Raw genomic sequence first — 48,697 nt, 5'->3', positions numbered from 1 at the left:
ACAGACTACGGAAAGGCCGCCCATTGGGCGGCCTTTTTGCTTCACGAGAGCGGGGGAGTTACGCGCCCGTCTGCACCCAGGCCACGGCTTTATCAAAATCATCCGCGCCAAAATGCTCTGCGTTCACGCCAAAGGCGTGTTTGCCCATTTTGGACGCCATGTTTTGCCAGCCGGCATCACCCACGATGGCTGCTCGGGTTAATTGCTTCACATGCGCACTCGCAAGGGCAAAGTGATCCCGCAACGCCCCCAATCCTTGCCAGCCGTCAAACTCCCGTAGGTCGATCACCAGACCAAATTGGTTTTTACCAGCCAATAGATTGTCGAGGTCTTCGGACTTGCCTTGGTAGATCTCACTGTCGAGTTTGCCCATCAGGCGTACACAAACGGTGCTGTCATCCACCGCGTCGATCTGGATAGATCCCAAGCTTTCGCGCAGCCAACGGCGGGCATCCTCGGCTTCAGACAGGCCAAACAGCGCCACAGGGCAGGGCATCAACACGCCAAACACCGAAATCAGACGTTTCATGGTAGCGTCGTCCGTGGCAATGGCACAGCGGTCAAAACCACGCCAATGCTTGAATCCCATACGGCTGTCTTGCCACATGGCGCCGGCGGTAAAATCCCCCGGTCCACCATCTAGGATCACCAGTAGGCGAATGTTCTCCGCCCGCTCGATGGCCCGGTCAATCGCCGGGGTCAGAACGTCAGTATAGTCGCTTTCGGTAATGGGCGCGGTCATGCGGACTTCGAGATACTCCGGTCCGCCTGCTTCAGTCACTTCAATCATGTCGTCACCTTAATAAACAAACTGCACCGCCATGGTGGCACAGCCACCAAGGCCTGCTCAACAAAAGTTCGAGTATTTTGCTCGGATTGCGTGCAAGTGGAAAAAACTTAAGCCTGAAAATGGCTTAACTTGTTCACAAAAATGTGTGTCGACCTTGCTTTTGCAATCCGCTTGGGGTGACACTGTTCCCATGCACCCGCGCGCGACGTCGCGGATTGAAGAACAGGGGAATGTCATGAGACATATGTTAAGCGCGGCCGCTCTGGCCGCTGTTTGTGCTGCACCTGTTGCAGCCGAAGAGTTTAAGTGGGCGGGCACCACCGATCCGCAAACCATGGATCCGCACGCAGTGAACTCTGCACCGGTTCTGGGTTTTCTCAACAACGTATATGAAGGCCTTGTGCGTCGCGGTAAAGACATGTCGATCGCGCCGGCGTTGGCGACAAGCTGGGAGCCGATTGGAGAGGGCGAAGGTTGGCGTTTCCACCTGCGCGAAGGCGTGACCTTCCATGATGGCAGCACATTTGACGCCGAAGACGTGCTGTTCTCCTATGAGCGCGCGTCCAACGAAGTGTCTGACACCCGCAGCTGGTTTGCTCCGGTGTCCGAGGTCAAAATGGTCGACAGCAAGACCATCGACATCCTGACCAAAGCCCCAAACCCAATTTTCCCGGACAGCATCGCCAACTGGATGATTGTGGACAAGGGCTGGGCCGAGGCCAACAACGCCGCGTTGCCTGACAAGGAAAACGGCAACTACGCCACGCTCAACGCCAACGGTACGGGCGCGTTTATGGTCACGGAACGTGAGCCAGGCTTGCGCACACAGCTGAAGCCATTTGACGGCTGGTGGGACGAAGCCACTCACAACATTACTGTGGCGGAATTCACCCCAATTCAGAACCCGGCCACCGCTGTGGCGGCGCTGCTGTCTGGTGAAGTTGACATGATCAACCCGGTGCCGATCCAGGATGCTGCGCGTCTGCAAGGTCAGGACGGGGTACAGGTCATTCAGGGCATTGAGGCCCGCGTGATCATGCTTGGTTTTGCCCAAGAATCTGACGTGCTGAAATACGGCGCGGATGCCGGCAAACCAAACCCGTTCAAGGATGCCCGCGTACGTGAAGCTGTGTCCAAAGCGGTGAATGTGGACGCGATCCTGAAAACCATCATGCGTGGCAATGCCGAACCAGCGAGCCAGTTGGTCAGCCCAGCCATGCGTGGCTACTCCGCTGCCAATATGGACCGCCCGGCTTATGATGTGGATGGTGCCAAGGCCCTGCTTGCCGAAGCGGGCTATGCTGACGGTTTCTCCTTTGGCCTGAAGTGCCCAAACAACCGCTACCTGAATGACGAGGCCGTCTGTCAGGCTGTGACCGCGATGCTTGCAAAAGTGGGGATTGATGCCCAGCTGGACGCAATGCCGGTGTCGAACTACTGGCCAGAGTTGCGTGCGGATAACTTTGACATGTATCTGCTGGGTTGGTCCCCAGGCACGTTTGATGCGGAACACCCAATCCGCTTCCTGGCACACACACCAAACTCCGAGAAGAAACTCGGCAGCTGGAACTTTGGCGGGTACTCCAACGCCAAGATCGATGAGATGCTGCCGATGATCCAATCGGAAATTGATGACGGCAAGCGCCAGATGATGCTCGACGAATCCGCAGCGATTCTGCAGGCGGAAACAGCCTATGTGCCGATGTACGTACAACCTCTGGTTTGGGGCACACGGGACAATGTCTCTTTGACCCAACGCCCGGATAATTTCTTTATCCTGCGGTGGGTGAACGTGCAATAATACTGCCTAAAAATGAGGCAGCGGGCAATCATCGCTGCCTCGTGCGCTGCACTTGACCTGCGCCCTTTGAAAGCGCAAGGCTCGCGCCAATAAAAAATAAAGGGACGCAGTGATGCTGACGTATGTCTTAAAAAGAGTACTACAGTCCGCATTGGTTCTTCTGGTCGTAGGCCTTGTGGCCTTCAGCATGTTTCGATTTGTCGGGGATCCAATCGACAACATGCTTGGTCAGGAACGCACCGATGCTGACATCGCCCGCCTTCGGGCGGACCTTGGGCTGGATCAGCCCTTTCCCGTGCAATACTACAAGTTTCTTGAAAACGCCGTGCAAGGTGATTTTGGCGTAAGCTTCCGCCAAGGCCGCCCGGTGGCGGAAATCCTTGTGGAACGCGCACCGGCAACGCTGGAACTGGCCGCGGTCAGTGGTTTCTTGGCGATCAGTATTGGCATCGGGCTTGGGGTATTCACCGCCATACGCAAAGATGGCTTCCTGGCCAATATGATCATGTCAGTCTCCCTTATAGGGGTGTCCCTGCCCACCTTCCTCATAGGTATCTTGTTGATCTACCTTTTCTCTGTGGAGTTGGGATGGCTCCCCTCCTTTGGGCGCGGGGAGGTCACCCATATTGGGTGGTGGAGCACGGGCTTGTTGACCTCGTCGGGGCTTAAAGCCTTGATCCTGCCGTCGATCACATTGGGGCTTTATCAAATGACCCTGATCATGCGGCTTGTCCGCTCTGAGATGCTTGAAGTGCTGCGTCAGGACTATGTCCGCTTTGCCCGCGCTCGGGGCCTGAAAGAGCGCACCGTGAACTTCCGCCACGCTTTGAAAAACACGCTGGTGCCGGTGATCACCGTGACCGGTTTGCAGCTTGGCTCGATCATCGCCTTTGCGATCATCACTGAGACCGTGTTCCAGTGGCCCGGTGTTGGCCTGCTGTTCATCAACGCCATTCAGTTTGTCGACATCCCTGTGATGGCCGCCTACCTGATGCTGATTTCGGTGATGTTTGTTGGCATCAACCTGATTGTTGACCTGCTGTATTTCGCAATTGATCCGCGCCTGCGCACGGATGGGAAGGGGGCACACTGATGTCTGACCAAACTTCAACCGCGCCACAGTCCCGCCTTGCGAAGGCTTTGGACAGCGATTTTATCTACAACTTCCGCCGGTCACCGGTGGCGATTGCGTCGTTCCTTGTGGTGATGCTCTTGGTGCTGAGCTCCGTCTTTGCGCCGCTGATCGCGCCTCATAACCCATTTGACCCAAGTTCTTTGGACTTGATGAATGGCTTTACTGCGCCGATGGCGCCCAATGACTTCACCGGAGATGTCTTCTGGCTTGGTACAGATGACCAAGGTCGGGATGTGTTCTCCACCATTCTCTACGGCATGCGTGTGTCACTGTTTGTCGGTTTTGCCGCTGTGAGCTTTGCCATGGTACTCGGCATCACATTGGGCCTCGTGGCCGGATACGTTGGTGGCTGGGTGGAAACCATCATCATGCGGGCGGCGGATGTGCAGCTGACCTTCCCGGCCATTCTGGTGGCGATGTTGATCTTCGGGATTGCCAAAGGCGTCATCCCAATTCAGCATCACGATCAGATGGCCATTTGGGTGCTGATCGTGGCGATCGGCCTGTCTGACTGGGTGCAATTTGCCCGCGTGGTACGTGGCGCAACTCTGGTGGAGAAAGACAAAGAGTATGTGCAGGCCGCGCGAATGATTGGCCGTGGCCGTGGCATCATCATGCTGCGTCACATTCTGCCAAACGTGCTCTCGCCGGTGCTGGTCATCGCGACCATCTCTTTGGCGCTGGCGATCATCGCGGAGGCAACACTGTCGTTCCTCGGTGTGGGCGCTCCACCCACGCAACCCTCACTGGGCACCTTGATCCGTATTGGTCAAGGCTACCTGTTCTCTGGCGAATGGTGGATCATCCTGTTCCCTTCCGTCACGCTTTTGGCGCTTGCGCTGTCTGTGAACCTGTTAGGTGACTGGCTGCGTGATGCATTGAACCCGAGGTTGCAGTGATGAGCGATACAGTCCTAGATATCGAGGGTCTCTCGGTCCATTTCCCAACCCGCCGCAAACTGTTTGTGGCGGTGAACAAAGCCAATCTTGCGGTTGAGCCCGGTGAAATCCACGGTCTTGTGGGGGAATCCGGTGCGGGCAAGTCCACCATCGGCGCCGCCGTGATGGGCTTGCTGGAACGTCCCGGCCACATTGCCGAAGGCACCGTGAGCTTTAAAGGTGAGCACATCAACGGGCGCGATGCGGATGGCATGCGGGCGCTGCGGGGCGCGAAGATCTCGATGATCTTCCAAGACCCACTGACCTCGCTCAATCCGCTTTTGACCGTTGGCCAGCAGCTGGTGGAAACCATCCAATTCCACCTGAAGCTGTCTGACGCGGACAGCAAAAAGCGCGCGATCGAGCTTTTGGATCGGGTGGGCATTCCCAACCCCTCTGAGCGGATCGATCAATACCCACACCAGTTCTCTGGCGGCATGCGCCAGCGGGTGGTGATTGCGCTTGCGTTGTGTTCCGAACCAGATGTGATCATTGCAGATGAGCCAACCACGGCGCTTGACGTGTCTATTCAGGCGCAGATCCTTGAGCTGATCAAAGAGTTGGCGCGGGAGCGTCAGACCGGCGTGATCCTGATCACCCATGACATGGGTGTGATCGCGGACACCACCGACAAAGTGACCGTGATGTATCAGGGGCAGGTTGTGGAAAGTGGCACCACCGAACAAGTGCTTGGCGCGCCAGCGCATGAGTACACCAAATCGCTCATTGCCGCTGTGCCACGTCCAACGCTGAAGGTGCACCGCTTCCCGCAGCTGTCTTACGGCGGCCGTCAAATTGCGTTCCACATCGATGATCTGGCCCGCAATTGGGAGCGTCCGGAGCCCACCAAGTCTGGCACGTTGCTGAGGGTTGAAGGGTTGACCAAAACCTTCTTGGCCCGCAATGCAATCATCCCGTCACGCCGCAAATATTTTACCGCAGCGGACAAGGTTAGCTTTGACATCCGCGAAGGCGAAGTCTTTGGCATCGTTGGGGAAAGTGGCTCCGGTAAGTCGACGGTCGCCCGTATGATTGCGACGCTGTACCAGACCAACGGCGGTAAGATATTCTTCGATGACGAAGAGATCACGCAGCTCAAAACTGCTAAAGATTTGGAAAGCTACCGCCGTCAGATCCAGATGATCTTCCAAGACCCGTTCTCCAGCCTCAACCCGCGCATGCGCGTGGATGAGATCATCGCGGAGCCGGTGAGGCACCACAATCTGCTGGAAGGGGACGCCATTCAACACCGTGTGGATGAACTTCTGGAACGTGTGGGGCTGGGATCTGATGCGGGGCGCAAGTACCCGCATGAGTTCTCCGGCGGCCAGCGTCAGCGGATCTCGATTGCACGCGCTTTGGCAACACAGCCACGCTTCTTGATCTGTGACGAGCCAACCTCGGCGCTCGACGTGTCCATCCAGGCGCAAATTCTGAACATCCTCAAGGATCTTCAGGAACACCTTGGTCTGACCATGCTCTTCATCAGCCACGACCTGCCGGTGGTGCGTCAGATGTGTGACCGTGTTGGCGTGATGCGTCAGGGACAGATGGTGGAGGTGGCCGACACCGAAACGCTGTTCGCCGCACCCAAAGAGGCCTACACGCGGGAGCTTTTGAGCTTGATGCCCAAGCTCGAAGGGCTCTCCACTGAAGGTCTCGAAGACGAGATTGTATAATCGGAAAACGCCGCTCTCAGGAGCGGCGTTTTTCATTTGAGGGTGCGACCAAGCAGATGCTGGTATCGCTTTGGGTCTGCTGGCAGAGTGCTTACGACATCCAAGGAACCCCGCCATGACAGAGCCCTCAACACGCGCTTTCCCAGACCAACGCGAGGGCGAAGACCGCCTGTCTTTTGATCCTATGGAGCGCGTGGATGCGCAGCTGCGCTTCATTGGCCGGATCGAAACCCCGTGGCGGCGTGGTGATTGCCCCAAAAACGTGACCCGCGCGCGGGAAGCTGGCCAAGGCGCTCGCGTCATCTTGGAATCGGGCTTTGCGCAGGGTCTGACCGGTTTGGAGGTGGGGCAGGGGATTTTGCTGTTTTACTGGATGCATCAGGCGCGGCGCGATCTGATCACCCAGCGGCCCCGTCATCGTGACACGGCAAGTGGCACGTTTGCGCTGCGGTCCCCAAACCGCGTGAACCCTATTTCATTGGCGGCGGTGCGCATCACGTCGCTTGATTTGGAAGCGGGGGTTATTGGCATTGACGCCATAGATTGTTTCGACGGCACACCGTTGCTGGACATCAAGCCCAGTGCACCGGCAGTGGATGTCCCACCGGAGCTGTGATTGGCGGATGTTAGCGTGCCAGAACACGGGGACGGGTTGGCGCAGTGTGTGGCCAAATCCGGCGGTTTTTGTTGCCCGAAGCTTTTGGCACCACGGCAAAATCCTCATCGCCGCAGGCGGCAACAATAAACGCACCCGTTCGATTTGCCCGACGCGCTGGAGGACGCACGTCTTGCGATGGACTGCGTGGTAGTACCCAGACTGACAAATGTGTTTTTGTCATAGATCCCATTCCCTTACGAACCGCGCCATGAAGAGAGAATCGGTATTGGCAGGCGCGGTGATAACGACACAGGAAAACCGTAGTTTGAATTGGTTAACGAAGAGTCAGTGGTTAAGAGAAGGTTTGTGATAGTCAGATTATTGGGGTTTTTGCGCACAGAACATGATTGGACTTGCCGATGGCAAATGGCTCCTGATAACGCTGTCTGGCTATGACTTTGACCTCGCGACCATATGACTTGGGCCAGCGCCCGGATGTGTTCTCCGCCTTGTATGAGGCGTGGGCGCTGCCATGAAACTGGACGAGCGCGACATTCAAATCCTGTGCGTGCTGACGCGTGAAGGCCGCATCACCAAAGCGGCCTTGGCAGACAAAATTGGTCTTTCGCCAACCCCCTGCTGGGACCGGTTGAAAAAGCTGGAAAAGGCCGGGCTGATCGAAGGCTACGGTGCGCGTATCAATCTCAAGAAGCTTGCCCCCAGCGTCACCGTGTTTGTCTCCGCTGAAATTGCCGATCACACGGCGGCCAGCTTCCGGGCTTTTGAGGCCGCGATGCAGCGCTATGACGAGGTTGTCGCCTGTTGGGCGCTTGGTGGCGGGTTCGACTATTTGCTGCAAATTGTGACCAGCGATATCGACGCCTATCAGCGTCTGATTGACGAAATGCTGGACGCCCGCATCGGCCTGTCGCGCTATTTTACCTACATCGTGACCAAGCCGGTGAAAGAGCACGGCGCGCCGCCGTTTGATATTCTTCTGGGGGGCTCAGAACGCAGCTAAACCCTCTGCGATCTGCGCAAACTTCGGACAAATCTTCTGTTGGTGTGCGGCATTTTCTCCTCATTTAGAGGAGACACCCATATGACGCAAACCGCGCTCTCTGCCCGCGCAGACATCACCGACAAGGCCCTTGTGCGGTCCTTTTCCTACATCAACGGCAAATGGCTGGCGGCCAAGGACGGCGACAGCTTTGCTGTGACCAATCCTGCGGATGGCACCCATCTGGGCGGCGTGGCTGCGATGTCTGCTGAGGAATCCTCGGCGGCGGTGGACGCGGCGCAGGCCGCTTTTCCGGCCTGGGCGGCACTGTTGCCACAGGAACGCGCGGCCATCCTGCGCCGCTGGTTTGAACTTCAGCTGGAGCATAAAGAAGATCTGGCACGGATCATGGTGCTGGAACAGGGCAAGCCTATGTCCGAGGCGCGCGGCGAGATCGACTACGGTGCGGCGTTTGTGGAGTTCTACGCTGAAGAATCCAAACGCCCCAACATCGAAGGCGTCACCAGCCACCTGCCGGATGCCGAGGTCGAGCTGTGGCGCGAACCGGTGGGCGTGGCTGCGCTGATCACCCCGTGGAACTTCCCCTCCGCGATGTTGACCCGCAAAGCCGCCGCCGCGCTGGCCGCTGGCTGCACCGTGGTGGCACATCCGTCTGGCGAAACGCCTTATAGCGCCTTGGCGCTGGCGGAACTGGCGGAACGGGCCGGAATTCCGGCAGGGGTGTTCAACGTGGTCACCGGCATTGCCCCCACCGTGGTCGAGCCCTGGACCCGCGACACCCGCGTGCGCGCGCTGTCCTTCACCGGCTCCACCGAGGTAGGCAAGCTGCTCTATCGCCAGTCCGCCAGCACGGTAAAGCGGTTGGTCATGGAGCTGGGCGGCCACGCGCCGGTGATTGTCTTCAAAGGCGTGGATCTGGACGTGGCGGTTGAAGAAACCATCAAAGCCAAATTTGCCACCTCGGGTCAGGACTGCCTGGGCGCGAACCGCATTTTTGTGGAGCGCGATATCTACGACGCCTTTTGCGCCAAATTTGTCGCCGCCACCCAGGCGTTGAGCGTTGGCGTGGGGATGGATGATCCAGATCTTGGCCCGCTGATGAACGAAAAAGCGGTGCAAAAGCAGGAAGAGCACGTGGCCGATGCGTTGGCCAAAGGTGCCAAGCTGGCCTGTGGCGGCAAGCGTCATGCGTTGGGCACGCTGTTCTTTGAACCCACGGTGTTGACCGACGTGCCGGCAGAGGCGCTGATTATGTCGGAAGAAACCTTTGGCCCCGTGGCCCCGATCACTCCGTTTGATAGCGAAGAGGAGGTTGTCGCCCGTGCCAATGAGACGGAATATGGTTTGGTGGCCTATGTGCACAGCCAGGACCCGCGTCGCATTTACCGTCTGAGCCGCGCATTGCAGTACGGGATGGTGGCGGTGAACCGCACCAAGGTGACCGGGGCTCCGATCCCCTTTGGTGGCACCAAGCAATCCGGTCTGGGGCGTGAGGGCGCGCGCATGGGCATGGAAGAATATACAGAGATCAAATACGTCTGCCGCGACTGGGGCTGATGCCCTCAGGTTTGAGGTTCCGGCGCGCGCATCCCTTTGGATGCGCGCGCTTTTTTCAACGGATGTGTGAAAGTGTGCCAAACGTCACAGCACAGGCGCGCTGTTGGGAAATTCAATCTGGATGGTGGTAAAAAAAAGTGGCATCCCGTAGGGGAATCGAACCCCTCTTTCCAGGTTGAAAACCTGGCGTCCTAACCGATAGACGAACGGGACGCTCTTTTGGGCGCGTCAGAGGTCAAAAACCCCTTACCCCACTTCTGGCATCCCGTAGGGGAATCGAACCCCTCTTTCCAGGTTGAAAACCTGGCGTCCTAACCGATAGACGAACGGGACGCGCTGAAGCGTGAGGCGTATCTAGTGAAACCACGGGGTGGGTGCAAGTGGAAATTTGCGCGACTTCCGGAAAATTTTTGGGACGGGGGCGGGGGCGTTGCCCCCATCGCAGCGGGGCTGCGATTCCCCCAGGATATTTAGGGTCAAATGAAGTTCGGCTCAGGCCCGCGCGGCGTCTTCAAGCCGCAGTTGTACCGATTGGCGACCGCCCCACGTGTTGATTTCCAACCGCCCAGCCAGGTGGAAACGCGCGCCGCCGTGCGATTCGAGTGCGGGGCCAAGCGGCGCGTCGTAAGCGCCAAACGCAATGGCATCAATACGCGCGCCAAAACCATCGCCAAAGGTCAGTTTCAGGTGGCTGTCGCCCACACGTTTGGTGAATCGGATCTCCACATCCGGGAAGGCAAAACGTGGTGCCGCCGCGCCCGCACCGAAGGGCCCGGCCTTGTCGATGTCGTTGATCAAATCAACCGTGGCCCCGGTGGGCATCAGCAGGCTGTCGAGTTTTAGGTCTGCGGGGCCGGCGTCACCTGCGCCCTGTTTGGCCAGCAGTTCAGACAGGCGTTCCATGGCCGGCTCCAGCTGATCCTCTGCCACGCTGAGGCCGGCAGCCATCTTGTGCCCGCCACCTTTGATCAACAAGCCTTCGGCCGCGAGTTTTTGGATGCTTGCGCCAAGATCAACCCCGGAAATAGAGCGGCCAGAGCCTTTGCCTTCGCCATCCTCAAGGCCAATCACCACGGCCGGTCGGTTGGTGGCCTCTTTCAGGCGGGAGGCGACAATGCCGACAACGCCGGGGTGCCAGCCGTCGCCCGCCGCCCAAACCAGCGGTGCGTCTAAGCCACGCTCTTCGGCTTGCGCCATGGCAGCCGCGCGCACCGAGGCCTCAATATCGCGGCGTTCGGTGTTCAATTCGTCCAGCCGTGCCGCCATGGCCTGAGCTTCTTGCGGGTTGTCGGTCGACAGAAGGCGCGCGCCCAGATCGGCTTGTCCAATGCGTCCACCAGCGTTGACCCGGGGTCCCAGAAGGAAACCAAGGTGATAGCTGTTCGGGGCAGAATCCATGCGGCTCACATCAGACAGCGCGACCACGCCAGGGCGTTCCCGCCGCGCCATAACTTTCAACCCTTGCCGCACTAAAGCGCGGTTTACGCCAATCAGCGGCGCCACATCGGCCACAGTACCAAGCGCAACCAGATCCAGCATGGACATCAGGTCTGGACCACGGGTGCCGTCCGCCTCGCGCATCTGCCGGTTGGCTTCGACCAGCATTAGAAACACCACAGAGGCTGCACAGAGATGTGCCAGATCGCCACTTTCATCCTGCCGGTTGGGGTTCACCACCGCGACACAGTCCGGCAAAGTTTCCCCGCCCAGGTGGTGGTCGAGCACCACCACATCCGCGCCTTTGGCCGCCGCAATAGGCCCGTGGCTTAATGTGCCGCAGTCAACACAAATGATCAGATCGTGCCCCTTGGCCAACTCTGCCATTGCAGTCTCGTTGGGGCCGTAGCCTTCGTCAATTCGGTCCGGCACGTAGAGCGTGGCCTGCAAGTTCATCTGGCGCAGCCAGGTGATCAACAAAGCAGCGGAGGTGCCACCATCGACGTCATAATCGGCAAAGACCGCAATACGTTCGCGTGCCTTGACGGCTTGGAGGAACCGGCCTGCGGCGGTCTCCATATCTTTGATGCTGCGAGGGTCTGGCAGAAGATCCACCAGCTTGGGCTCCATAAAGCTGTCGGCTTCGCCAGCGGTTACGCCACGCCGTGCCAGCACCGCACAGAGGGCTGGGGGCAGGGCGGTGTCTTGGGCCAATTGTTCGGCGGCCCGTGTGGTTTCCACATCCGGCCCCACCCAGCGCCGTCCGGTCAAGCTTTCGGAAACACCAAGGAAATCAGTCATGTCAGGGCCTTCGTCTTATGAAAAGGCCCGCCAAAAGGCGGGCCATCAGGGCACGTGGCCCAAATCAAACAAGAATGTCTGCGGGGATCAAGAGGTTTGATCCACTGGTGCACGGTAGGTCATGCGGCGCACAGAGCCAGACTTGGAGCGCATCAAAAGCGTCTCGGTTTCGATCCAGCCGGGGGTACGCTTGATGGCCGGCAGAAGCGAGCCGCCGGTCACGCCGGTAGCGGCAAAAATCACGTCCTGCGTCACCATCTCATCCCGTGAATAGATGCGGTCGAGATCAGTGATGCCGGTTTTGGCCGCGCGCGCACGTTCATCATCGTTGCGGAACACCAGACGGCCCCACATTTGACCGCCCATGCATTTCAGAGCTGCGGCTGCCAGAACACCCTCAGGGGCGCCGCCACGGCCCATATACATGTCGATGCCGGTTTCTTCGGCTTCAGCACAGTGCATCACACCAGCAACGTCACCATCGGTGATCAGGCGGATCGAAGCGCCGGTGGCGCGCACTTCGGCAATCATCTCTTCGTGGCGCGGGCGCTCAAGGATACACAAGGTGATGTCGGAGGTGTCACAGCCTTTGGCTTTGGCCAATGCTTCCACACGCTCCTTTGGGCTCATCTCCAGAGATACCACGTTTTCCGGGTAGCCTGGACCGATGGCCAGCTTGTCCATGTAAGTGTCTGGCGCGTGCAGCATGGAACCGCGTGGGCCCATGGCAATCACGGTCAGTGCGTTTGGCATGTCTTTGGCGGTCAGTGTGGTGCCTTCCAATGGGTCCAGTGCAATGTCCACGCCTGGGCCGTTGCCGTTGCCAACTTCCTCACCAATGTAGAGCATAGGAGCTTCGTCGCGTTCGCCTTCCCCAATGACCACCACGCCTGCGATGTCCAAAAGGTTGAGCTGTTCCCGCATCGCGTTTACGGCGGCTTGGTCAGCGGCCTTTTCGTCCCCGTTGCCAATCAAGGCAGCGGACGCAATGGCAGCCTGTTCCGCAACGCGGGCGAGGCCAAGGGACAACATGCGATCGTGAAATTCCGGCTTCAGCGACATGAAATAAATCCTTTTGAACACGTTTAAGTCCGCAATAGCGCAGGCCTACCCCCGGCGCAACCTGAGCCCGCCAGGGATAGGTCTCAAAACGCAGATCAGACAAAAATGGTCACATCATCCATGACAAATTGGTCGCCGGACAGCGGGATTGGCAGCGGCGTGCCGCCACTGGTGGTGAAGACCACACGATCCACGGCGTCAAAAATGGCGTCGTTAAACTCCAACAATGTTGGCCCAGTGGTTGGGAGAGTGAAAGTCTCAAACCCAAGGCTGGTGAAGACTTCGATGTTTTCAAATATGCCTGGGCTGGTCTCGGTGAGCTGGAAGGATTGATCAAATGCTTCCACGGTCAACTGCATGCCTTCGTTGAAAGCCGAGGTGACTTGCGCGCTTTCAAAATCAAAAGTGTCGACAAAGTCGCCCTCTAAGGTGACACCGGAACCGCCGGCCACCACCATGGTGCCGCTGGTCGCGCCATTGGCGACACCTGTATCCAGTTGACCGCCCCCGCGATCTGGGCTGAGCTGTCCAAACAAGGTTGAGTCAAAGGTGGCCCAGCCTGAGGACCATTGCACTCCACCAGCTGAACCTTCAAACGAGTTCGCGTGTAGCTGTCCTTCAAAATCCAGCGTTGAAGAGGCTGGTGGCTCACCGCCCCCGCCACCACCGCCGTCCCCAACGTCCGGGTTCGCGTCATCTGCGCCATTGATGGTGACAGATATCGTGGTGGTGGCGCGCGCGCCGCTTGGGTCGATGACCGCCACGGCGAAGCTGTCCGTGCGGATATCTCCGGTGTTGAGTGCCTGGACCAGTTCGCTGTCGTTGTTGAGCGCGTAGCTCCACGTGCCATTTGGGTTGACCGTCAAGGTGCCAAATCCACTGGTGTCGCTGCCCAGCACAACGAAGCTCAGTGTGTCATTGGTGTCGATGTCGGTGACGTCAATGCGTCCGCGTGCAAAGAGACCACCGTCTTCGGTCACCTCGGGTACATCATATAATGTGCCGTTGATCACTGGTGCATCGTTGCTGCCGTTCACATCAATCGAGATGGTTTCCGTGTCAAAACCGCCGTTGCCGTCACTGACCTGAATATCAAAGGTTTCCACCACGGTTTGCCCAGCAGCTAAGGCCTGCACCGCCGCTGACGAGTTGTTGAGCACATAGTTCCAGCTGCCGGTGTTGGGATCCAGTGCAAGCGTGCCGTAGAGGCCTGTGGCGCTGCCGATCACGCTGTAACTGTGGGTGTCGTTTTTGTCCGTATCCGTGACCTGCACGGCACCGGAGGCCGTTTGCACCGCACCGTCTTCGGTGACGGTGTCATTGTCATAGGTGATCGCGCTGACCACCGGCGCATCGTTGCTGCCGTAGATTGTCACCGAGACATTGACCGTGTCGGTGCCGCCATTGCCATCAGAGACCTGTACCGCAATGGTGTCCACCACGCTTTCGCCAACGCCCAATTCCTGCACCGCGACGGAGGCATTGTCCAACGCGTAGGTCCAGGCGCCGGTATCGGGATGAATGGCAAAAGTGCCATAGGTGCCGGCTCCACCCGAGAAGGTCAGCAGGTCGTTCACGTCGGGATCCACCGCGGAGACCACTCCATTGGCCGCAAGCACGCTGTCTTCAAGCAGGTCGCCAACCTCATTGGTCACGCCGGTGATGTTTGGCGCATCGTTCACCCCGGTCACTGTGACATCCAGCGTGTGGGTGGTGAGGTTGCCCTGACCGTCATCAATCACAATGGTGATGGTTGCCGTTTCATAGTCACCGACGGAAAGATAATTGAAGGCTGTGATCGGATCAAAACTGTAGCTGAAGCTGGCCCCAACCCCCATGCCCTGCGCCAAGGCGCTGCTGCCAATCAGGCTTAGGCTCCCTTGGGAGGTTGATATGCTCGCCACGGTGACCGTACCGCCATCAAAATCATAGGCATCAAAAGAAATCACCACCGGTGTGTCTTCGTCCGTGGTGGCGTCCTCGCCCAGTACCAACGCCGCATTGGCGCCGCGAATGTTGAAGGTGTAGTCGTCAAACTGCAAAAGCTCGACGCCGCGCAGAGTATCAATGGCGGTGTTGCCATCGGAGTGGTCGATGTCCTTGACGTAGAACTTGCGGAACCATCCCTGTTCCCAGCTGTAGCCAAACACAGAGCCTTCATAGACGGCGGTGTCGCGGCCACGGCCCCCAAAAATCTGGTCATAGCCTTCCCCGCCGGACATGGTGTCATTGCCCCGACCGCCGAAGAGACGGTCGTTGCCACGCCCGCCGGAAATGTCGTCATGGCCCCAGCCACCAAACAACAGATCGCTGCGGTTGCCGCCAATCATCGTGTCATTGCCGCCGCGGCCAAAAATTTTGCCAGACACATTGCTGCCTTCCAGAGACAGCACATCCCCATTGCGCGTGCCAATCACGATAGGTTTTAGGAACCAATCGAGCCATGAGTTAAACCTAGGCATGGTGTTCTCCCCCAAATGAAATGTCTTAGACAAAAAGGTCTGACAGTCGCAAAGCGACGCGACTGGGATGTAAAATTCGCCGTGGCAGATCACATTCAGGAAAAACAGCGCCACAAAACCGCAGCACAGCAAGAATCGTCAACCCACCACCACTCGCAAGAGTGTATCGTGGATTGGCAATTATTCAAAATTTACTATATTTGAGCGCTTTGTGCTCAGGTGCGGCTCACACCGCTTCGATGCGCAACGCCACCGGATCTGCCGCCATCACACCGGTGTCCCGCATCGCCACCACCGCAGCGTCAAGATCGGCACGCTGGGTTTTATGGGTCACGATCAACACAGGCGCATGGGCATCGTCATGGCGGGTCTGGCGCATGCGGTCGATGCTAATGCCGTTGTCCCCCAACGCAGTGGCGATCTTGGCCATGGCACCCGGGCGATCTTCCAATGCCAGGCGCAGGTAGTAAGGCGCAGGAGAATTGGACTGTGCCGATTTGGCTGTGGTTAACATCTCTGCCGGAACCCCAAAGGTCGACAGGCGGAAACCACGCGCGATGTCACAAACGTCACCCATGACGGCACTGGCGGTTGGGCCCTCACCGGCACCGGGGCCGCGCAGCACAACCTGCTCCACCGCGTCGCCCTCGATTACCACCATATTGGTGCCGCCCTGAAGCTGACCCAATGGGCTGTCAGCCGGTACCAAACAAGGCGACATGCGCTGCTCCAGTCCGCGACCGGTCATCTGGGTCACGCCCAGCAGCTTGATCTTGAAGCCCAGCTCAGCCGCTTGGTTGATGTCTTCTATGGAGATGCGCTGAATGCCTTCCAGCTCCACACCGTCGAAATCCACCTTGGTGCCAAAGGCGATGGAGGACAGCAGGGACAGCTTGTGACCGGCATCAATGCCACCTACGTCGAGGTTCGGATCGGCTTCGAGATAGCCCAGCGCATCGGCTTCGGCAAAAACCTCATCATAAGGCAAGCCCGCGTCCTGCATCCGGGTCAGGATGTAGTTGCAGGTGCCGTTCATCACGCCCATCACGCGGGTGATGTCATTGCCCGCCAGACCTTCGGTCAGCGCTTTGATCACCGGAATACCACCGGCCACAGCCGCTTCAAACCGGATCACTGCGCCTTTGCCTTCGGCGGTTTCTGCCAAAGCCTGACCGTGGTGCGCCAGCAGCGCCTTGTTGGCGGTGACAACGTCTTTGCCCAGCGCCAGCGCCGCCTCGATGGCGTCTTTGGCAGGGCCGTCTTCGCCACCCATCAGTTCCACAAACACGTCCACATCGTCGCGTTTTGCCAGCGCCACCGGATCGTCTTCCCAGGCATAGCCCGCCAGCGACACGCCGCGATCCTTGTCTTTAGAACGGGCACTTACGGCGGTGATCTCAATCGGACGACCGGTGCGCGCCGCCAAAACGTTGGCTTTCTGACGGATGATTTTCACGACGCCCACGCCCACGGTGCCCAAACCGGCAATCCCAAGACGAAGCGGAGTAGGCTGGGAAGTGGTCATGATGGGCTACCTCTATGCAGGAGAGTTGTATATGTCGCTTTGCCGTTTAGCCGCTCTTGACGTGCTGTGCAACGCGCGGTGTGTGGCGTGAGGGCTAAAGATTGTTGGCGCGGTTTTTGAGACGCGCCCCGCGGGCGTCCAGCTCAGCCTCGCTGTTTTCCGTCAAGCGGCCTTTTGGCGCTTTGGGCAGCGCATATTGCGGTAGGATGTCGGGGTAGGGCGCCGCTTCCAGCGCCGGATCGCTGGTGGCGGCCATGTCGGGCATCTCGCCGCAGGCCTTCAGTATGGAGAGCGGCAGTACAACAAAAACAAAGGCGCGCGCAGGCTGCATGGCGGGGTCCGTACTTGGGTCTCCGCTTTATGACCTATGGCCGTGGCGACACACAAGTCATGATGAAGATAACAGAAGGCTGTAGAGCCGCTTTTAAACGAACGCGTGTTCAGATAATTACGTTCCATGGCACGCACACAAGGCTCTCATTCCGGCATCACCGGCCCGCGCGTCCGCGATGCGGCGCTCAAACTCTTTGCCCAACACGGCTACGCCGCTGTCTCCATGCGGCAGATTGCGCGGGAGGTTGGGGTGCAAGCCGGAGCGCTTTATAATTACACGCCGGACAAGCAGAGCCTGCTGTTTGATCTGATGCAGACCCATATGACCGAGCTTTTGGCCGCACGGGAAGAATTGCCAGACGGAGCCACACCGACTGAGGCGCTGGAAAACTTCACCCGCCTGCACCTGCGGTTCCACTCTGAACGGCCTGATGAGGTCTTCATCGCCTATATGGAACTGCGCAACCTGACGCCGGAAAACTTCGCCAAAATCGAAGAACTGCGCCGCGCTTATGAGGACGGGTTGGAAGCCATTCTGCGCGCGGGCATCGACAGCGGCGACTTCGAAGTCAGCGATCCCAAGATTGCCACCATGGCGGTGATTGCCATGTTGACCGGGGTGAACACCTGGTTCCGCGAAGGTGGGCGTCTGTCACTGGAAGAGGTGGAGCAAATTTACTGGGACATGGTGCGCAAGGCGGTGGGTGTTTAGAGCGGCGCCTTGGCATGATTCCGCGCGGTGCCGCGCCACAAACGTCCCGCCACCAAAAGCCGCAGCCCGCATGGCACGGCAACAAAGAACAGAAGCAGGACGCCCATTGTCTCCGGCGCACTGCCTGCGTCTCGGTCAAACCCGACCCAGCCCAACACCGGAAACGCCACCCCCATCGGTGCGACAAAGGCCATTTTTGAGGCCACATTCTTGAGCGCCAGATAACTTGCTGCCTGTGAGTGCCCCTGACGCTGTTCTTCTGCCGCCACAATGTCAGCGAGCAAAGAGGTTGGCATTACGCCGTCACAGGTCATGCAGGCGCCAAGTCCAAAGCACAGCGCCAAGATCAAGCCAGTGTCGCCGGCCCCAACCAGATAGGTTGTCATGAGAATGGGGCAACACAGAGCGATAGCGGTGATCCAGCTGCGCCGTTTGCCAATCTTCTTAGCCAGGATCACCCACACCGGCCCAAACAAAGATGTCGCCAGCAGCAACGCCAGAAACATGGGCCAACCAACTCCGGCTTTTGCACCACATGGGGGGCAAACAGGACAAACAATCCAACCGTCATGGCATTGGTCGCCTGCACCGCAAAAAACGCCGCCACCAATGCGCGAAAGTGCCGGTTTTTCATGCAGATCTGCCAAGCTGACAACAGGGTTGGACGCTTTTCTGGCGGGGCGCGGTTTGGGCGTGGGGTCATGCGCAGAAACAGGATAAAAGAAAGCGGCATCAGCGTCACAAAAATCACCGCCGTCGCCTGCAGAGACGTTCCCATTGCACTGGCAACCACAGCAGAGGTCAAAGAGGCCAGCACCGCGCCCATTATCTGAAAGATCCCTTTGGCTCCGGCAATGACTGAGCGCTCATGCGGGTCCGGGGATATCTCCAAGCCGATGTTGGAATAGGGCACATCAAAAAAGGTGAGAAACAGCAAATATCCGGAGGCCACGCCGAACAAATAGACCGCGCCAATCCCTTCCGGTGGGACCAGCAAAAACCACACACATAACAACAGCCCCAGAAACCCAACAAACATCCACGGCAGTCTCGGCCCCCAGCGGCCTTGGGTGCGGTCGCTCTATGCGCCGACAATTGGGGCTGTGATGATGTCAAAGGCCTGGCCAAACATGAACACAGCACCCACCGTTACCAGCCCCCCCAGATCAACGGCGAAGAAGGTTGGCACAAAACTCACCACGGCGAAGTTGATCATGGCCAAAGGCGCGGTCAGCAGGCTGAAGCACAACAGCTGCCAGCCGGTCATTACCTTGGGTGACGTCTCCAGGACCTTTGCCTCCGCAGTTTCCGCCATCATCCCTAATTGTAATACTTGAATTGATTGGTTTGGGATGAAACTTTGGCGCTTGTGCGGATTGGCGGCCAGAACTTTGTTCCAGCCGCCAGCGTGTTTAATGTGCCGGTTTGATAAACGTGCCGTTGCGCAGCTCGGCAAAGGCCTGTTGCAGCTCTTGCTGCGTGTTCATCACGATCGGCCCGTGCCAGGCCACCGGCTCCTGAATCGGCTGGCCTGAGATCAGCAAGAAGCGCACGCCTTCTTCCCCGGCTTGCACCGTGACTTCATCGCCATTGCCAAAGCGAATGAGCGTGCGGTCCCCGCTCATGTCGCGGATGTTCAGCTCTTCGCCTGCCACCTCTTTCTCAAGCAGGATACCGGTCGGCTGGCTGGCATCGGCAAAGGCCGCGTCACCCTCAAACACATAGGCAAATGCCCGTCGCCGCGTGTCGATGGGGAAGGTCTTTTTCACCCCCGCCGGCACGGTCACATCCAAAAACATCGGATCCGCGGATATGCCATCCACTGGGCCGGTCTTGCCCCAGAAACTGCCGATGACAATCCGCACCTTGGTGCCGTCATCATCAATGATCTCGGGGATTTCTTTGCCTTCCACATCCTGATAGCGCGGATCGGTCATTTTTAGATCCCGCGGCAGGTTGGCCCAAAGCTGAAACCCGTGGTTCGCCCCATTGGCATCCGCCGTGGGCATCTCCTGATGCAAAATTCCGCGCCCGGCGGTCATCCATTGCACGTCACCGGATTTCAGATTGCCGGTGTTGCCAAGGCTGTCCTGATGCTCCACCGCGCCGTCAATCACATAGGTGATGGTTTCGATCCCACGGTGGGGGTGCCACGGGAACCCTTTCTCATATTGCGCCGGATCATCATTGCGAAAATGATCCATCATCAAAAACGGGTCGAGCTCCGTGGGATCCTGAAACCCAAACACGCGGTTGATGTGCACGCCGGCGCCTTCCATTGCGGGAACGGCTTTGCGGGTTTCCAAAACAGGTCTGATAGACATGACATGTCTCCTTTCATCGCTCAAAATAGGCGCTCAGGGCCGTCGGAAAAACTGGCGGCACCGCAGCTTAATTGTGCAAAGGTGCACATAAGCTTGGCTGCCATAGCCTAGGGTGCAGATGCTTGCGACGCCACGACACTTTTAACGCAGGCTTTTGAAATCTCGAAACTTGCGCGTAACGTACTGAGGCGAACAGACACTCATTGGCAGGGGAGGGCCATATGCAAGGGTCCATGATGATGCGTCCGCTGAAGATTGCGGACATACTAAGCTACGCGGCAGAAATCCACTCAGGGGGGGAGGTGGTGTCGGTCCGCACCGAAGGCGACATTCACCGCCAAACTTATGCCCAAACCGCCAAACGGGTGGCGCAGTTGGCGCATGGCCTCACTGCGCAGGGGCTGAAACTGGGCGATCGTGTCGCGACGCTGGCGTGGAACGGCTATCGCCACCTCGAGCTTTACTATGCCATCTCCGGGGCAGGCGGTGTGTGCCACACCATCAACCCACGCTTGTCGGCTGAGCAGATGACCTATATCGTCAACCACGCCAACGACACGATGCTCTTTGTGGACCTGACATTTGTGCCGATTGTCGACGCGCTGCGTGGGCAATGGCCCGAAGGCCTGAAAGTTGTCGTGATGACTGACCGCGCGCATATGCCTGACGGTGACTATCTCTGTTACGAAGAGCTGCTTGAGGGGCAACCGGAGCACTTTGACTGGCCCGACTTGCCCGAGGAAACGGCTGCGGGCCTGTGCTATACCTCCGGTACCACCGGCAATCCCAAAGGCACGCTTTACACCCACCGCTCCACCGTGCTGCACGCGATGATGGTGGGCCTCTCTCTGCCCGCCGCGTTGCAGCCAGGTAAGCGTATTCTGCCAGTTGTTCCGCTTTTCCACGTCAACGCCTGGGGTCTGCCTTACGCGGCACCGCTCACCGGCGCATCCCTGATCTTCCCCGGCGGGGCTTTAGATGGCGCGAGCCTGTTCAAGCTGATGGACGACGAAAAAGTCTATTCCGCCTGGGGTGTACCGACGGTCTGGCTCGGCCTGCAGGGCGAGATTGCCAATCAAGGCCGTATGCCCGAAGGCCTCGGTGATATGGTCGTCGGTGGATCCGCGGCCCCCGCCTCGATGATCCAATACTTTGAGGAAGGCGGCGTCAACGTCTGCCACGCCTGGGGCATGACCGAAATGTCGCCCATCGGCACCCAAGGCAATCTGCCGGATCATCTCGACGGTAAGCCCATGGCCGAGCGTATTGCGATCAAATCCAAACAAGGCCGCCGGGTCTTTGGGGTTGATCTGAAAATCGTGGATGAGGACGGCAACCGTCTACCACACGACGGCCAGGCCGCTGGCGAGCTCTATGTGCGTGGCAACGCGATCACCTCTGGCTATTTCGAAAACGAAGAGGCCAATGCCGCCGCCTTTGATGCCGAAGGCTGGTTTGGCACCGGCGACGTTGCCACCATCGACGCCAATGGCTTCCTCACCATCACCGACCGGGCCAAAGACCTGATCAAGTCCGGCGGTGAATGGATCTCGTCACTTGATTTGGAAAACACCGTTATGGCGCATCCCAAAGTGGCCAACTGCGCGGTGATCGCCGTGGCGCACCCCAAATGGGACGAACGCCCGCTGCTGGTGGTGGTGCCATCGCCTGAAGGCAAACCAGAGGCCAGCGCGTTGATGGAGCTGCTGCTGGAGCACTTCGCCAAGTGGCAGCTGCCGGACGACGTGGTCTTTGTCGACGAACTGCCGCTCACCGCCACCGGCAAAGTCTCCAAACTCACCCTGCGCAAACAGTTTGCAGACCACAAACTGCCCGATATGGCCTAAGCCTTGCGCAGCGAGACCTTAAACATCGCCGGCCATGACTTTCATGTTGTTGTGGCCGGCGATCCCTCCAAGCCCGCGATCCTGATGCTGCACGGCTTCCCGGAATACTCCGGTGCCTTTGCCGAGCTCATCGCGCAGCTGGAAAATGAGTACTTCTGCATCGCCCCGGATCAGCGCGGTTATGGTCAAAGCTGGCGCCCTGCCGAGGTCGATCACTACGCTGCGTCCAAGCTGGTTGGCGATGCGCTTGCCGTGCTCGAACACTACAGTCCCGACGTCCCCGTCGCGGCTGTCCTCGGTCATGACTGGGGCGCGGCCGTGGCCTACGGCTTGGCCTTCCGCCATCCCGACCGCCTGCAAAAGCTGATCATCGCAAACGGCGTGCATCCCATCCCCTTTCAACGTGCGCTGGCCGCAGGGGGCGCACAATCGGAAGCCAGCCAATACATCAACTGGCTGCGCGCAGACGGGTCTGAGGACAAACTCGCCGCCAACAACCATGCGCGCATGATGGGTATCTTCTCCAAACATATGGACATGTCCTGGATGACACCGGAGAGGCTTGCCGCCTACCAAGCTGCCTGGGGCGGTGCAGAACAAATCCGCGGCATGGTCAATTGGTACCGCGCGTCTTTCCTCAAGGTGGCCGCCCCCGGCGTGCCTTTACAAGAGGCCAACCTGCCCAACCTGCCGCCCCACCTTTTGCATGTTTCGATGCCTCACCTCCTGCTCTGGGGCGAGGACGACACGGCGCTGCTGCCGGAGTGTTACGCGGGGCTCGAAGACCATTGCGTCGACCTCGCAATCCAAACCATCCCGAAGGCCGACCATTGGCTCCTGCATCAAAAGCCCGCCGAGATCGCCCAACACATCCGCATATTTCTCACCCGCTAAGCCCCTTGACAGTCCCTAAATATCCCCGCCGGAGGCATTCAACCTCAGCGTGTCGGAACGATCATCCACCAAGGCTCCCCCCAAAGTGACGTCATGTTACTTTGCCAACCTCTTGCTTGAGCGCCCCGCACGCGGCCTTATCCTGACACCAACAACAGGAGTTTCTCATGTCTGGTGACAGCCACCTTCCAAAGGCTTTGCAAGGTCTGCGCATCCCCGCAGTTGCCTCGCCTTTGTTTATCATTTCCGTTCCCGCGCTGGTTATTGCCCAGTGTAAGGCAGGCATCATAGGCAGTTTCCCCGCGCTCAACGCCCGCGAAGGCGAGGGCGAACACCCACTTCTGGACACCTGGCTCACGCAGATCCGTGAAGAGCTGGACCGTCACAATCAGGAAAACCCGGATCGACCGGCCGCACCCTTCGCCGTGAACCAGATCGTGCACCGCTCCAACACACGGCTGCAGCGCGATATCGAGTTGTGTCACAAACACAAGGTCCCGATCTGGATCACATCTCTTGGCGCGCGGGTTGAGGTCAATGACGCGGCCCATGATTGTGGCGGCATTGCCCTGCATGACATCATCAACAACAAGTTTGCCAAGAAGGCGATTGAGAAAGGCGCAGACGGTCTCATCGCTGTGGCCGCTGGCGCAGGGGGGCACGCTGGCCCACAAAGCCCACTCGCGTTGATCAGCGAAATCCGCGAGTGGTTTGACGGGCCTTTGCTATTGTCTGGTTCCATTGGCACCGGCGCGTCGCTCTTGGCGGCACAAGCCATGGGGGCGGACCTCGGCTACATCGGCTCGCCTTTTATCGCCACAGAAGAAGCCAACGCCCAACAAGGCTACAAAGACATGATTGTCGACAGCGGCGCCGAAGACATCGTCTATTCGTCCTTGTTTACCGGCGTATCCGGCAACTACCTCAAAGGCTCCGTGACCAATGCGGGCATGGACCCGGACAACTTGCCGGACGGTGACGTGAAAACCATGGACTTCGGCGGCGATCGCGAAAAGCCCAAAGCCTGGAAAACCATCTGGGGCTCCGGCCAGGGCATTGGCGCGGTGAAAGAAGTCACCAAAACTGCAGACCTCGTCGACCGCCTTGAGCGCGAATACGTCGCCGCTTGGGAGCGCCTGCAGGCCCGCATGTCATGAGCCAAATGTTCCACCTCATCCGTCACGCGCAAGCCAGCTTTGGTTCGGCCGACTATGACAACCTGTCAGACCTCGGCCACCGCCAGTCCGCTGCGCTCGGCGCAGCGCTCAAGCGCCAAGGTGTCACACCGGATGTGGTGTTCATTGGTGCGCAAAAACGCCATCGTCAGACCTGGGAGGGCATCGAAAGTGCCTTGCAAACTGGGTTGACGCCAATTGTGGTGCCGGGGTGGAACGAATTTGACTTTGGCGGGCTGCTCGAAGCCCGCTACGCCAGCCGTAATGACAAACCGGCAGGTCTGCATGATGACCGCAAAACCCATTTCCGCATCCTGCGCGATACGGTGATCGAATGGCAGCGTGGGGAGATCGACAACCCACCGGAAAGCTTTGCCGCCTTCACAGACCGCGTCCGTGAAGCGCGCGCCATAGTGGCCGCTTCCGGCGCAAAAACGCCCCTCGCGGTCAGCTCCGGCGGCGCCATCGGGCGCACCATCGCCGACGTGCTCGACGCGCCCGCCGAACAGATGATCCTGTTGCAGTTGCAGGTCAAAAACTGCGCCGTGGCTCGAATGGTCATGGCCAAGGGCCACACCTGGCTCAACGGATTCAACGAAACTCCGCATATTGACGGCAGCAACCAAGACGAGATGCTGACCTACAGCTAAAGTGGATCTTGGGGAGGAGACACAGATGGACGCAACCACCTTGGACACCGCCGCCGTTGCGCGCTGGCTCACTGACAATCTCGACGGTTTTGAAGGCCCCATCACGGCAACCAAGTTTGACGTCGGCCAGTCCAATCCCACTTTCAGGCTTGATAGCCCTTCCGGCCAATTTGTTCTGCGCCGCAAACCGCCCGGCGTGCTCTTGAAATCCGCGCATGCCGTGGACCGTGAGTTCCGCGTGCAAAAAGCGCTTACCGACACCGACGTTCCCGTTGCCCAAATGCATCTGTTGTGTGAGGACGATGCCGTCATCGGCTCTGCCTTCTACGTCATGGACTTTGTCGAAGGGCGCAACTTCGACGACCCACGATTGCCAGAGCTCACCAACGACCAACGCGGCCAAATAATCGACGAAATGGGCCGTGTCGTCGCCGCCATCCATTCTGTGGACATCAATGCCGTTGGCCTGTCGGACTACGGCCCCAAAGGCAACTACTTTGAGCGCCAAGTCGACCGCTGGACCAAGCAATACCGTGCCAGCGAAACAGAGGTGATCCCGCAGATGGATCAGCTGATCGACTGGCTCGCCGCCAACATTCCGGCGGATGACGGCAAACGCACCTTGGTGCATGGCGATTACCGGATCGACAACATGCTCTTTGCCAAAGACCGTCCCGAAGTGGTTGCCGTGCTAGATTGGGAACTGTCCACCATCGGCCATCCCTATGCCGATCTGGCGGCGGTGATCATGCAATGGCAAATGCCGCCCGGCAACGAGGGCAGGGGACTTGCTGGTGTCGACCGCGCCGCGCTGGGCCTGCCGACCGACGAAGACTTCATCGCCGCTTATTGCAAACGCATGGGGTTGCCGGGTATCGAGAAATTTGGCTTTTATCTGGCGTTCTGTTTCTTCCGCATGGGCGCCATCATCCAAGGCGTGAAAAAACGCGCGCTGGACGGCAATGCATCTGATCCGGAACGGGCCGCCAAGCTGGGCAGTTTTGTGCCGATGTTTGCCATGGCCGGTCTGGAGGCGTCAAAGCGTGGATAAGATGTTTCAAGACATGGTGGTCATGATCACCGGCGCGGCCAGTGGGTTTGGCGCGCTTGCCGCCGAGAAGTTCGCTGAACAGGGCGCCAAACTCGGGCTGTCAGACGTAAACGCAGCCCAACTTGCCACCGTCGCGGACGGATTGCGCGCCAAAGGCGTGGAAGTTGTTGCCGACGTGGTCGATGTCTCTGACGAATCCCAAGTCTCGGGCCATGTCACCAACATCGCGGAGGCCTTCGGCGCGCTAGACATTGGCATCAATAATGCCGGCATTGGTCACGACGTGCGGCCGCTGCAATTCCTCACCACTGAGGACTTCGATCTGATGATGAACGTGAACGCCAAAGGCGTTTTCCTCTGCATGAAGTATCAGATCCCGCTCATGCAAAAGGCAGGCGTAGGCGCGATCCTCAATGTAGCCTCCGCCGCTGGGCTGGTTGGGTCCGGCCATCTGTCGCTTTATTCGGCAGCCAAACACGCTGTTGTGGGCCTGACCAAAGCCGCCGCGGACGAAAACGCGGCGCGCGGCATCCGGGTGAACGCGATTTGTCCTTCGTTTTCGGCCACCCCCATGGTGGACGAGATGGCGGATCAGGTTGGCCAACGCGCCGGCCTGTCCCGCGATGATGCCATGACACACATTGCCAGCCGCGTGCCCATGCGTCGGGTGTCCAAACCCGAAGAGGTGGTGCAGGCGATGTTGTGGATCAATGCGCCAGAGAATAGCTTTATGACTGGACAGGCGATTGCAATCGATGGCGGTTTAACCGCGGTGTGATTGCCACAACATAGGGCGAAGCCTGCCTGGGCTGGCGCGGCCCGGCGATGCTGGGCGAAACAGATTTAGATGGACCAACTCATGACCCACGCCCCTCTCGACCCCGCTTTGGACGAAGCCCCTTACGAGCTGCAAAAGCACCTCGGGTTTGAGCTCACCCATTGGGACACAGATTACGCCCGCCTCGCGCTTCCGATTGCGCCACACCTAATGAACCGCGCAGGCATTCCACACGGCGGCATCTACGCCACGCTTCTGGACACGGTCATGGGCTTTGCTGGCTGCTACACCGGTACGCCGGAACACAAAAGGCTGGCGCTCACGCTCTCGCTGACCACCAACTTTCTGTCGCGGCCCAAAGGCCAAGGTCTGATCGCCGAAGGCTGGCGCACCGGTGGTGGCGCCAAAACCTTCTTTGCCGAAGGCACCATCACAGACGAAACCGGTGAGGTCATCGCCCGCGGCTCAGGCGCCTTCAAGTACCGCGCAACAACGCTTTAGCTTGCTAGAGCCTCTTGTGCGTCTAGGTCCCAGCTGCGGGCAAGTTCGGCCACCGACGCTAGGATGTAGTTGACGGTCTCATCGGTCATCAAAACGCTGAGGTTCAACCGCACAAAGCCGGGCTTGGCTTTCCCTGGGCCCTGCAGGATGTCATTGCGAATGGCCGAAGACTGATGATCGCCAATCTTCAGAAGCTCATGGACATAAGGTCCCGCGCAGGAACAGCCGCCGCGCGCCTGAATGCCATACTGCTCTGACAACGCCCGTGTAAAATCGTTGTGGTCAATGCGCTCGCCATAGGCATTGAGCGGCACAAACGACAAGATCGGCAGGCGGTCCTCACGCTCCGGTGCCAGAATTTTCAGGCGTGGCTCCGTGCCCCAAGCCGCAAACGCCCGCGCGGTCAGCACCGCGTTGCGGGCTGTCATCGCCTTCTGACCAATCACTTCTTTCACCTTCAGCGCCAGAGCCACGCGAATGTCACCCACCACATTTGGCGTGCCACCTTCTTCACGTTGTTCAAGTTTGGCGACATAGTCATGCTGATGCGCGTTCACAAAGGCCACAGTGCCGCCACCTGGGCGATAAGGCACATGCGCACAGGCCAGTTCTCGGCGCATCAGCAAAACACCGCTCGCGCCAGGACCGCCAATGCACTTGTGCGGTGAAAACACCAAGGCGTCGATCTCAACATCTTCAGCCGGTGTCATCTGCATTGGCAAGTAAGGCCCGCCCCCGGCGTAGTCCCACACCATGATCCCCCCATGGTGTTTGACCAGCCGGGTCAGCGACGCCACATCCGTGCACACCCCTGTTACATTGGCCGCAGCGCTGAGCGCCACGATCACACGGCCTGTGGCCCCCCGCTCCGTGAGCAGCTGGGTCAGAATTTTACGGTCCGGTCCAGGCAGATCGCCCTCCGGCACTTCGATCACATCCGCACCGCTTTCACGCCACGGCAGCAGGTTGGAATGGTGCTCATAAGGCCCAACCAAAACGGTATCGCCCGCGCCGACGCCCATCAGGTGCATCAGCTGGTTCAAGCCGGTTGTGGCGCCAGAGCCGGAGAAAATCACCGCATGTTCCTCAGCCCGCGCGCCGCAATGCTCCCGCACAACTTCACGGGCACCTTCGCGCAGCGCCCCCATGCGCGCGCCACAGAAAGACGCGTCGGTGTGGGTGTTGGCATAAAACGGCAGCACTTCTTCCATCACGAAGGTTTCCACCTGTCGCAGCGCCCGCCCCGAGGCCACATAATCCGCATAGACCAGCTTCTTTGGGCCGGTTGGCGTGTCAATAAGTGCCTCACCACCAATCAATCCGGTCCGCAAAAACTCCTGCGGGTCTTTTGCGGTTTTCAGTGTGTCTGCAAATGTCTCAAAGGGGTCGGTTAGGTGGGTCATGGTATCCTCTTGCTCGCGTTAAGTAGAAAATATCCGTCCCCTGGTGGAAAAGATCCCCCTTTTTCATCGCTATATGGTCAAAATTGTGGTCAAATGATCTACATGAGTAAGGAAATTGACCAAATTGATCGTCGTATCCTCGACGTATTGCAACGGGATGCCTCTCTCTCTCAAAGAGAAGTGGCCGATCGCGTGGGCCTGTCGCAAAATGCTCTGTGGCGGCGTCTTAAGCGGTTGGAGGAAGAGGGCGTGTTGCTCGGCTCCCGCATGCGGATTGATCCAACAGCGTTGGGGTTGGATCTCACCGTTTTTGTCATGGTGCGCACCCGCAATCACTCGATGGAATGGGCGGAGGGGTTTAAGGCGCATGTTGCCCGTATTCCCCAAGTGGCGGAGATGCACCGCATCGGCGGGGACTGGGATTACATGCTGAAAATCATCACGTCGGGCATGTCGGGGTATGATGCTGTCTACCGCCGATTGACCACCGGCTATGAAATGGACACGGTCACCGGCTTGTTTTCAATGGAGACCATGCTTGATGACCGGCCGGTCGACGTTTTTGGTTAAGCAAGCCTAAAGGCGTCACAAAAGTTTCACCGCCGCAGGGCAGGTATGCACCATGTTTTGCTTGCGATTCACATATCATATCGATAATTCATGAATTATGGATATGATGTCAGCCCTCACAGCCTTTTCGGCCCTTTCCCAGCAAACCCGTTTGGAAGCCTTCCGTCTTCTGGTGACGGCCGGTGACACCGGCATGAGCGCCGGAGATATCGCCGAGGCCTTGGACGTGCGCCAAAACACACTGTCGGCCAATCTCTCGGTTCTGTTGCAGGCCGGTCTTGTACGCAATCAGCGTGAAGGTCGCGTTATCCGCTACTTTGCCGACACGGACGGTATGCGCGGCATGTTGGGGTTCCTACTGGAAGACTGCTGCGGCGGGCGGCCAGAACTGTGTCAGCCTTTGATCGAAGACCTCACCTGCGGTGAAGGAAAATGCGCATGAGTGACCATACCGCTGATATCGACGCAGGCCTCGGCACCTTTGAACGGCTGCTGTCCCTTTGGGTGGCATTGGCCATTGCCGCCGGTCTGGTAGTGGGCAGCCTGTTCCCAAGCCTTTTTGGTTGGCTCGCGCGTTTGGAAATCGCTTCGGTAAACCTTCCGGTCGCTGTGCTGATCTGGGCCATGGTCTATCCGATGATGATAGGCATAGACTTTGGTGCGCTGACTGACGTGGGGCGCAAACCCAAAGGGCTGGTGATCACTGTTGTGGTCAATTGGCTGATCAAACCCTTCACCATGGCGGCGCTGGGCGTTCTGTTCTTTGAACACATCTTTGCGCCATGGATCGATCCGCAGACCGCAAGTGAGTACCTCGCCGGGGTCATCCTGCTGGGGGCCGCGCCCTGTACTGCCATGGTGTTTGTTTGGTCCAATCTGGTGCGTGGTGACGCCAACTACACGTTGGTGCAGGTCAGCGTGAATGATGTGATCATGGTCTTTGCCTTTGCCCCGATTGTCGCCTTCTTGCTGGGGGTAACCAACATCACCGTGCCGTGGAACACGTTGCTGCTGTCAGTGGTGCTTTACATCCTGTTGCCGTTGGTCGCTGGTGTCTTCACCCGTAAGCGCCTGATGGGGCAGGGTGGCGAAATTGCCGTCGATGCCTTCCGCGACAAGCTACGCCCAACCTCGATTGGCGGGTTGCTCCTGACGGTGGTGCTTCTTTTTGGGTTTCAAGCACAGGTGATCCTCAGTCAGCCGCTTAACATCCTGCTGATCGCGATCCCTTTGCTGATCCAAACCTACGGCATCTTCTTCATCGCTTACGGAGCCGCGCGGCTTTGGAAAGTGCCGTTTAAAGTGGCCGCCCCCTGCGCCTTGATTGGCACCTCCAATTTCTTCGAGCTGGCGGTGGCGGTTGCCATCTCGCTCTTCGGCCTCGGCTCTGGAGCCGCTTTGGCCACAGTCGTTGGCGTGCTGGTCGAAGTGCCCGTCATGCTGTCTCTTGTCGCTTTCGCCAATCGCACCCGCGGTTGGTTTCCGAAAACTCTTTAACTCTGGTTCGGGCCTAAGACGCGGTCCACTCACACAGGAACAAATCTAATGACCAAAATTGCAATCAATGGACTTGGTCGCATGGGCAAGCTGGTGATCCGCAGCTTCTTTGACCTTGGTCTGGACGCTGACATTGTCCTGCTCAACGACCCGGTCGGCGATGCCGAACTGCACGCCCATCTGCTGGAGTTTGACACCGTGCATGGCCGCTGGCGTGCAGATTTTGCCTTTGATGAGGACAGTATCACCATCGACGGCCACAAGATGCGCAAGTCTGCCGCATGGAAAATTGAGGACCTGCCGCTTGAGGAACTTGGCGTTGATTTGGTGGTCGACTGTTCCGGCGTCTTCAAAACCAATGAGAAGCTGCAACCTTATTTTGACGCAGGCGTCAAAAAGGTGGTGGTCTCTGCCCCGGTCAAAGAAGACGACGTCGCCAATATTGTCTTTGGCGTGAATGACGGCTCCTACGACGCCAAGGTGCACAAGGTCATCACGGCGGCCTCTTGCACCACCAATTGCATTGCTCCCGTGGTCAAGGTGATCCGCGACAAGCTGGGCATTGAACAGGCCAGCTTTACCACCATCCATGATGTGACCAACACGCAGGTGATTGTAGACAAGGCTCACAAAGACCCGCGCCGTGCACGTTCCGCGCTCAACAGTCTGATCCCGACCACCACCGGCTCCGCCAAAGCGATCATCCAGATCTTCCCCGATATGGCTGGCAAAATTGACGGCCACGCCGTGCGCGTTCCGCTGCTCAATGCCTCACTCACAGACATGGTGTTTGACGTCAGCCGCGACACCACCGCGGAAGAGGTCAACGGCTTCTTTGCCGAAGCGGCCACCGGCGATCTGGAAGGTATCCTTGGCTACGAAACCCGCCCACTGGTCAGCTGTGATTTCACCAATGACGATCGCTCCACCATTGTCGACGCGCTTTCCACCCGTGTGGTGAATGGCAAACACGTGAAAATCTACGCGTGGTATGACAACGAATGGGGCTATGCTTTCCGTCTCGCAGACGTGACCCGCATGGTTTTAGCAAGCCTCTAACCCTTTGGCTCGTGCCGCAGGCACGGGCCGCGCCCCGCTGCCCGATAGGGGCTTGCAAAGCAAGCTCCCGAAAGGGACCTCCCCCACGGGAGGGCGCTTCGCTTCCTCCCGAGGTCGGACGCGCCCCTGAGTGATCTTGATGACCCACGCCCAAACAAAGAAACCAGACGGCCTCGCAGCCTACATCACCGTCACCGCCGCCTATTGGGCTTTCATGCTCACTGACGGCGCGCTGCGTATGTTGGTGCTCTTGCACTTCAACGGATTGGGCTTCTCCCCGATCCAGCTGGCCTACCTCTTCCTGCTCTACGAAGTTATGGGCATCGTGACCAACCTCTCGGCGGGCTGGATCGCCGCGCGTTTCGGTCTGACTTCCACTCTCTACGCCGGGCTCACCATCCAAATCCTCGCGCTGATCGCGCTGGCGCAACTCGACCCGGCTTGGGGCGTGACTGCTTCGGTGGTCTTTGTGATGTGCGTGCAAGGCGCGTCTGGCGTGGCCAAAGACCTTTCCAAGATGTCGTCCAAATCCGCCGTGAAACTGCTGGCGCCGAAAGAGGGCGGCGGGCTCTTCCGCTGGGTGGCCCTTCTGACCGGCTCCAAAAATGCCGTCAAAGGCTGCGGCTTCTTCTTGGGCGCAGCGCTGCTGGCCATCTGGGGCTTTCAAGCCTCCGTCTGGGGCATGGCGATCATCCTCGCGGTGATCCTTGCTGGTGTGGTCATCTTCATGCCGTCCGGCCTGCCGCAAGGCTCCAAAAAGGCCAAGTTCTCTCAGGTCTTCTCTAAAGACAAAAACGTCAACCGCCTGAGCCTTGCCCGCATGTTCCTCTTCGGCGCACGCGATGTTTGGTTTGTGGTTGGCATTCCGGTCTATTTCAACGCCGTCCTGTCAGACGGCACCGCTGAAGGCCGCCGCGAAGCGTTTTTTATCATCGGCATCTTCATGGCGGTCTGGATCATCCTTTACGGCGCTGTGCAAGGCAACGCCCCGCGCATCCTCAAAGCCGCCGTCTCCACAAAAGATGAGGTGGTGCAGAAAGCCATCAATTGGGTTGGCTACTTAACCCTGGTCCCGCTGGCCCTCACCGCCGCTGTGTTGCTGCTCGACACCTCCGACACGCTCACCGCCATCCTGATCTTGGGTTTGCTCATCTTCGGCTTTGTCTTCGCCGTAAACTCCGCCGTGCACAGCTACCTGATCCTCGCTTTCACCTCTGATGAGCGCGTGACCATGGATGTGGGGTTTTACTACATGTCCAACGCCGCAGGCCGCCTCTTGGGCACGTTGCTCTCCGGCGTCAGCTTTCAGATCGGCGGGTTGTGGCTCTGTCTGTTCACCGCTGCTGTGATGTCTGCGTTGAGCTTGCTGGCCGCGAGGCGGTTGCGGCACGCGTGACCCGTTTTTAAACTGGTTCAGCCTCCGGATGCAGCGTGTCGTTCAACCATTGCAACTCATCGGGCAACACCAGCCGATTGACAGTCACCGAAGGCGCTTTTTGCAAGTTGCGCGCCGCAGCCCGCGCGGCCTCAAGCCCCGCTTTGTCGCCAACCTTCTCGCAGGTCAAGGCCTTGAGCAGTTGCAGCCCGCGATCCATTGGGCTCAAATCCGAGGCCTCAAGTGCGGCCACATGTGCCGCTTCAGCCTCGCCAGCCCCCAACAAAATCCGCGCGTTGAAACACAGCCGGTTCACCCGGAACGGATCACCGCTGCCCATTTCCTCATAAGCAGTCAGTGCCTCGAGGGCCCCATCATAGTCGCCTTCCAAAAATGCCTTTTGCGCAATCAAATCCACAATGCCAATGAAGTTTGGATTGATCTCGCGCGAGCGGGCGATATCGGACGCAGCCCCGGCCAAATCACGTTTCACCTTAAGGCGATAGGCCCCACGCGCCCAGAACACAAAGTCGCTGGTGGAGCACTCCGCCACCGCCACATCCAGATCCCGGCCGAGCTGATCCAGCACTTCAGGTGTTTCATTGGTGAACATCACGCCACCAAGGTTCAAACGGCTTTGTGCCCGCATTGCCAGCGACATGCCGTCCCCAGGGCTGAGCAAGACCGCGCGGTCCAAAGCGGCAAGGCCCACTTCCCAGTCCGCGATGGTTTGCTTAAAGAAATGCGAGGCCGCCCGGGCGCGCAACTCAGACACGCTCAGTTGGTTGAGGCTCAGATGAGCCAGGCGGTCGCCATCGCGTTGGATGGTCTGCAGGCGCACATCGCCTTCAAGTCGGGGCATGATGTCATCGACAAAGGCAAACGGGTCAGTTGGGTCACCCTCATAGGTGCCGGTCCACAGGGTCTGCATCTCTTCGCGCAAAATCAGGCTCATGGTAAAGCGCGCGCGCGTCCCAGAAACCCGCAGCCGCCCGCGGATCAGGTAATCCGGCGGGGTGGTTTCCAGGTTGTCCGCATCCACCGTGGTCACGCCCGTGCGTTTCAGCGACAGCTGCACCAGCCCGTCATGTAGGTCATCGGCAATCGCCGCGCTTTCCGGCGTCTCCGGAGCGGCAACAAACTTCTCAAACCCCACCGACGGCAAGGTGCCTTTGTCCGGTGCGGTGGTCAGGTTGGCAGGCCGCCATTGGTACAGGCGGATTGGCTTGGCAATGTTTTTGAGGTTGAACATGCCGACATCTTTTAACTCGTCTTGACGCTCTTCGGACAGAGCGCGGAACAGATCTTCGGAGAACATGGCGCCACCGGGCGGCGCTTCGGTCTCAATCCGCTGGGCGATGTTCACGCCATTGCCGTAAAAATCCGCCTCATCTTCGACAATCTCCCCGATGTGACAGCCAATGCGCAGCTTGATCACCTCATGTTCAACAAGGCTGCTCTGCACCTCTTCGGCGCAATCCAGCGCCTCTTCGACACTTGGGAAAGACAGAATCCAGCCGTCGCCCATACGTTTGAGCACTTCGCCGCCATGGTTCGCCGCAACCGGTTCCAGATGTGTCTTGCGCAGCTCTTGCACAGAAGCCACGGCCAGCGCCTCATCCTCGCCCATGAGGGCTGAATACCCTACCAAATCCGCACACATCAAAGTGGTCAATCGCCGGCGCATAAATGTCTTCCCTGACAATAAGGGGGCGCGTTTTAAGGATCCCGCGCGTGCCCCAATCCTGACCCAGAATTTCGGGTCAGGGAAGCGCGTTATCAAGGGTTGTGCTCAGAAAAACCGTGCAGCCGTGCACAACAGAAGTGCGCGGGACGGCGTCTTTAGCTGTGGTTGTGGGCAAAGGCCAGCGGTTTTGTGGTCACATATTTGTGGGGGGAGGGGGGAGTGAATCACCCGTGACCCGGATTGCACCACACTGCCGGGAGGGACCCTGCCTACCTTAAAACCGTCGCGCGTAGCCTGACGGATCGCACCCGACCCCGCCCCCCAGGGCGGGTGCGATTTGCTACGGTTGCAACAATCCTTGGACTAACGCTTCTTGGGGAGGACACGCCAAACTGAAAACCGCCCTCGGCGTCGGGTGCGATCCTTTGTTGCAGCTAGCGACACCTGAAAGCTAAACAGCTCGGCAAAACCGAGCAGCGCCCGACCCTCCCCACGGGAGGGCGCATTCGCTTCATCCCAGGGTCAGGCGCTGCTCTCGACCATCTGTCAAACGTCGATACTGGATGGCAGCTGCGGCTGAGCAACGGGGGCAGTTTCACCGTTAACGCGCAATAACTCTTCCACATAGTTGCGGAAGTTTTCCAACGTCAAATCGCTGGGAGCCACGCCAAAGAAATAGCCCACACTCACAGCTGCGCCGCTCCAGAACAGCGAGCTGCCTATCGTTTTGCCAAAGGACTTCGCCGCCTCTTGGGAAATGACCCCTTTCAATTCCTTGCTTCTGGCAACGGCCAGTTCCTTTTCCAGCTCGGTCACACGTGCATGTAGCTTGGAAATCTCATCGGTGAGTTGTTTTTCCTTCTGGTCTTTGCTGGTTTGGCTTCCGATCACACGCGCGATAGCCTTGAAGTGCTGCGGTAGCCCTTCAAGGTGTTTCAGATCCTCCGGCAAGCAATTCGCCGGGGCCTCTCGCAAGTAATCTGAAATCGCCTGCTCAATCGTTTCCGCGCCGTTCATTGCGGTTGCTTCTGAAAGCACTGGATTTTTCAGAAGGAGCTCAACGTGTTTTTGTAAAACAGCATCTTCTAAAGGCGTAGGCCCAGCCAGTTCGCGCTCAATTTCGCGAATGGCTTGCGCTATAGCTTCCGGGCCTTGGCGCCAAATTGAGTCAGCGATTGCCGAAATTCTTAATTGCATGGGCATACCTACTGGCAACCCTTCCATGATGCCGAGGTACCACTTTTGCCAGAAACTCCAACTGGGTCCCTCCGCCATTGCAAAATTTGGCCAACCTGAAAACATCATGCCGTGTTTCGCGGGGTCTGACCAAAGAACTTTTGGGCTGAGCGACCCAGATTGGAGCTGTCCTAGAGGTTCAAAGTCCAAAGAAATATTCGCGCGAAACGCGGTTTCGGCCTCTTCGAGATGGTCTTCGAGCGCGTTTGGTGAGTTACGTTCCGTGTTGTCTGTTTCTGAATACAGCCGAGTTTGCTTGAGAACGAATGCTCTAATTGAGTACTCGCAGGCATCCAATGCCAGCTGCAACGCAGTTGTTCCTGATGCGCTTATGCAGGCAAGAGCGTTGCTCAAGGCCTGAGCAGCGGAGTGGCTCTCTGCAAGAACAATTTCGCTACTGGCAGACATTAGTGCAAGCTGGCACTCGGAAGCCGCGATTTCGCGGTCATTACGATCTTTGCTTTCGAAATTGTGTGTTGAAATCGCGGTGATGGCGGTCCTAAGGCAGCATAGTACGAAATCTGAGGTGTCGCTTTCCGAAGGTCGCTCATCTAGTTCTTGAAATACGACTGGTAGAACCCGCAATGCCGCACGTATCGCAATGGCGCTACGTGCGTGCTCGGAATGTGCTTCCAGCAAATCTTTCAAACTGCCGGAACCTTCCAGCTTTACCTCGTCCACCACTGAAAAAACCCCATTAACCCAAATAACCCGCCCCGCACCCTACAGCGCTGCTTGACCAATACAAGATTCCCCCTCATATCCCGCTGCATGAGCACAGATCTGTCCAAAATCCGCAATTTCTCCATTGTCGCCCATATCGACCATGGCAAATCCACCCTTGCCGACCGCCTCATCCAGGAGACGGGCACGGTGCAGGACCGCGACATGAAGGAACAGCTGCTCGACAGCATGGACATCGAGCGCGAGCGTGGCATCACCATCAAAGCCAACACTGTGCGCATTGATTACAAGGCGGATGATGGCGAGACCTATGTCTTGAACCTCATCGACACCCCCGGTCACGTCGACTTTGCCTATGAAGTTTCCCGCTCCATGCGTGCGGTGGAAGGCTCGCTTCTGGTGGTCGACAGCTCGCAGGGTGTAGAGGCGCAAACGCTGGCCAACGTCTATCACGCGATTGAAGCCGACCATGACCTTGTGCCCGTGCTCAACAAAATTGACCTGCCGGCGTCTGATTGTGACCGTGTGGCAGAACAGATCGAAGATGTGATTGGCATCGACGCCACCGGCGCCATCCAGGTCTCCGCCAAAACCGGGCAGGGCATCCACGAGACGCTTGAGGCCATCGTGAAAGAATTGCCCGCGCCAACCGGCACGCTTGATGCGCCGCTCAAGGCGATGCTGGTGGACAGCTGGTATGACGCCTATCTGGGCGTGATCGTGCTGGTGCGCATCATGGACGGTACCCTGAAAAAGGGTCAGCGCGTCAAGTTTATGTCCAACAACACGTTGCACTCCATTGACCGTGTTGGTGTCTTCCGCCCGGAAATGGAAATGGTCGACAGTCTTGGCCCTGGTGAGATCGGCTTCCTCACCGCCTCGATCAAACAGGTGCGTGACACCCGCGTCGGTGACACCATCACCAATGACCGCCACGGCACCGAAGAAGCGCTGCCCGGCTTTAAGCCTGCCCAGCCGGTGGTGTTCTGTGGCCTCTTCCCGGTTGATAGCGCCGAATTTGAGGACCTGCGCGACGCCATCGACAAGCTGGCTCTGAACGACGCATCTTTCAGCTTCGAAATGGAAACCTCCGCCGCGCTGGGCTTTGGCTTCCGCTGCGGTTTCCTTGGTCTTCTGCACCTCGAAGTGATCCGCGACCGGATCGAGCGCGAGTACAACATCGAGCTCATCACCACCGCGCCCTCGGTGATCTATCACGTCTACATGAAGGGCAAGGACAACGAAGCCGGTGAGATGATCGAGCTTCACAACCCGGCTGACATGCCTGACATGTCCAAGGTGGATCACCTCGAGGAGCCACGCATCAAGGCCACCATCCTTGTGCCCGACGAATACCTCGGTGACGTGCTGAAACTCTGCCAGGACCGCCGCGGCATTCAGCTTGATCTGACCTACGCCGGCTCCCGCGCCATGGCGGTCTATGACCTACCGCTCAACGAGGTGGTGTTTGACTTCTACGACCGTCTGAAATCGGTGACCAAAGGCTATGCTTCCTTTGACTATCAGATGGAGGGCTACCGCGAGGACAACCTTGTGAAGATGTCCGTACTGGTCAACGACGAGCCGGTCGACGCGCTCTCCATGATGGTACACCGCGACCGCGCGGAACAGCGTGGCCGGGCGATGTGTGAAAAGCTCAAAACCCTGATCCCGCGCCACATGTTCAAGATCCCGATCCAAGCGGCCATCGGCGGCAAGGTCATCGCGCGTGAGACCTTGTCAGCGCTGCGCAAAGACGTGACCGCCAAATGTTACGGCGGCGACGCCTCGCGGAAACGCAAGCTGTTGGACAAGCAGAAAGCCGGTAAGAAAAAGATGCGCCAATTTGGCCGGGTCGACATCCCTCAAGAAGCATTTATTAGCGCGCTCAAAATGGACGACTAAGTCGTCCATTTTCGAGCGCGAGTGCGCGGAAGCGAACGGCGCAGCCTTCGCGGGCGCACCCCCGAAATTAAGGCGCGAAACGCCAGCCCCACTCACCAAGGCCGCTCCCTCGAGCGGCCTTTCTCTTTCGCTTTGGAAGGCACATTTTTTTGTTTGCTCGACACTTCTTCTGGTTGTAGTTCGACAGGGCGCATATGCGCTCCCGGACTTGGAGACATTTAAGTGAAATATACTCTGGCAATTCTCGCCTTGGCTCTGACGGCCTGTAACAGCACCACTGAAAACACATCGCCTGAAGCTGGCGCCTCCGTTGAAGCAACGCGCCCCTCAGGGGAGCTTTTGGCATCTACAATGGTTTCGAATAAGACACCGGCATATGCGAACACCGGCCTCTTCATGAAAACAGAGGACTGGAAGGACAAGCATTTCGAAAACCCAAACAAGCTTTATGGCAACGTCACTTACTTCTATTTCTCCACATTAGCGAAAGTTGCCTCGGCAGAGTGCGGGCTGGCGCAGGACGCGCACTATGTGAGTATGGCGGACGCTATCGGCCGCCGAGCCATCTTTCAGAACAAAGAAGCTGGTCGGGCCAAGGCGAAGCAGGTTGATGCCAAGTTTATCGAAGAATATGGACCTTTCGACAAAAACAGCCCTAAATCAATGTGTCCTGCCATGCAGAAAAATATCGCAGAGCAAACCTTGTTGGGGGCGTTGTTTTTTGTGAAGTAGGACGCAGTGCCTCACTCTCAGACGCGTGATGGCGTTGCAATCCCCCAAGGCCGCTCCGTTGAGCGGCCTTTCGTATTCCCAACACCGCCGCAAAGCCACCGCCCCAAGGATCGCGCCCGGCCCCAAGGGCGGTCGTCCACTTGGCACATCCCTGTCCGCGCATCCCCCACGTCCCGTCTGGCGCAGCGTTTGCAAAATCGCACCCGCCCTGGGGGGCGGGGTCGGGCGCGATCCGGATCGGAGATCCGGGCGGGAAACCTAATTCGGCTTGAATGTCGCGATGCCACAACTAAAAAGCTGCTAGCATTCTGTTTGCTCAGCCGCAGCGAACATAAGCCAATAGCTTTGGGAACGGACTATATGAAGTTGCTTTCAATCATTTCATTGAGTTTTGCGCTTGCGACTAGCGCTTTTGCCGCCAGCGAGGAAGAAAAGCTGTTTTACCCATTTGTGGCCGTCGAGGGGGACTTGGAGAAACAAGTCGTGACGTCTCCCGCTACAACGCTCCGGCTCCTAGATAAGGACAATAGCCCAGAGATCGTATCAAACGAACGATCTTACAACTACATTTTCGTATCCGCTTTGGGCAGTATCATTGACGGGCGAGTACAAGAGCAGTTTGTGAGTTTTCTCCGCCCAAAATCTATTTCGGCTATTGTTTCCTCAGATGCTCAAACACCGGATTGCCATTTAACGCGCCTAAATTACAAAGACGGGTCCTCGACGGTCGTGGTGGTTTTCGACGACGACGTGCTTGAAACCGTGAGTGAAGCAATGATGGACTGTTTTACTCGAGGTGTGGAGGTCTTGTTTTTTGGTGACGAACCGGAGACATCTTTTAGCGATTGGCGCAGTGTCTTGCTGGGAATTCTCAATGTGAACATGAATAATGCTTGAAGCGATCGTGCAGCCTGTTGTGAATGATCCACTCCTTCCAAGTCCGAATTGATCCACCGGATCAATCCGGGCAGCGCCCGACCCTCCCCACGGGAGGGCGCTTTCAGCACCATCCCAGGGTCAGGCGCTCCCCTGTGTTGCGAGCAACAACCCTCAAAACACCCGCCAAGCGCGTGCGTCACACCGCCCGCAATCTGTCCCAACCCAAATCCGCCCGCTGGGCTCCGCCCGTTCGCGGCTGAAACGGTCCACTGGACCGTTTCCAAGACGCCGCTCACCGCACAAAATTCCATCCTTCCCCAAATCCCCCACAACGCACGCCTTTCCCAACCCATCCCCAGCTTATCCACAGGAAATCCCCAAGCTTCCCCAATAGCTTACCCCCAGAGGCTTTCATAAAACTGTCACTTTTTTCTTGCCCGACTCGGGCCTCCTGAACCACCATCAAGTCAACGCAAGGGATCGCAAGATCCGGCGCGGGACGCTGAGGTCTTCCGGAGTTGGGCATATGCCCGCCAGTGACTGGCGCGGGGAAGGGACGGCTTGCCGGAACAGACCTCGCAAGGCGCGTTTGATGCCTCTTTTGAGGCCCACCACAACGCGTCGTCCACGCTGGAACTATTCACGGATCGCTGGCCGAAATGCCTGTGAGATCAGGCCGCCCTCATCCTACGGCGGCGGGTTCTTAAGGCAGGAAGGCGGCACACGCCTGAGCGGTGGCCGATGGGAAGAAGGGACAACACCACGCGAACGGATCGCACAACCCAGTGCGCCTCACCTGCAAGGTGCTTTGATCATCGGTTTGGGGGGAGGTGATTGTCCTCTTGCCAGAAGCGGGCTCCTTTGGGGCTGCGTTTGTGGCGATAGGCCAAGCAGATCCCGCTGCACTGGCCCGGATGGGCTTGCCCCATCTTTGGGGCGGGTTGGGACTGGTCCCATATGGGGCTGGCCTGTGGTCTCGGCAAGAGGCCGCGCAAAAGGGACAGCGCGAGATGAATGCGCGTGACGGGTGGGGCAACCTGCCTTGAGGGCCATTCAAAACGAAGGCGTCAGGTCGTGGGCATGGGTCGTGTTTTGACCCGCTGCCGTCCATCACCTGACGCCTTCTTTCTTTTTTGATTTCCGCTCGCGGATGCGCGATGCCCCCTTAACAGGGGGCGTTTCTGTGCCTACCCTTTGGGCAGACACATCAGAGGAGTGCCCCCATGCCAACCACCGCCGCCGACCTTCTGCAAGCCGCCCATGCGGTTGTTCCTAAAATCTCCGCAGCGGATGCGCAGGCCAAAGTCGCCGCCGGCGCGCTGCTCTTGGATGTGCGCGACGCGCCGGAGCTCGCCGCCAATGGTCGCGCCGAAGGCAGCCACCACATCCCGCGCGGCATGCTCGAATTCCGCGCCGACCCGGCCACGCAGTTCCACGACCCGGAGCTGCAATTTGACCGCCCAGTAGTGTTGCACTGCGCCTCCGGCGGCCGCGCCGCGCTCGCAGGCAAGCTTCTCAAGGACATGGGCTTTCAGGAAGTGCACAATCTCGGTGGGTTCAAAGACTGGGTCGAGGGTGGCGGCGCGGTGATTGAGCCGGTTGATCCCGGTATGTAAGCTGACGCGCGCGTCAATTTTGGCACCTCCGCAATGCAGCCGCGATACAGACGCGATACCGACGTGCAAAATCACCACCAATTCCGTCTGGAATATTTCCCGTCAGCCGCCTAAACTCAAAAGGCCCGCAAGATTTATGCGGGTCAATTGCCTCAAGATTTTGAAGACTGGAAGGACTCCTATGAGCACCAATCGCGAGACGCTGACCACGGAATTACTCGAACTGGTCGCGCAGGAAGGTATGGTGGAACCTTCTGAAATCACACCACAAAGGAAGCTTGAGGAGCTGGACATTCAATCCGCGGATTTTGTGATGATCCTGATGGCAATTGAGGAAAAATACGGCGCTTATGTCTCGGTGGACAATGAGTTGACCGACGTGGTCACCGTGCAGGATCTGCTCGATCTGGCAATCTCCAAAATCGAAGCGCATCAGGCCGCAGAGGCGTGAGCCGCGTTGTTGTCACCGGTCTAGGCGCCGTCTCCGCCTGCGGTCTTGGTGCCGACAAATTGATTGAGGCCACGCAGGTTGGGCGCTCCGGTGTCAAACCCATTTCTTTCGACGATCTGGATGCGCAACGGGTGAAAACGGCTGCGCGCCTGTCTGAGGCTGATCTGGCGGAAGTTTTGGGCGAAAAGCCCCATCGTATGCGCGAGCCGGTGGCCGAATACGCATTGTCTGCCGCGCGCGAAGCCGTGGCGCAGGCTGGCTTGTCTGAGGCGCATTTTGGCGAGTCTTGTGGTGTGTCCATTGGGTCTGGGTTTGGCGGCGGGCAGACGCTCAACATCAACTACATGAAGTTTGGGCGAGAGGGGTCCATGCGCTTGGATCCCATGTCCGTGCCCAAAATCATGAACAACGCCGCCGCCAGTTGGGTCTCTATGGAGTTTGGTGCCACTGGTCCTGCGCTCTGCCTCGCAACGGCCTGTTCCTCGGGCAGCCAGTCGATTGGCATGGGCTATCAGATGGTTGCGTCCGGCCAGGTGGATCGCTGTCTTGCGGGCGGCTCTGAAGCCTGTTTGGAAAGCGGCGTGTTCCGGGTCTGGGAACTGCTGCGGGTGATGACGGCGGAGGTGAACCGCCCGTTTAGCAAAGAACGAAACGGCATGATCCTGGGGGAAGGCGCCGGCATTCTTGTGCTGGAAAGTCTGGAAAGCGCGCAAGAACGCGGCGCCAACATCCTCTGTGAGCTTGTCGGTTTTGGCACCAACTCAGATGCGGGGGACCTTCTGCGCCCCAATCCGGCCCGCGCCGCCGCCTGCATGCGCATGGCGTTGAAAACGGCCAACCTGTCGCCGGATGATATTGGCTATGTGAATGCCCACGGCACCGGCACCGTGGCAAATGACGTAAATGAGGTGGCCGCCCTGCGCGAGGTGTTTGGCGACGATCTGGCCGGTGTGGACATTTCATCCACCAAACCTGTGCACGGACACGCGCTTGGGGCTGCCGGTGCGTTGGAATTGATTGTGGCAATTGGTGCGCTGCAGCGGCAATCTTTGCCGCCAACGATCAACTTCACAGAAATGGACCCTAAGATTGGCCTCGACCCGGTGGCAAACGGCGCCAAAGCCGCGTCCCTGAATGCGGTGATGTCCAACTCATTGGCCTTTGGTGGCATCAACGCCACTTTGATTGCCCAAGCCTATGAACACAGCTGACGCAGCTCCGGCAACGTTCACTTTGCAGGCGGGTGTTTCAAATGCCGATGTTAACGCCCTGCAAGATCTGCTCTCCACACTTCTGAACCATCCGATTGCGTCAGGTCTGCCAATCGTGCGCGCGGCGTTCCTGTTAGGAGACCCGGCGTTGGCGGATTTGCGGCAGTGTTTCACTGCGCCAGAAGGCACATATGCTCTTCAAGAAACCCAAAGGTTCGCCGGACTTGCCGATCATGTACTGACGGCTGGTACGCAGTTTGGGCTGTCCAATGAAAGTGGCGGCGCGATTGCGCGCCTCACGTTTCAACTGTTGGGCACGGACGCCGTGATGGAAACCCGCCTACGGTTCCTCACGCCAGATGCAATCCGTGCTCTGGCTGCGCCGAAACTACATCCGCGTATGGTGGGGGCAGGGGCACAAACACTGCACACTCACAAACTCACAGCCAAGCACGTCGCGCGTTACACGGCGCTGGCCCATGATCCCAATCCCCTGCACGGCGACCCCGAGGTTGCGCAAGCGGCAGGGTTTGGCGATGTGATCGCCCCCGGCATGTTGCTATGCGCTTTGGCGGAAGCGGCATATGTGTGCTTAACCCCTGGCCGCGAGATTCAAGAACTGCGCGCGCGTTTTCTTTCACCAGCTTTCGTGAATTCATCGGTTCAGGTGAATGTAACGGCGCAAACACGCGCAAAATCTCGGGTGTTTGTGGTCAGCGAGGCGCAAGACATTCACGCCATTGTGGACATTTTTACAGCTTAGTCGCCGCTCACTGGCAGGCAAACAGGGCCCAAATCATCACCAGATAGGTCAGCTGATGCAACGCTTGGTCGGTGCCCATGGCGTACCAGTAGAGCGGTTGATCGGGGCGCAATTCGCGATCAACAGAATAGCGCGCCTTGGCCCAATCGATGTGGAAGTGCACGATGAACTCAATCAACACCATCCAGAAGATCAGCATTGGGTTGGCCCCAAATCCGGCCAAAACCAGAATCGAAAACACCGCATGGATACCCGCGTGCTGCGCGCGTCCCATGTGCCAGTATTTCTCGCGGCCCATGATCATCTTGGCGTTCTGTAGGAAAAAATCCGCCACCAAGTGTTTGATCTGAAATGCCGCGACCAGCAACAAAACTGTCGTGATCTGGTCCATAGACCTCTGCCCCATCCTAAGTTCTGAAAAGAGACTAGCGGGAGAATCAGGGAACAGCAAACCTCTGTTTTCACTCCTGCAAACTTCCAGTAAGAATCCGTTTGAACAGGTCCCACCTCCATTGGTAGCCTTTGCCAATTGGGACGGCGCGGAGCCCGTGCTGCAAACCGGGAGTAGACGGTATCGAACGCTCATTATTTGCCTTCATCTGGAAGTACTCAAAACGTGACCAGATGGCGCTTCTGGCGCTCACAGTGTGTCTTTTCCCGCTACAGTTCCTGACGCTGGAGCTGCCCAAACGCATCATCAACGACGCGATTGATGCGGATACCTCTTATATCGATGTGTACAATTGGGAGATGACGCAGGAAAACTACCTGATCATGCTCAGCTTCCTGTTTTTGCTGGCGGTGCTGGTGCACGGGCTGATGAAGATGCGCATCAACACCATGAAAGGTGTGTTGTCTGAACGCATGTTGCGGCGCTACCGCTTCACTCTGATTTCGCGCATCACCCGATTCCCGCAGCCTTACCTGCGCCGCACCTCCCAAGGGGAGATGGTCAGCATGGTGACCGCGGAGGCCGAGCCCCTTGGCGGCATGATGGGGGACGCGATCAGCCTGCCGGTCATGCAGGCCGGGCAGATGCTGACCATTCTGGTCTTCCTGTTTATGCAAAACGTCTGGTTTGGCCTCGCTGCAATTGCGCTGATCCCGTTGCAAGCCTGGATCATTCCCAAACTGCAGCGTCAGATCAATCTGCTGAACAAAGACCGCATTGTGCAGGTGCGCCACCTCGCCGCCGAGATTGGAGAAACTGCAACCGGCACGCCGGAGCTGCGTGGCAACGGCGGCTGGCGCTTCCGCCTGTCCCAAATCACCCGCCGTCTGGGAACGCTCTTCCTGATCCGCCTGTCGATCTACAAGAAGAAGTTCTTCATGAAGTTCCTCAACAACTTCATTACGCAACTGACACCTTTCTTCTTTTATCTCGTTGGTGGCCTTCTGGTGATCCGTGGCCAAGTGACCCTTGGCGCGCTGGTCGCCGCGCTTGCGGCTTACAAAGATCTCTCTTCCCCGTGGAAAGAACTGCTGAACTACTACAACCGCGTCGCCGACCTGTCCCTGCGCTGGCATTTGATCGGCGATCGGTTTGGTCCATCGGGCATGGTGGATGAGGAACTGATCGAAAACGAGCCAGAGGACATTCCGCGCCTGACCGGCGACATTGTTCTCAAAGACGTCTATGTGCGTGATCATGATGGCGACAGCGTGCTGGAAAACATCTCCACCACGGTGCACCAAGGTGCGGTGATCGGCATCCGCTCGCAAGACGCTGAAGAACGCCGTGCCGTGGCCGAGTTGTTCACCCGAGAAATCACACCGTTGAGTGGCGTGTTGGAAATTGGCGGTGTGAAACTCAACGATCTGCACCAGCGGGTGATCGCCACCCGTATCGGCTACGCTGATCCGTCGCCCTATGTGTTTGAAGGCACCTTTGGCGACAACGTGCTGATGCCGCTGAAGCAGAAGCCAATCACAGACCGCCCCGATCCAATGGGCGAGGCAGAAGAGAAAAAACGGGCATATGAGTCCAAACGCACCGGCAACAGCCTGGATCGGCTTTATTCCGACTGGGTGAATCCAACACTGGGGGATTTGGCCAACGAAGATGATGTGCACGCCTGGTGGGTTGCGGTGATGGATGCCACCGGCGCGGGCAATGCCCTGTTCCGCAAAGGCCTGGATCAGCCCTTTGTGGAAAGTGACCACGCTGAATTGGCCCAAACCCTTGTCGATCTGCGGCCGCAAATCCGCGAGGCGCTGGATAAGGCGGGCCTGACCAAATCCTACTTCCGCTTTGATCGCGAGCAGTACAATCCGGCGCTGCCGGTGGCCGCCAACCTGTTCTTTGCCACCCCGCGTCAGGTCATCACCGACGGTCGAGAGCAACGTATCAGCGAATTCCTCAAACTGCTGCAAGAGCTTGGCATCGAGGAAAGCATCCTGCGCATGAGCCGCGAAGTTGTGGAGATGCTGAACCAGACGTTTGGCGTGGATGGCACTGACCACCCTCTGTTCCAACAGCTTGGCTTTGACCCGGACGACTTCACCCGCAACGTCGAGCTCTTTGCCAAAAGTCGCGACGTTCGGCTGGCCAATATGACTCAGGAAGAGCTGGAGCAAATGATTTCGCTGCCGCTGCTGGTGTCCGCGGAACGTATTGGCGCGGGCTTCAGTGAGGAACTCAAACAGACCATTCTGGAGCTGCGCCACGTTGAGGCGCAAAAGCTTTCAGAATGGACCGCTGTGTATTTTGCCCCTTTGCGCGAAGACCGCTACGCCCCGGGCCTCACGGTTTTGGAAAATGCGATCTTCGGCAAGTTGGCCGCCTCCGCGGGCCCGCGTGCAGAGCAAATTCGTGACATTGTTGCGCAAACTTTGGCGGAAGCCGGCATGAAACAAGAGGTGGCCGAGCTTCTGTTTGCCGTGCCAACCGGCATTGGCGGGGCAGGGCTGCCAGCGGCCTTTGCGGAACCCCTCGCCATCAGTCGGGCCGCGATCAAAAAACCGGATGTGATGATCCTCAACAGATGCCTTGCCAATCACGATGAGGGGCAGGCGGCGCAAACCATCGCAAACCTGCGGGACTTGTTGCCCAACACCACCTTCCTCTACCTCGAAGAGGAATTTGAGGATGCGGGCAGCTTTGATCTTGTGTTGGAATTGGAGCACGGTCGCCTGAAAGACAGCGGCGTGGCGGCGGTGGATGATTCCGACAATGCGGCCAGTGCCGACCTGCGCCGTAAAATGCGGGCTTTGACCTCTGCGGATATGTTTGCCGGCCTGTCGCGTCGGCAAATGCGGCTTCTGGCCTTTGGCGCGCAATGGCACAGCGCGCCTGCCGGGGAGTATGTCTTCCATATGGGCGATGACCCGTCTGATGGCGCATATCTGATCCTCGAAGGGGAGGCCGGGTTGGGCTACAGCACTCCGGACGGAGAGTCCCATGTGGTGGCCGAAGCCGGGGCAGGGACTTTGGTTGGCGAATTGGCGTTGCTGCGCAAAGAGAAGCGGGCACTTGACATGTATGCCAAGACCGATCTGGAGATGCTGCGCTTGGGCGAAAGCGAGTTTATGGCTGTGGTTGAAAACGACGCCTCTACAGCTTTCCGCATTTTGCAGGCGGTGTCGGGCTATGTAGGCGCGCCTAGGCAAAACAACAATGAAACAGAAGACGCCTGATCTTTGAGGTCAGGCGCATCTCTGGTCCTCTTGCCGGTGGCTGCCCTGTCACGCAAGCGCCACGGGGCTTATGTGAGATGACGCTTCAGATACACTAGGTATGAATCAAGCTCCGGCGGATTGGCGTTCTCGGGATAGCGGGGGATGTAGTCAAACCCAAGCTTCTCATACATCGACAACATGGCGCGATTGCCTTTCACGGTGTCTGCATAAAGTGTGGTGCAGCCCATTTCCTTGGCAGCGTCGATCCGCATCTCAAACAGTTTGCGTCCCAATCCAAGCCCCTGGGCCTCAGGGCGCACAAACATGCGTTTCAGTTCGGCCGCATCTGGTCGCACTTTGCGCAGCACACCGCAGCCCATTAACCTGCCTGTGTTGCCATGCGCCAGTAATGTGCGCCCATGGGGCGGCAGCAGATCTTCGATATGTTCCATTGTGTCTCGCGCGAGGTCGACGGCAGACAGCTGAGGCCCACCAACGCCGGTGAGTTTCGACGCCATGATGGCGTAGTACTCTTGCATCAAGGTCTCAAACGCGTCCGGGTCAGGCAGGGAAGACACAAATTCCAATGTCACAGGCATGGCAAATCCGATGTGCAGGTGAGAAGCTGCAGAAGTGTAGCCCTCTTTTGTCTGACCACCTAACCATCTGCCGCAACGGCTACGTGCTGTGGGGTAGGGGGGTAGAAAGGCCAGCCCCACTGCCGTATTTTCCGCACCTCTGCGAAACAGCTGCGATACTGACGTGATACCGACGTTGGTTTTGGGCGCTTTTTGGGGTGTTGCGTGGCGACTCTCTGATGAGTCTTTGGTGAGTCTGTTGTCGAGTCTGTGGATAAGTGGCTCTGTGGGTGATTTGTTGACTGTGATTGTAGGTTTGTCTTGTTTTTGTTTGCGGGTGTGGTCTGTTTAGGGTGTTGAAA

General features: G+C 58.2%; 42 protein-coding genes, 2 tRNA genes and 1 pseudogene. 28 read left to right on the top strand and 17 right to left on the bottom strand.

The window, feature by feature from the left end; translation table 11 throughout:
• Positions 1–58 precede the first annotated feature (58 nt).
• Positions 59–790 carry an STAS/SEC14 domain-containing protein gene (locus JXR15_RS21005; RefSeq protein WP_422055149.1) on the bottom strand — a complete coding sequence of 244 codons (732 nt, stop codon included), beginning with the start codon at positions 788–790 and terminating at the stop codon, positions 59–61.
• Between the two features lie 235 nt (positions 791–1,025).
• On the opposite strand from JXR15_RS21005, the gene JXR15_RS21000 reads away from it, so the two are divergent.
• The 7 genes from JXR15_RS21000 to JXR15_RS20970 all read left to right on the top strand — a co-directional run bounded on the left by JXR15_RS21000 (position 1,026) and on the right by JXR15_RS20970 (position 9,519).
• Positions 1,026–2,591, top strand: a complete 1,566-nt coding sequence (locus JXR15_RS21000) for an ABC transporter substrate-binding protein (protein WP_422055148.1) — start codon at positions 1,026–1,028, stop codon at positions 2,589–2,591.
• Between the two features lie 112 nt (positions 2,592–2,703).
• Positions 2,704–3,684 (top strand): ABC transporter permease, encoded by a 981-nt coding sequence (locus JXR15_RS20995; protein ID WP_299428590.1) that lies wholly within the window; start codon positions 2,704–2,706, stop codon positions 3,682–3,684.
• The gene (locus tag JXR15_RS20990; protein WP_422055147.1) at positions 3,684–4,625 is read left to right on the top strand and encodes an ABC transporter permease; all 942 of its coding nucleotides are present in this window, start codon (positions 3,684–3,686) and stop codon (positions 4,623–4,625) included. Before JXR15_RS20995 ends, JXR15_RS20990 begins: the two co-directional genes overlap by 1 nt.
• Positions 4,625–6,343, top strand: a complete 1,719-nt coding sequence (locus tag JXR15_RS20985) for an ABC transporter ATP-binding protein (RefSeq protein ID WP_422055146.1) — start codon at positions 4,625–4,627, stop codon at positions 6,341–6,343. The genes JXR15_RS20990 and JXR15_RS20985 overlap by 1 nt, the downstream gene beginning before the upstream one ends.
• Positions 6,344–6,458: 115 nt before the next feature.
• Complete coding sequence (locus JXR15_RS20980) at positions 6,459–6,959, top strand: SAM-dependent methyltransferase (RefSeq protein WP_422055145.1); 501 nt, start codon at positions 6,459–6,461, stop codon at positions 6,957–6,959.
• 514 nt (positions 6,960–7,473) lie between these two features.
• A complete protein-coding gene (locus JXR15_RS20975; RefSeq protein ID WP_422055144.1) occupies positions 7,474–7,962 on the top strand; it encodes an Lrp/AsnC family transcriptional regulator in 489 nt (162 codons plus the stop codon).
• 81 nt (positions 7,963–8,043) lie between these two features.
• Entirely contained in the window at positions 8,044–9,519 is a 1,476-nt protein-coding gene (locus JXR15_RS20970; protein ID WP_422055143.1) for an NAD-dependent succinate-semialdehyde dehydrogenase, read from the top strand.
• A 138-nt stretch (positions 9,520–9,657) separates the two neighbouring features.
• On the opposite strand, the gene JXR15_RS20965 is transcribed toward JXR15_RS20970, so the two are convergent.
• The 7 genes from JXR15_RS20965 to JXR15_RS20935 form a co-directional block, all read right to left on the bottom strand.
• Positions 9,658–9,732: transfer RNA gene (locus tag JXR15_RS20965), tRNA-Glu, on the bottom strand.
• Between the two features lie 45 nt (positions 9,733–9,777).
• A tRNA-Glu gene (locus tag JXR15_RS20960) sits at positions 9,778–9,852 on the bottom strand.
• A 159-nt stretch (positions 9,853–10,011) separates the two neighbouring features.
• Positions 10,012–11,757, bottom strand: a complete 1,746-nt coding sequence (recJ, locus tag JXR15_RS20955; protein ID WP_422055142.1) for a single-stranded-DNA-specific exonuclease RecJ — start codon at positions 11,755–11,757, stop codon at positions 10,012–10,014.
• 87 nt (positions 11,758–11,844) lie between these two features.
• On the bottom strand, positions 11,845–12,819 hold the full coding sequence (glpX, locus tag JXR15_RS20950; protein ID WP_299428610.1) for a class II fructose-bisphosphatase: 975 nt from the start codon (positions 12,817–12,819) through the stop codon (positions 11,845–11,847).
• A gap of 95 nt (positions 12,820–12,914) precedes the next feature.
• Complete coding sequence (locus JXR15_RS20945) at positions 12,915–15,281, bottom strand: VCBS domain-containing protein (RefSeq protein ID WP_422055141.1); 2,367 nt, start codon at positions 15,279–15,281, stop codon at positions 12,915–12,917.
• A 226-nt stretch (positions 15,282–15,507) separates the two neighbouring features.
• Positions 15,508–16,806, bottom strand: a complete 1,299-nt coding sequence (locus JXR15_RS20940; RefSeq protein WP_422055140.1) for a homoserine dehydrogenase — start codon at positions 16,804–16,806, stop codon at positions 15,508–15,510.
• A gap of 94 nt (positions 16,807–16,900) precedes the next feature.
• A complete protein-coding gene (locus JXR15_RS20935; protein ID WP_422055139.1) occupies positions 16,901–17,137 on the bottom strand; it encodes a hypothetical protein in 237 nt (78 codons plus the stop codon).
• Positions 17,138–17,263: 126 nt separating this feature from the next.
• Between JXR15_RS20935 and JXR15_RS20930 the strand changes: the two genes are divergently transcribed.
• Complete coding sequence (locus tag JXR15_RS20930) at positions 17,264–17,851, top strand: TetR/AcrR family transcriptional regulator (protein ID WP_422055138.1); 588 nt, start codon at positions 17,264–17,266, stop codon at positions 17,849–17,851.
• Here the strand turns inward: JXR15_RS20930 and JXR15_RS20925 are convergent.
• The 4 genes and pseudogenes from JXR15_RS20925 to JXR15_RS20910 all read right to left on the bottom strand — a co-directional run bounded on the left by JXR15_RS20925 (position 17,848) and on the right by JXR15_RS20910 (position 20,175).
• Positions 17,848–18,357: an MFS transporter gene (locus tag JXR15_RS20925; protein WP_422055137.1), complete on the bottom strand. Its 510-nt coding sequence runs from the start codon at positions 18,355–18,357 to the stop codon at positions 17,848–17,850. The two genes, JXR15_RS20930 and JXR15_RS20925, sit on opposite strands and share 4 nt — an antisense overlap.
• Positions 18,306–18,920 (bottom strand): annotated as a pseudogene (locus tag JXR15_RS20920) (MFS transporter); the annotation flags it as partial. The gene JXR15_RS20925 and the pseudogene JXR15_RS20920, both read right to left, overlap by 52 nt.
• 12 nt (positions 18,921–18,932) lie before the next feature.
• Positions 18,933–19,118, bottom strand: coding sequence for a hypothetical protein (locus JXR15_RS20915; RefSeq protein WP_422055136.1), 186 nt, complete (start codon positions 19,116–19,118; stop codon positions 18,933–18,935).
• Between the two features lie 145 nt (positions 19,119–19,263).
• Positions 19,264–20,175 carry a pirin family protein gene (locus tag JXR15_RS20910; protein WP_422055135.1) on the bottom strand — a complete coding sequence of 304 codons (912 nt, stop codon included), beginning with the start codon at positions 20,173–20,175 and terminating at the stop codon, positions 19,264–19,266.
• 221 nt (positions 20,176–20,396) lie between these two features.
• Here JXR15_RS20910 and JXR15_RS20905 point away from each other — a divergent pair, with 221 nt between their 5' ends.
• The 7 genes from JXR15_RS20905 (at position 20,397) to JXR15_RS20875 (ending at position 27,071) form a co-directional block, all read left to right on the top strand.
• On the top strand, positions 20,397–22,022 hold the full coding sequence (locus JXR15_RS20905; RefSeq protein WP_422055134.1) for a long-chain fatty acid--CoA ligase: 1,626 nt from the start codon (positions 20,397–20,399) through the stop codon (positions 22,020–22,022).
• Between the two features lie 3 nt (positions 22,023–22,025).
• Complete coding sequence (locus JXR15_RS20900; protein ID WP_422055133.1) at positions 22,026–22,916, top strand: alpha/beta fold hydrolase; 891 nt, start codon at positions 22,026–22,028, stop codon at positions 22,914–22,916.
• 167 nt (positions 22,917–23,083) lie between these two features.
• On the top strand, positions 23,084–24,073 hold the full coding sequence (locus tag JXR15_RS20895) for an NAD(P)H-dependent flavin oxidoreductase (RefSeq protein WP_422055132.1): 990 nt from the start codon (positions 23,084–23,086) through the stop codon (positions 24,071–24,073).
• Entirely contained in the window at positions 24,070–24,741 is a 672-nt protein-coding gene (locus tag JXR15_RS20890) for a histidine phosphatase family protein (RefSeq protein WP_422055131.1), read from the top strand. Before JXR15_RS20895 ends, JXR15_RS20890 begins: the two co-directional genes overlap by 4 nt.
• Positions 24,742–24,766: 25 nt before the next feature.
• Entirely contained in the window at positions 24,767–25,792 is a 1,026-nt protein-coding gene (locus tag JXR15_RS20885) for a phosphotransferase family protein (protein ID WP_422055130.1), read from the top strand.
• Position 25,793: 1 nt separating this feature from the next.
• Positions 25,794–26,570, top strand: a complete 777-nt coding sequence (locus JXR15_RS20880; protein WP_422055150.1) for an SDR family NAD(P)-dependent oxidoreductase — start codon at positions 25,794–25,796, stop codon at positions 26,568–26,570.
• 81 nt (positions 26,571–26,651) lie between these two features.
• Complete coding sequence (locus JXR15_RS20875) at positions 26,652–27,071, top strand: PaaI family thioesterase (RefSeq protein ID WP_422055129.1); 420 nt, start codon at positions 26,652–26,654, stop codon at positions 27,069–27,071.
• Here JXR15_RS20875 and JXR15_RS20870 read toward each other — a convergent pair.
• Positions 27,068–28,474, bottom strand: a complete 1,407-nt coding sequence (locus tag JXR15_RS20870) for an aminotransferase class V-fold PLP-dependent enzyme (RefSeq protein WP_422055128.1) — start codon at positions 28,472–28,474, stop codon at positions 27,068–27,070. The genes JXR15_RS20875 and JXR15_RS20870 overlap by 4 nt on opposite strands.
• A 102-nt stretch (positions 28,475–28,576) precedes the next feature.
• Here JXR15_RS20870 and JXR15_RS20865 point away from each other — a divergent pair, with 102 nt between their 5' ends.
• From JXR15_RS20865 to arsJ, 5 genes are all read left to right on the top strand, one after another.
• Positions 28,577–29,044, top strand: a complete 468-nt coding sequence (locus tag JXR15_RS20865) for an Lrp/AsnC family transcriptional regulator (RefSeq protein WP_422055127.1) — start codon at positions 28,577–28,579, stop codon at positions 29,042–29,044.
• Between the two features lie 97 nt (positions 29,045–29,141).
• Positions 29,142–29,486: an ArsR/SmtB family transcription factor gene (locus JXR15_RS20860; RefSeq protein WP_422055126.1), complete on the top strand. Its 345-nt coding sequence runs from the start codon at positions 29,142–29,144 to the stop codon at positions 29,484–29,486.
• Positions 29,483–30,541 (top strand): ACR3 family arsenite efflux transporter, encoded by a 1,059-nt coding sequence (arsB, locus tag JXR15_RS20855; protein ID WP_422055125.1) that lies wholly within the window; start codon positions 29,483–29,485, stop codon positions 30,539–30,541. Before JXR15_RS20860 ends, arsB begins: the two co-directional genes overlap by 4 nt.
• A gap of 48 nt (positions 30,542–30,589) precedes the next feature.
• Positions 30,590–31,600 carry an ArsJ-associated glyceraldehyde-3-phosphate dehydrogenase gene (locus JXR15_RS20850; protein ID WP_422055124.1) on the top strand — a complete coding sequence of 337 codons (1,011 nt, stop codon included), beginning with the start codon at positions 30,590–30,592 and terminating at the stop codon, positions 31,598–31,600.
• A gap of 139 nt (positions 31,601–31,739) precedes the next feature.
• The gene (arsJ, locus tag JXR15_RS20845; RefSeq protein ID WP_422055123.1) at positions 31,740–32,996 is read left to right on the top strand and encodes an organoarsenical effux MFS transporter ArsJ; all 1,257 of its coding nucleotides are present in this window, start codon (positions 31,740–31,742) and stop codon (positions 32,994–32,996) included.
• Between the two features lie 7 nt (positions 32,997–33,003).
• Here arsJ and JXR15_RS20840 read toward each other — a convergent pair whose 3' ends face one another.
• Both JXR15_RS20840 and JXR15_RS20835 read right to left on the bottom strand, forming a co-directional pair.
• Positions 33,004–34,662, bottom strand: a complete 1,659-nt coding sequence (locus JXR15_RS20840) for an adenylate/guanylate cyclase domain-containing protein (RefSeq protein ID WP_422055122.1) — start codon at positions 34,660–34,662, stop codon at positions 33,004–33,006.
• Between the two features lie 546 nt (positions 34,663–35,208).
• Positions 35,209–36,582 carry a hypothetical protein gene (locus tag JXR15_RS20835; RefSeq protein WP_422055121.1) on the bottom strand — a complete coding sequence of 458 codons (1,374 nt, stop codon included), beginning with the start codon at positions 36,580–36,582 and terminating at the stop codon, positions 35,209–35,211.
• A gap of 87 nt (positions 36,583–36,669) precedes the next feature.
• Here JXR15_RS20835 and lepA point away from each other — a divergent pair, with 87 nt between their 5' ends.
• From lepA to JXR15_RS20800, 7 genes are all read left to right on the top strand, one after another.
• A complete protein-coding gene (lepA, locus tag JXR15_RS20830) occupies positions 36,670–38,487 on the top strand; it encodes a translation elongation factor 4 (RefSeq protein ID WP_422055120.1) in 1,818 nt (605 codons plus the stop codon).
• A gap of 222 nt (positions 38,488–38,709) precedes the next feature.
• A complete protein-coding gene (locus tag JXR15_RS20825; RefSeq protein WP_422055119.1) occupies positions 38,710–39,219 on the top strand; it encodes a hypothetical protein in 510 nt (169 codons plus the stop codon).
• Positions 39,220–39,579: 360 nt separating this feature from the next.
• Complete coding sequence (locus JXR15_RS20820; protein ID WP_422055118.1) at positions 39,580–40,116, top strand: hypothetical protein; 537 nt, start codon at positions 39,580–39,582, stop codon at positions 40,114–40,116.
• Positions 40,117–41,321: 1,205 nt separating this feature from the next.
• Complete coding sequence (locus tag JXR15_RS20815) at positions 41,322–41,714, top strand: rhodanese-like domain-containing protein (RefSeq protein ID WP_422055117.1); 393 nt, start codon at positions 41,322–41,324, stop codon at positions 41,712–41,714.
• Positions 41,715–41,895: 181 nt separating this feature from the next.
• Positions 41,896–42,165, top strand: coding sequence for a phosphopantetheine-binding protein (locus JXR15_RS20810; protein WP_422055116.1), 270 nt, complete (start codon positions 41,896–41,898; stop codon positions 42,163–42,165).
• A complete protein-coding gene (locus JXR15_RS20805) occupies positions 42,162–43,376 on the top strand; it encodes a beta-ketoacyl-[acyl-carrier-protein] synthase family protein (protein ID WP_422055115.1) in 1,215 nt (404 codons plus the stop codon). The genes JXR15_RS20810 and JXR15_RS20805 overlap by 4 nt, the downstream gene beginning before the upstream one ends.
• Positions 43,363–44,139: a MaoC family dehydratase gene (locus tag JXR15_RS20800; protein WP_422055114.1), complete on the top strand. Its 777-nt coding sequence runs from the start codon at positions 43,363–43,365 to the stop codon at positions 44,137–44,139. Before JXR15_RS20805 ends, JXR15_RS20800 begins: the two co-directional genes overlap by 14 nt.
• A gap of 7 nt (positions 44,140–44,146) precedes the next feature.
• Here JXR15_RS20800 and JXR15_RS20795 read toward each other — a convergent pair whose 3' ends face one another.
• The gene (locus tag JXR15_RS20795) at positions 44,147–44,530 is read right to left on the bottom strand and encodes a DUF3307 domain-containing protein (RefSeq protein ID WP_422055113.1); all 384 of its coding nucleotides are present in this window, start codon (positions 44,528–44,530) and stop codon (positions 44,147–44,149) included.
• Between the two features lie 233 nt (positions 44,531–44,763).
• Between JXR15_RS20795 and JXR15_RS20790 the strand changes: the two genes are divergently transcribed.
• On the top strand, positions 44,764–47,775 hold the full coding sequence (locus tag JXR15_RS20790) for a cyclic nucleotide-binding domain-containing protein (protein WP_422055112.1): 3,012 nt from the start codon (positions 44,764–44,766) through the stop codon (positions 47,773–47,775).
• A 68-nt stretch (positions 47,776–47,843) separates the two neighbouring features.
• On the opposite strand, the gene JXR15_RS20785 is transcribed toward JXR15_RS20790, so the two are convergent.
• Positions 47,844–48,356, bottom strand: a complete 513-nt coding sequence (locus JXR15_RS20785; protein ID WP_422055111.1) for a GNAT family N-acetyltransferase — start codon at positions 48,354–48,356, stop codon at positions 47,844–47,846.
• Between the last annotated feature and the right edge of the window lie 341 nt (positions 48,357–48,697).

The sequence above is a fragment of the Shimia sp. genome (assembly GCF_049116215.1).
Taxonomy (GTDB): Bacteria; Pseudomonadota; Alphaproteobacteria; order Rhodobacterales; family Rhodobacteraceae; genus Shimia.
Note: the sequence above shows the minus strand (reverse complement) of the source record. Positions and strands in the feature narration are given on the sequence as shown.

Coding starts and splice junctions, on each gene's coding strand:
- JXR15_RS21005 (WP_422055149.1), bottom strand. CDS start 790: ATGATTGAAGTGACTGAAGCAGGCGGACCGGAGTATCTCGAAGTCCGC.
- JXR15_RS21000 (WP_422055148.1), top strand. CDS start 1,026: ATGAGACATATGTTAAGCGCGGCCGCTCTGGCCGCTGTTTGTGCTGCA.
- JXR15_RS20995 (WP_299428590.1), top strand. CDS start 2,704: ATGCTGACGTATGTCTTAAAAAGAGTACTACAGTCCGCATTGGTTCTT.
- JXR15_RS20990 (WP_422055147.1), top strand. CDS start 3,684: ATGTCTGACCAAACTTCAACCGCGCCACAGTCCCGCCTTGCGAAGGCT.
- JXR15_RS20985 (WP_422055146.1), top strand. CDS start 4,625: ATGAGCGATACAGTCCTAGATATCGAGGGTCTCTCGGTCCATTTCCCA.
- JXR15_RS20980 (WP_422055145.1), top strand. CDS start 6,459: ATGACAGAGCCCTCAACACGCGCTTTCCCAGACCAACGCGAGGGCGAA.
- JXR15_RS20975 (WP_422055144.1), top strand. CDS start 7,474: ATGAAACTGGACGAGCGCGACATTCAAATCCTGTGCGTGCTGACGCGT.
- JXR15_RS20970 (WP_422055143.1), top strand. CDS start 8,044: ATGACGCAAACCGCGCTCTCTGCCCGCGCAGACATCACCGACAAGGCC.
- recJ (WP_422055142.1), bottom strand. CDS start 11,757: ATGACTGATTTCCTTGGTGTTTCCGAAAGCTTGACCGGACGGCGCTGG.
- glpX (WP_299428610.1), bottom strand. CDS start 12,819: ATGTCGCTGAAGCCGGAATTTCACGATCGCATGTTGTCCCTTGGCCTC.
- JXR15_RS20945 (WP_422055141.1), bottom strand. CDS start 15,281: ATGCCTAGGTTTAACTCATGGCTCGATTGGTTCCTAAAACCTATCGTG.
- JXR15_RS20940 (WP_422055140.1), bottom strand. CDS start 16,806: ATGACCACTTCCCAGCCTACTCCGCTTCGTCTTGGGATTGCCGGTTTG.
- JXR15_RS20935 (WP_422055139.1), bottom strand. CDS start 17,137: ATGCAGCCTGCGCGCGCCTTTGTTTTTGTTGTACTGCCGCTCTCCATA.
- JXR15_RS20930 (WP_422055138.1), top strand. CDS start 17,264: ATGGCACGCACACAAGGCTCTCATTCCGGCATCACCGGCCCGCGCGTC.
- JXR15_RS20925 (WP_422055137.1), bottom strand. CDS start 18,357: ATGTTTCTGGCGTTGCTGCTGGCGACATCTTTGTTTGGGCCGGTGTGG.
- JXR15_RS20915 (WP_422055136.1), bottom strand. CDS start 19,118: ATGACCGGCTGGCAGCTGTTGTGCTTCAGCCTGCTGACCGCGCCTTTG.
- JXR15_RS20910 (WP_422055135.1), bottom strand. CDS start 20,175: ATGTCTATCAGACCTGTTTTGGAAACCCGCAAAGCCGTTCCCGCAATG.
- JXR15_RS20905 (WP_422055134.1), top strand. CDS start 20,397: ATGCAAGGGTCCATGATGATGCGTCCGCTGAAGATTGCGGACATACTA.
- JXR15_RS20895 (WP_422055132.1), top strand. CDS start 23,084: ATGTCTGGTGACAGCCACCTTCCAAAGGCTTTGCAAGGTCTGCGCATC.
- JXR15_RS20890 (WP_422055131.1), top strand. CDS start 24,070: ATGAGCCAAATGTTCCACCTCATCCGTCACGCGCAAGCCAGCTTTGGT.
- JXR15_RS20885 (WP_422055130.1), top strand. CDS start 24,767: ATGGACGCAACCACCTTGGACACCGCCGCCGTTGCGCGCTGGCTCACT.
- JXR15_RS20880 (WP_422055150.1), top strand. CDS start 25,794: ATGTTTCAAGACATGGTGGTCATGATCACCGGCGCGGCCAGTGGGTTT.
- JXR15_RS20875 (WP_422055129.1), top strand. CDS start 26,652: ATGACCCACGCCCCTCTCGACCCCGCTTTGGACGAAGCCCCTTACGAG.
- JXR15_RS20870 (WP_422055128.1), bottom strand. CDS start 28,474: ATGACCCACCTAACCGACCCCTTTGAGACATTTGCAGACACACTGAAA.
- JXR15_RS20865 (WP_422055127.1), top strand. CDS start 28,577: ATGAGTAAGGAAATTGACCAAATTGATCGTCGTATCCTCGACGTATTG.
- JXR15_RS20860 (WP_422055126.1), top strand. CDS start 29,142: ATGGATATGATGTCAGCCCTCACAGCCTTTTCGGCCCTTTCCCAGCAA.
- arsB (WP_422055125.1), top strand. CDS start 29,483: ATGAGTGACCATACCGCTGATATCGACGCAGGCCTCGGCACCTTTGAA.
- JXR15_RS20850 (WP_422055124.1), top strand. CDS start 30,590: ATGACCAAAATTGCAATCAATGGACTTGGTCGCATGGGCAAGCTGGTG.
- arsJ (WP_422055123.1), top strand. CDS start 31,740: ATGACCCACGCCCAAACAAAGAAACCAGACGGCCTCGCAGCCTACATC.
- JXR15_RS20840 (WP_422055122.1), bottom strand. CDS start 34,662: ATGCGCCGGCGATTGACCACTTTGATGTGTGCGGATTTGGTAGGGTAT.
- lepA (WP_422055120.1), top strand. CDS start 36,670: ATGAGCACAGATCTGTCCAAAATCCGCAATTTCTCCATTGTCGCCCAT.
- JXR15_RS20820 (WP_422055118.1), top strand. CDS start 39,580: ATGAAGTTGCTTTCAATCATTTCATTGAGTTTTGCGCTTGCGACTAGC.
- JXR15_RS20815 (WP_422055117.1), top strand. CDS start 41,322: ATGCCAACCACCGCCGCCGACCTTCTGCAAGCCGCCCATGCGGTTGTT.
- JXR15_RS20810 (WP_422055116.1), top strand. CDS start 41,896: ATGAGCACCAATCGCGAGACGCTGACCACGGAATTACTCGAACTGGTC.
- JXR15_RS20800 (WP_422055114.1), top strand. CDS start 43,363: ATGAACACAGCTGACGCAGCTCCGGCAACGTTCACTTTGCAGGCGGGT.
- JXR15_RS20795 (WP_422055113.1), bottom strand. CDS start 44,530: ATGGACCAGATCACGACAGTTTTGTTGCTGGTCGCGGCATTTCAGATC.
- JXR15_RS20790 (WP_422055112.1), top strand. CDS start 44,764: ATGGCGCTTCTGGCGCTCACAGTGTGTCTTTTCCCGCTACAGTTCCTG.
- JXR15_RS20785 (WP_422055111.1), bottom strand. CDS start 48,356: ATGCCTGTGACATTGGAATTTGTGTCTTCCCTGCCTGACCCGGACGCG.